The 57671-nt window shown below is 70.3% G+C and carries 49 protein-coding genes and 2 pseudogenes (1 of these 51 running past the window's edge); 13 read left to right on the forward strand and 38 right to left on the reverse strand.

The window, feature by feature from the left end; genetic code table 11:
* The 4 genes from OIE13_RS17990 to OIE13_RS18005 form a co-directional block, all read right to left on the reverse strand.
* Nucleotides 1–309, reverse strand: the beginning of a protein-coding gene (locus OIE13_RS17990) for a hypothetical protein (RefSeq protein WP_326638264.1). The gene continues 1359 nt to the left of window position 1, outside the view; 309 of the gene's 1668 nt are visible here — the first part of the coding sequence; it begins with the start codon at nt 307–309; the stop codon falls past the left edge of the window.
* A gap of 49 nt (nt 310–358) precedes the next feature.
* The gene (locus OIE13_RS17995) at nt 359–2746 is read right to left on the reverse strand and encodes a primosome assembly protein PriA (RefSeq protein WP_442811552.1); all 2388 of its coding nucleotides are present in this window, start codon (nt 2744–2746) and stop codon (nt 359–361) included.
* Nucleotides 2747–2978: 232 nt separating this feature from the next.
* Nucleotides 2979–4436: an amidohydrolase gene (locus OIE13_RS18000; protein ID WP_326828438.1), complete on the reverse strand. Its 1458-nt coding sequence runs from the start codon at nt 4434–4436 to the stop codon at nt 2979–2981.
* 186 nt (nt 4437–4622) lie between these two features.
* A complete protein-coding gene (locus tag OIE13_RS18005; protein ID WP_326828439.1) occupies nt 4623–5819 on the reverse strand; it encodes an RNA-guided endonuclease InsQ/TnpB family protein in 1197 nt (398 codons plus the stop codon).
* A gap of 358 nt (nt 5820–6177) precedes the next feature.
* Between OIE13_RS18005 and OIE13_RS18010 the strand changes: the two are divergent.
* A pseudogene (locus OIE13_RS18010) lies at nt 6178–7134 on the forward strand (IS30 family transposase).
* Nucleotides 7135–7734: 600 nt separating this feature from the next.
* Here OIE13_RS18010 and OIE13_RS18015 read toward each other — a convergent pair.
* From OIE13_RS18015 to OIE13_RS18025, 3 genes are all read right to left on the reverse strand, one after another.
* Nucleotides 7735–9456, reverse strand: coding sequence for an IS1634 family transposase (locus tag OIE13_RS18015; protein WP_326828440.1), 1722 nt, complete (start codon nt 9454–9456; stop codon nt 7735–7737).
* 153 nt (nt 9457–9609) lie between these two features.
* Entirely contained in the window at nt 9610–11001 is a 1392-nt protein-coding gene (locus tag OIE13_RS18020) for an IS66 family transposase (RefSeq protein ID WP_326828441.1), read from the reverse strand.
* 198 nt (nt 11002–11199) lie between these two features.
* Nucleotides 11200–12771 carry a hypothetical protein gene (locus tag OIE13_RS18025; RefSeq protein WP_326638257.1) on the reverse strand — a complete coding sequence of 524 codons (1572 nt, stop codon included), beginning with the start codon at nt 12769–12771 and terminating at the stop codon, nt 11200–11202.
* 229 nt (nt 12772–13000) lie between these two features.
* Between OIE13_RS18025 and OIE13_RS18030 the strand changes: the two genes are divergently transcribed.
* Nucleotides 13001–13483: an ATP-binding protein gene (locus OIE13_RS18030; RefSeq protein ID WP_326638255.1), complete on the forward strand. Its 483-nt coding sequence runs from the start codon at nt 13001–13003 to the stop codon at nt 13481–13483.
* Between the two features lie 13 nt (nt 13484–13496).
* Here the strand turns inward: OIE13_RS18030 and OIE13_RS18035 are convergent, their stop codons facing one another.
* From OIE13_RS18035 to pyrR, 15 genes and pseudogenes are all read right to left on the reverse strand, one after another.
* A complete protein-coding gene (locus OIE13_RS18035; RefSeq protein ID WP_326638253.1) occupies nt 13497–13787 on the reverse strand; it encodes a hypothetical protein in 291 nt (96 codons plus the stop codon).
* 1172 nt (nt 13788–14959) lie between these two features.
* Complete coding sequence (gene metK / locus OIE13_RS18040; RefSeq protein WP_326638250.1) at nt 14960–16147, reverse strand: methionine adenosyltransferase; 1188 nt, start codon at nt 16145–16147, stop codon at nt 14960–14962.
* A 212-nt stretch (nt 16148–16359) separates the two neighbouring features.
* Nucleotides 16360–16728, reverse strand: a complete 369-nt coding sequence (locus tag OIE13_RS18045; protein WP_326638249.1) for a hypothetical protein — start codon at nt 16726–16728, stop codon at nt 16360–16362.
* Nucleotides 16729–16807: 79 nt separating this feature from the next.
* Nucleotides 16808–18049 (reverse strand): bifunctional phosphopantothenoylcysteine decarboxylase/phosphopantothenate--cysteine ligase CoaBC, encoded by a 1242-nt coding sequence (gene coaBC, locus OIE13_RS18050; RefSeq protein ID WP_326638247.1) that lies wholly within the window; start codon nt 18047–18049, stop codon nt 16808–16810.
* A 9-nt stretch (nt 18050–18058) separates the two neighbouring features.
* Entirely contained in the window at nt 18059–18322 is a 264-nt protein-coding gene (rpoZ, locus tag OIE13_RS18055; protein WP_030909981.1) for a DNA-directed RNA polymerase subunit omega, read from the reverse strand.
* A gap of 12 nt (nt 18323–18334) precedes the next feature.
* A complete protein-coding gene (gene gmk / locus OIE13_RS18060; RefSeq protein ID WP_326638242.1) occupies nt 18335–18964 on the reverse strand; it encodes a guanylate kinase in 630 nt (209 codons plus the stop codon).
* A gap of 136 nt (nt 18965–19100) precedes the next feature.
* A complete protein-coding gene (mihF, locus tag OIE13_RS18065) occupies nt 19101–19424 on the reverse strand; it encodes an integration host factor, actinobacterial type (protein WP_326638241.1) in 324 nt (107 codons plus the stop codon).
* Nucleotides 19425–19609: 185 nt separating this feature from the next.
* Nucleotides 19610–20323: an orotidine-5'-phosphate decarboxylase gene (gene pyrF / locus OIE13_RS18070; protein ID WP_326638239.1), complete on the reverse strand. Its 714-nt coding sequence runs from the start codon at nt 20321–20323 to the stop codon at nt 19610–19612.
* Complete coding sequence (locus OIE13_RS18075; RefSeq protein ID WP_326638237.1) at nt 20320–21294, reverse strand: dihydroorotate dehydrogenase; 975 nt, start codon at nt 21292–21294, stop codon at nt 20320–20322. The genes pyrF and OIE13_RS18075 overlap by 4 nt, the downstream gene beginning before the upstream one ends.
* The gene (locus OIE13_RS18080; protein WP_326647027.1) at nt 21284–22135 is read right to left on the reverse strand and encodes a dihydroorotate dehydrogenase electron transfer subunit; all 852 of its coding nucleotides are present in this window, start codon (nt 22133–22135) and stop codon (nt 21284–21286) included. Before OIE13_RS18080 ends, OIE13_RS18075 begins: the two co-directional genes overlap by 11 nt.
* Nucleotides 22136–22185: 50 nt before the next feature.
* Nucleotides 22186–25482 (reverse strand): carbamoyl-phosphate synthase large subunit, encoded by a 3297-nt coding sequence (gene carB / locus OIE13_RS18085; RefSeq protein WP_326828442.1) that lies wholly within the window; start codon nt 25480–25482, stop codon nt 22186–22188.
* 316 nt (nt 25483–25798) lie between these two features.
* Nucleotides 25799–26902 (reverse strand): annotated as a pseudogene (gene carA / locus OIE13_RS18090) (glutamine-hydrolyzing carbamoyl-phosphate synthase small subunit); the annotation flags it as partial.
* Nucleotides 26903–27026: 124 nt separating this feature from the next.
* Entirely contained in the window at nt 27027–28355 is a 1329-nt protein-coding gene (locus OIE13_RS18095; RefSeq protein WP_326638233.1) for a dihydroorotase, read from the reverse strand.
* The gene (locus OIE13_RS18100) at nt 28355–29284 is read right to left on the reverse strand and encodes an aspartate carbamoyltransferase catalytic subunit (protein ID WP_326638231.1); all 930 of its coding nucleotides are present in this window, start codon (nt 29282–29284) and stop codon (nt 28355–28357) included. The genes OIE13_RS18095 and OIE13_RS18100 overlap by 1 nt, the downstream gene beginning before the upstream one ends.
* Complete coding sequence (pyrR, locus tag OIE13_RS18105) at nt 29281–29850, reverse strand: bifunctional pyr operon transcriptional regulator/uracil phosphoribosyltransferase PyrR (protein WP_326638229.1); 570 nt, start codon at nt 29848–29850, stop codon at nt 29281–29283. Before pyrR ends, OIE13_RS18100 begins: the two co-directional genes overlap by 4 nt.
* A 304-nt stretch (nt 29851–30154) precedes the next feature.
* On the opposite strand from pyrR, the gene OIE13_RS18110 reads away from it, so the two are divergent.
* The 3 genes from OIE13_RS18110 to OIE13_RS18120 all read left to right on the forward strand — a co-directional run bounded on the left by OIE13_RS18110 (nt 30155) and on the right by OIE13_RS18120 (nt 33650).
* Nucleotides 30155–31399, forward strand: a complete 1245-nt coding sequence (locus OIE13_RS18110) for an arginine deiminase (protein ID WP_326638227.1) — start codon at nt 30155–30157, stop codon at nt 31397–31399.
* Between the two features lie 408 nt (nt 31400–31807).
* On the forward strand, nt 31808–32302 hold the full coding sequence (bldD, locus tag OIE13_RS18115) for a transcriptional regulator BldD (RefSeq protein ID WP_326638225.1): 495 nt from the start codon (nt 31808–31810) through the stop codon (nt 32300–32302).
* A gap of 217 nt (nt 32303–32519) precedes the next feature.
* Nucleotides 32520–33650, forward strand: a complete 1131-nt coding sequence (locus OIE13_RS18120) for a PP2C family protein-serine/threonine phosphatase (RefSeq protein ID WP_326638223.1) — start codon at nt 32520–32522, stop codon at nt 33648–33650.
* 159 nt (nt 33651–33809) lie between these two features.
* On the opposite strand, the gene OIE13_RS18125 is transcribed toward OIE13_RS18120, so the two are convergent.
* Entirely contained in the window at nt 33810–34256 is a 447-nt protein-coding gene (locus OIE13_RS18125; protein ID WP_326638221.1) for an SAV_6107 family HEPN domain-containing protein, read from the reverse strand.
* 384 nt (nt 34257–34640) lie between these two features.
* Complete coding sequence (locus OIE13_RS18130; protein ID WP_326638220.1) at nt 34641–35444, reverse strand: L,D-transpeptidase family protein; 804 nt, start codon at nt 35442–35444, stop codon at nt 34641–34643.
* Between the two features lie 119 nt (nt 35445–35563).
* Between OIE13_RS18130 and OIE13_RS18135 the strand changes: the two genes are divergently transcribed.
* Together OIE13_RS18135 and OIE13_RS18140 are read left to right on the forward strand one after the other, a co-directional pair.
* Nucleotides 35564–36040, forward strand: a complete 477-nt coding sequence (locus tag OIE13_RS18135) for a YbaK/EbsC family protein (protein ID WP_442811550.1) — start codon at nt 35564–35566, stop codon at nt 36038–36040.
* A gap of 83 nt (nt 36041–36123) precedes the next feature.
* The gene (locus tag OIE13_RS18140; RefSeq protein ID WP_326638217.1) at nt 36124–36672 is read left to right on the forward strand and encodes a GNAT family N-acetyltransferase; all 549 of its coding nucleotides are present in this window, start codon (nt 36124–36126) and stop codon (nt 36670–36672) included.
* 26 nt (nt 36673–36698) lie between these two features.
* Here OIE13_RS18140 and metF read toward each other — a convergent pair whose 3' ends face one another.
* The gene (gene metF / locus OIE13_RS18145; RefSeq protein ID WP_326638215.1) at nt 36699–37631 is read right to left on the reverse strand and encodes a methylenetetrahydrofolate reductase [NAD(P)H]; all 933 of its coding nucleotides are present in this window, start codon (nt 37629–37631) and stop codon (nt 36699–36701) included.
* A gap of 401 nt (nt 37632–38032) precedes the next feature.
* Here metF and OIE13_RS18150 point away from each other — a divergent pair, with 401 nt between their 5' ends.
* Nucleotides 38033–39100 carry a polyprenyl synthetase family protein gene (locus OIE13_RS18150; protein WP_326638213.1) on the forward strand — a complete coding sequence of 356 codons (1068 nt, stop codon included), beginning with the start codon at nt 38033–38035 and terminating at the stop codon, nt 39098–39100.
* Nucleotides 39101–39327: 227 nt separating this feature from the next.
* Here the strand turns inward: OIE13_RS18150 and thiE are convergent, their stop codons facing one another.
* Genes thiE through OIE13_RS18165 form a run of 3 tightly spaced genes read right to left on the reverse strand, consistent with a single transcriptional unit; the run spans nt 39328 to nt 41550 of the window.
* Nucleotides 39328–39969 carry a thiamine phosphate synthase gene (gene thiE, locus OIE13_RS18155; RefSeq protein WP_326828443.1) on the reverse strand — a complete coding sequence of 214 codons (642 nt, stop codon included), beginning with the start codon at nt 39967–39969 and terminating at the stop codon, nt 39328–39330.
* Nucleotides 39947–40321, reverse strand: a complete 375-nt coding sequence (locus tag OIE13_RS18160; protein ID WP_326638209.1) for an Rv2175c family DNA-binding protein — start codon at nt 40319–40321, stop codon at nt 39947–39949. Before OIE13_RS18160 ends, thiE begins: the two co-directional genes overlap by 23 nt.
* A 50-nt stretch (nt 40322–40371) precedes the next feature.
* Nucleotides 40372–41550 (reverse strand): NAD(P)/FAD-dependent oxidoreductase, encoded by a 1179-nt coding sequence (locus OIE13_RS18165; protein WP_326638207.1) that lies wholly within the window; start codon nt 41548–41550, stop codon nt 40372–40374.
* Nucleotides 41551–41864: 314 nt separating this feature from the next.
* Between OIE13_RS18165 and thiO the strand changes: the two genes are divergently transcribed.
* The 4 genes from thiO to pknB all read left to right on the forward strand — a co-directional run bounded on the left by thiO (nt 41865) and on the right by pknB (nt 45975).
* A complete protein-coding gene (gene thiO, locus OIE13_RS18170) occupies nt 41865–43001 on the forward strand; it encodes a glycine oxidase ThiO (protein ID WP_326638205.1) in 1137 nt (378 codons plus the stop codon).
* The gene (gene thiS / locus OIE13_RS18175) at nt 42998–43198 is read left to right on the forward strand and encodes a sulfur carrier protein ThiS (RefSeq protein ID WP_326638204.1); all 201 of its coding nucleotides are present in this window, start codon (nt 42998–43000) and stop codon (nt 43196–43198) included. Before thiO ends, thiS begins: the two co-directional genes overlap by 4 nt.
* Before the next feature lie 5 nt (nt 43199–43203).
* Nucleotides 43204–43962: a thiazole synthase gene (locus tag OIE13_RS18180; RefSeq protein ID WP_326638202.1), complete on the forward strand. Its 759-nt coding sequence runs from the start codon at nt 43204–43206 to the stop codon at nt 43960–43962.
* 75 nt (nt 43963–44037) lie between these two features.
* Nucleotides 44038–45975 carry a Stk1 family PASTA domain-containing Ser/Thr kinase gene (gene pknB, locus OIE13_RS18185; protein WP_326828444.1) on the forward strand — a complete coding sequence of 646 codons (1938 nt, stop codon included), beginning with the start codon at nt 44038–44040 and terminating at the stop codon, nt 45973–45975.
* A gap of 61 nt (nt 45976–46036) precedes the next feature.
* On the opposite strand, the gene alc is transcribed toward pknB, so the two are convergent.
* The 9 genes from alc to uraD form a co-directional block, all read right to left on the reverse strand.
* A complete protein-coding gene (gene alc, locus OIE13_RS18190) occupies nt 46037–46990 on the reverse strand; it encodes an allantoicase (protein ID WP_326638200.1) in 954 nt (317 codons plus the stop codon).
* Between the two features lie 93 nt (nt 46991–47083).
* Nucleotides 47084–48412 (reverse strand): allantoinase AllB, encoded by a 1329-nt coding sequence (gene allB / locus OIE13_RS18195; protein ID WP_326638199.1) that lies wholly within the window; start codon nt 48410–48412, stop codon nt 47084–47086.
* 191 nt (nt 48413–48603) lie between these two features.
* Nucleotides 48604–49830 (reverse strand): glycerate kinase, encoded by a 1227-nt coding sequence (locus OIE13_RS18200; RefSeq protein ID WP_326638198.1) that lies wholly within the window; start codon nt 49828–49830, stop codon nt 48604–48606.
* Nucleotides 49831–50120: 290 nt separating this feature from the next.
* Nucleotides 50121–51506, reverse strand: a complete 1386-nt coding sequence (locus OIE13_RS18205; protein WP_326638197.1) for an 8-oxoguanine deaminase — start codon at nt 51504–51506, stop codon at nt 50121–50123.
* 121 nt (nt 51507–51627) lie between these two features.
* Nucleotides 51628–52128: a (2Fe-2S)-binding protein gene (locus OIE13_RS18210; RefSeq protein ID WP_326638196.1), complete on the reverse strand. Its 501-nt coding sequence runs from the start codon at nt 52126–52128 to the stop codon at nt 51628–51630.
* Nucleotides 52128–53003, reverse strand: a complete 876-nt coding sequence (locus OIE13_RS18215) for an FAD binding domain-containing protein (protein ID WP_326647025.1) — start codon at nt 53001–53003, stop codon at nt 52128–52130. The genes OIE13_RS18210 and OIE13_RS18215 overlap by 1 nt, the downstream gene beginning before the upstream one ends.
* A 5-nt stretch (nt 53004–53008) precedes the next feature.
* Nucleotides 53009–54049, reverse strand: coding sequence for a factor-independent urate hydroxylase (gene pucL, locus OIE13_RS18220; protein WP_326638195.1), 1041 nt, complete (start codon nt 54047–54049; stop codon nt 53009–53011).
* 1 nt (nt 54050) lies between these two features.
* The gene (gene uraH / locus OIE13_RS18225) at nt 54051–54362 is read right to left on the reverse strand and encodes a hydroxyisourate hydrolase (RefSeq protein ID WP_326638194.1); all 312 of its coding nucleotides are present in this window, start codon (nt 54360–54362) and stop codon (nt 54051–54053) included.
* Nucleotides 54363–54423: 61 nt separating this feature from the next.
* Entirely contained in the window at nt 54424–55008 is a 585-nt protein-coding gene (uraD, locus tag OIE13_RS18230; protein WP_326638193.1) for a 2-oxo-4-hydroxy-4-carboxy-5-ureidoimidazoline decarboxylase, read from the reverse strand.
* 308 nt (nt 55009–55316) lie between these two features.
* Here uraD and OIE13_RS18235 point away from each other — a divergent pair, with 308 nt between their 5' ends.
* Nucleotides 55317–56156: a deoxyribonuclease IV gene (locus OIE13_RS18235; RefSeq protein WP_326638191.1), complete on the forward strand. Its 840-nt coding sequence runs from the start codon at nt 55317–55319 to the stop codon at nt 56154–56156.
* Nucleotides 56157–56818: 662 nt separating this feature from the next.
* Here OIE13_RS18235 and OIE13_RS18240 read toward each other — a convergent pair.
* Nucleotides 56819–57610, reverse strand: a complete 792-nt coding sequence (locus tag OIE13_RS18240; RefSeq protein ID WP_326638190.1) for a LytR/AlgR family response regulator transcription factor — start codon at nt 57608–57610, stop codon at nt 56819–56821.
* Between the last annotated feature and the right edge of the window lie 61 nt (nt 57611–57671).

A 57671-nucleotide genomic window follows, 5' to 3' on the forward strand; every position in this document is an offset into this window, starting at 1 on the left:
GACGTTCCTCATCCGGACGGCCATCTTGCCGCCGATCTCCTCGGTCGAGAGCAGGAAGTCGACCAGGGTGCGTGCGGCGGCGACGGTCTCGGGGGCGCTCTCCGGTGGGGCGATGACCTTGCGTGGATAGATGTTGAGCAGCAACTCCTCGAAGGCGACCGGGGTGAAGTCACCCAGCTCGTTCACGTCCAGATAGTCACTCGCGTAGTCGCAGAGCAGCCGCACCTCGTCCACGTCAACGTCCAGGCCGCGCGCACGCCCCCACGCGCGCAGGTCGTCTACGGCCCGATTCACCCATTCGATCGACACAGGGGAAAATTAACGGCTTACTGCCAGCACCGCGAATCGGGGAAACAACTCAAATCACATCTAGCGGGTCAATGCACACCTTGACCACCTCCGCGGCCTTGCGTGCGGAGCGCACCCCCACGGCCCCTTTCAGAGCCGCTGCCAGCGCGGATCCGGAACCTCGGCTGATCCGCACCATGGCACGTTCCCGCACTTGGTCGCCCCTGGGCGAGGCCACGGGGACCGGGCCGAGCACCTGCGCCTCCGGCGGCAGCGCCATCTCACCGAGCATTTCCCTGACCCCCGAGGGAGATCCGGTGAGCGTCGCCATTTTCACCGCCGGGGGGAAACCGAGTTCTGTCCTGTCGGCCAGTTCTCTCTCGGCATGTGTCACCGGATCCCAGCGCAGCAGCGCCTGCACGACGGGCAACGAGGAATCGGCCAGCACGACCAGTTCGGCCGAGGGCCGCAGCAGCGCCGCCGCGTTCATCCACCGGCGCAGCGTCTCCTCGGCGGCGCGCAGGTCCGGCCTGCCGAGCAGCGCCCAGCCGTCCAGCAGCACCGCCGCCGCGTATCCGCCCTCGGGCACCGGCTCGGCCCCCGGGGTGGCCACCACCAGTGCCCGGGCCGCGCCGACCGTGGCCAGCACCCCGTCCTTGCCCGACGTCTTGACCCGTACGGAGGGGAAGGCCCGCCCCAGTTCCTCGGCGGTGCGGCGGGCACCGACCACCTGGGCCCGCACCCGCACCCCACCGCAGGAGGGGCAGCGCCACTCGCCCGCGATCCGGCCGCACCAGCGGCAGTACGGGGCCACGTGGCCACCGCGTAGCGCGAAGGGCCCGCCACAGTGCCCGCAGCGGGCGGGTGCCCGGCAGCCCTGGCAGGCCAGCGCGGGCAGGTAGCCCCGCCGGGGAACCTGCACCAGCACCGGACCGCTCTCCAACCCCGTGCGCAGGATCCGCCAGGCGAGACTGGGCAGCCGGGCGGCCCTGGCCGCCTCGTCCCTGGCCAGCTCCGGGTCCTCCCCCGCCGGACGGACTCTCGGCGCCCTGGCCCTGACCGTCTGGCGGGCCGCGACGATGGGGCCCGCCCAGCCCGTGGCGATGAGCTGGGTGGCCTCCGCCGTGCGGGCGTACCCACCGACGAGCAGGCCCGCGCGCGCCCGGTGGGCACGCAGGGCGAGGACCTCCCTGGCGTGCGGGTAGGGGGCGAGCCGCTCGGAGTGCAGATCGTCGCCGTCGTCCCAGATCACCGCCAGCCCGAGATCGGCGACCGGGGCGAACGCCGCCCCCCTGGTACCGACGGCGACCCGGACCTGGCCCCTGGACAGGCGCAGCCACCGCCGGTAGCGCTCCGCGGGCCCGAGGTCCGCCGTCAGCGCCACATGCGCACCGGGTCCCAGGACGGCGCTCAGCGCCGCGTCGGCCAGGGCCACGTCCTTGCCGTCGGGAAGCACCACGAGGGCTCCCCTGCCACCGTGCAGGGTCTCCCGTACGGCAACCGCGACCGCCCGCGGCCACCCGGGCCCGTCCTGGTCGGTGCCCGGCAGGGCGGTCCACACGGCGCGGGGAGAGCCGCCCTTCGCCAGAGCCGCCAGGAACGCCTCCCCCTCCCGGTAGTCCGCCCACGGCCCCGGTTCCCGCTCCGGCTCGCCCCCCGGATGCTCGCCCGGTCCGCTCTCGCCTCGCTGTTCCCGCCCCGGCACGGCCCCTGTGCCCTCACCCGGTCCGCTCTCGCCTCTTCGTCCCGGCTCCGGCACACTCCCCTGCTCCTCACCCGGCCCGTGTTCCCCTCCCGGTTCCGTCTGCCTCAGCCCCGCTTCTCCTGTCTCCGGCTCTCCTGCCGTCTGTTCGGTTCCGGGCTCTCCGGGGGCCTCAGCCTCGTCGCTCCCTTCCCGCGAGTCCCTACCGGTCTCGGAAGCGGGATCGGCGGAGGCGGCCTCCGCCTCGACCCTGGCGTGGCGGGGCGGGACGGCCAGGCGCAGCACGTCGGCCATGGTCCCGGCGTAGTGGTCGGCCACGACACGGGCCAGCGCGGCGATCTCCGGGGTGAGCACGGGCTCGGCGGAGACGACCCTCTCCAGGCGGGTCAGCTTGCCCTGGTGCTCGGTGCTCTCCACCCGTTCCAGCAGGAAGCCGTCGACGAGCTTGCCCGCGAACCTGATCCGGACCCGGCACCCCGGCACCGCGGCGGCGTCCAGGGGGGCGGGGACGAGGTAGTCGAACAGCCGGTCGAGGTGCGGCAACGGGGTGTCGACGACGACCCGCGCGACCGGCAGCTCCGCGGCCGGCTCCGGCACCCCCCTGACCTGCTCGGCCACTCCGGAGGCCCTGGTCACCCCCGCCGCTCCGACGGCCCCGGCCCGCGCCCTCGCGGCCCGGCCGGGCGCGGGCCGCTCGCGTACGGCGTCGAGCGGCAGGAGGGCGTCGTCATCCGGTGAGGGGTTGGCGTGGGTCACCCGCCTGTCCTACCAGACGTCGGCGCCCGCCCAGACGGTCGGCCCGTCGGCGGTACGGCACCGGTCGCTGGAGGCACCGGACATGGAACGGCATACCGGACGGACCACCACCGAGCCCGGCCGGCTGGATCGGCCGGCGAGTCCAGACGGACGAGTCGGGTAGACCGGGCGGCACGGCGGTAGATCCGGCCGGGCGGGTCGGGCGGACCACCACCGCACCCGTTCTGCTGGGTCAAATGGCGCGGCGGTGGGTCCAGCGGCCCCCGAGCAGGGTGCCGAGGATCGGCATCCGACGGAGACCGTCCCCGTCCAGCCCCACCGGGTCGTACTCGGTGATCACCAGGTCGGCGGGGTCGCCGGGGCGCACTCCGGCGCGGCCCCGGCCGGCCGCCGCCAGCGCCGCCGACAGCGAGATCGCCTGCTCCGGGTGCCACGGCGGCCGCTCGTCGTCGGTCCTGGCCACGGCGGAGGCGATCCCGTCCCACGGGTCGAGCGGCGCCACCGGAGCGTCGGAGCCCAGCTCCAGCCTCGCCCCTGCCGCCAGCAGGTCGGCGTAGGCGAAGGCCCGCCCGGTACGCCCCCGCCAGTGCAGGTCGGCCACCTCCCGGTCGTCGGGCGCATGGGCGGGCTGCACGCCCGCGACCAGACCGGGCCTGGCGAACCTCCCGAAGTCCTCCGGGCGGACCAGTTGCGCGTGCTCGATCCTCCCCGGGCAGCCGACCCGCTCGAAGGCGTCCAGCGCGATGCCCACCGCCAGATCGCCGATGGCGTGCACCGCCGGGTCGATCCCGTGCCCGGCGGCCAGGGCCATCACGCCGTACAGCTCATCGGGCGGTGTCTCCAGCAGCCCGCGCGCGTCGCCGCCGGGGTACGGGTCCGCGCAGTAGGCGGTCCTGGTGTTCAGCGAGCCGTCCACGAACGTCTTCACCGGCCCGACCTCCAGCAGGCCCCCCGAGCCCGCGACCGGCTCCCCGGTGCGCAACCCTCGCTCGATCGCCTCTTCGAGCCGGTTCACCGGGATCGAGCAGCTGACCCGGACGTCGAGGCGCCCCCGCGAGATTCGCCGGGTCCAGTCGGTGACGTTGTCGGCGAACTCGAAGTCCAGCAGGCCGACGACGCCCCTGGCCGCGGCGGCGGTGGCGGCCTCGGCCACCCAGCGGTCCAGCTCCTCCTCCGGTGGCGGCGGCATCTGGGCCATCGCGTCGTAGCAGTCGCGCTCGCGCAGCACCCCCGTCGGGTGGTCCCCCCTGCCGATCGCCGCCAGCGCGGCCGGGCTGAACCAGGCGGTATGCAGGTCGTTGCTCACCAAGACGATCGGGCTGCCGGGCGCCGCCGCCTCCAGCAGCGACTTGTCCGGCGTGTCCGGCCACAGCCCGTCGCGAAACCCGTAACCGGCCGTGAACCCGGACGTACCCGCCCGCGGAGCGACGAGATCGACCGCCTCCCGCGCCGACCGCGCCGAGGTCAGGTCGATCCTGCGCCGGGCCTGCGCCCACTGCACGGAGTGCACGTGCGCGTCCCACAGCCCCGGCAGCAGGGTGGCGCCCCCGACGTCCACCAACTCGTCGCAGGCAGGAGGCTCGGCGGCCACCTCCGCGACCCGGCCGTCGACGATCAGGACATGGCGCAGCGGACCACCGGAACCGATCCGCGCGTTGCGCAGCAGCAGGCGAGAAGAGGGAGAGGACATAAGACCGACTTTAGGCGGATAGCCGCTGGTCACTCACCTCCGGTCCCCCACACCACTTCCGCGACCCCCCTGCCGATCAAACTCCTATCTGACGGCAATCCCGATGTCTAAGGTAAAATTGGGGATTGCCTTCGGTAGGAGACTTTCGATGTGACTCCTCCGCTCCCTGAAGAGAGCGGCTTCTCGCTAAGCCGCTCGCGCAGCCTCACGAAGGGCAAGCCCTGCCCTCAGGATGTTGATCGCCGCGTTCACATCGGCGTGCGCGCCGTGCCCGCATGCCCTACACGCGAACTCGGCCTGGGTACGGCGATTCTCCTTCGTGCAATGCCCGCACCGCGAGCAGGTGCGGGAGGTATTGGCGGGATTCACCGCGATCAGCTCTCGACCGGCGCTTTCAGCCTTGTACGACAGAATCGTCAGGAACACCCCCCACCCCGCGTCCAGGATGCTGCGGTTCAGACCCGACTTCGCCGCACCGCCGTTGGGCAGATACCCACCCTCGCCATCGGGCCTCGGGGCGGCGCGCCTGGTCATGTTCGTGACACGCAGGTCCTCGCACACGATCACGTCATAGCCGCCGACCAAGGTCAGTGCGGCTTTGTGCGCCCCGTCCAGACGCCTGCGGCGCACCTGGGCGTGCAATGCGGCGACGCGGGCCACCTGCTTGCGGCGTCGCGTCGAGCCGCGCTTCTTACGTGCCAGGTCCCGCTGTGCCCTGGCGAGCCGACCGGCGGAGACGGCCAGGTGCCGCGGGTTGTCCAAAAGGTCGCCGTCGCTGGTGGTGACCAGCGACGCCACCCCCAGGTCGATGCCCACCGCCTTCCCGGTCGCGGGCAACGGCTCGGCAGGCACGTCGTCACACGACAGGATCACATACCAGCGCGACCCCTCCCGCTTGACACTGATCGTCTTCACTGTGCCGCGTACTGGCCGGTGCCGGTGCACCCGGACGTGGCCGACACCTTGCAGGCGGACGTAGGTGGCGCTGGGGTGTTCGGGCTGGGAGTCCCAGCCGCAGCCGTCACCGTCCCTGGGCCACTCGACGGTGTCGAACCATCCCTTGCCCTTGAAGCGGGGGAAGCCCGCCTTCCCGCCCGTCTTGAGACGCCGGAAGAAAGCTTGAAACGCCTTGTCCAGGCGGCGCAGGGTGGCCTGCTGAGAGGAGAACGACCACCGGCCCTGCCCACCGGTGTCCTCTGCGCGGATGTCCTTCAACTCCGCCGACTGGTCGCCGTACCTCACACTCACCCCCGCCTTGGCGTAGGCGGTGCGGCGGTGCTCCAGCGCGGCGTTGTACAGGGCGCGGTGATCGTCCAAACAGGCGGTCAACGCGATCGCATGCCCTGCGGTGGGACGCAACAGGAACTTGTAGGACCTGCGCATCACACCACCACCCTCACTGGAACTCCTGTTCCCACCGTATCGAATGTCGAAAAGAGGCGACGCGGAATGCGCAGACCTGACAGGTCACCGCACGCTCGGGCCTGGGCGGCCCTCCCGCTCCCGATTCCCCTGTCGCCTGAAGGCGACGGTCCCCTCGGGAAAAGCTGATGGCGCCTTGATCCCAAGGGGTGAAGGCAATCGGACCTTTCGGAGAATCGATGAGTTCGGGACCTACAGGGAGAAGTAGGCACCCGGCCCTCGTTGAGCTTTTTCTTTTGGGAGCCTCGACGGACCGATCGTTGAGGAGTGGTCCGTGGGGGAACAGCGACGTCCATTGACGTTGGAAGATCGCTAGGAAATCTCGCGATGCCTGGCCGTCAGTCTCTCGAACAAGGAGATAGCGCGGCATATCGACCGGAGTGAGTCGGTGGTATGTCGGGAAATCCTCCGTAACGGTGGTCGTGAAACGTATCGTGCTCACGCGGCGCAAAGACGCGCCGAGGCGGGGAGGCGCCGCCCAAAAGACCGGAAGCTGGACGGTGACCCCTGCCTGAAGCGGGCGGTGGTGTCGCGGTTGCGGCATGGGTGATCGCCTGATCAGATCGCGGGCCGGCTGAAGTATGACCGGTGTTTCGGGGAGACGGTGGACACGGTGTCTCATGAGGCGATTTACACCTGGATGTACGCGTTGCCCAAGGGAGAGCTGAGCCGGCTCGGTATCGAGTTGCGGTCGGGCCGCGAGCGCCGCAGACCTCGTGGGCGGCAGGGCTCGCCCGGTGCCCGGATTGTGGGGATGCGCTCCATCGACGAGCGTCCGGCCGAGGTGGAAGGTCGTGAGATTCCCGGACATTGGGAGGGGGATCTCATTGTTGGCGCGAGGGGGGCAAGTGCGGCTGGAACGCTGGTCGAGCGGAAGAGCCGGTTCACTCTTATTGTCCCGCTGCCGTTCGGCAGGACGGCCGAGGCGGTCTGCGATGCGTTGATCGACACGGTCCGGGATGTTCCGTCCCAGCTGATGAAGTCGATTACGTGGGATCAGGGCTCGGAGATGGCCAGGCATGCCGCGCTATCGGTCAAGACTGATATCGATGTCTATTTCGCTCACCCGCATGCGCCGTGGGAGCGTGGAACCAACGAGAACACGAACGGGCTCATTCGGGAGTACATTCCTAAAGGGACAAAGATTTCAAACGATCCCACCTTTCTGAATTCCGTGTCTCAATCTCTCAACACTCGCCCGAGGCGTATACTTGACTACAGAACGCCAGCCGAAGTGTTCGCCGAGATGCTCTCCGAACTTGCTTCCACCGATTGATACCGCCATCTGACCAAACCTGAATTACATGAAACTCAACCGATTCAAATGTGCGATTAGCCTCATCTCGCCCTCGAGCACATACTCTGATTCTGTAGTCGCTCTGCCCTTTGGAATTCAGTAGAGGAAAGTCTTCTGCCCCGCCACCGAAAAGCTGTTCCAAAAAGAGTGGTTCCTCTGCGTGGAAACTGACGTCGACGATCTCATCCCAAGCCTCAAGATCAAGTGGCGGCTCCGACTCGTGAAGCTCCAGACGCAGATAGATGTCCCCGTCATCTAGCCCAGTCGGAACGGCGAGAGACCCTGTATAGACATCCACTAATCCGTTTCCGCCGCTCACCATTGAGTGCTTGATGTTTACTGAGTGTTGGATGAGGTATTGATTTTTGCAAGCCCTAATGGGTGTCCATTCACGGGGGTGAGCCCGCGTCAAGCGGCAATGGGCGTGGGTAGCCAGGTGTGTCCAGCGAGGACGGCGTGAATGCCTGCATTCCGCGTAATTCGGAGCGGCTAGAGCTCGAAAATGGCATCTGACCTGGGAAAACATACGGAGACACGCCGAGTGGGCGTGTCTCTAGGAGTTCGAGCACGGGTCCGAGGTCAGAAGGGGGTGGCTAGCTCGATGATCTGCTGAGGCGGGGTGATGCCGAGCTTGGCCAGCAGGTCACGTTGGACCTTGGTGGGCTCGGTGCGCTGACGGAAGCGGCCCGCGGGACCGTGGAAGGTACCGATCTGCAGACGGTTGAGGTGACGGCGGATGCCCATCCAGGTCTCACCGACGGTGTTTTCGATGATGCGGACCAGCAACAGGGCCAGCCAGCACAAGATGACGTGGGCGCGGATACGTTCCTCACGACGGTGGTAGACGGGCCGCAGATCGATGATCGACTTCATGTCACGCCAGCCGCGCTCGACCTCCAGAAGCTGCTTGTAGCCGACCGCGATGTCTTCGGCCGGCAGATGCGGGTCCGAGCAGCGCAGCAGGTACTTGCCGTCCAGGTTGGCCTCGGCGTTGATCGCGCGGGCGTTGATCCGCAGGCGTCCGCCGGGGGTGGTGCGCAGGTAACGGTTCAGCGCGGGCCTGGTGCTGATCTTCCCGCGTAGCTCGGCCCGTTTGATCGCGCTCAGCGTGTCGGAGCCGTCGATCAGCTCATGCAGTTGGGTGATGAGTTGCTCACGGACGTGGGCGTCGCGGGCGGCGGCCTCGGGGTTGTGGCAGATCACGAACCGTTCGTGTTCGCTGACCTTGACCTCTTTGATGCGCATGTTCGCGGCGATGTCGGCGTAGCGGCCCTGCCGCGACAACGCGGTGGTGATCTCAGGGGAGTCTGAGCGGAGTTTTTCGCCGATGATGTAGTGATGATCGCCTTGGCGTAGGTAGCGGCGATTGGCCGCGGAGGCGAATCCCCTGTCGGCCACCCACACAATTTTGGACAGGGTCCAGTCCCGCATGTCGTCCTTGACCTGCCGGATCAACGCTGAATCGGAGGTGTTGCCGGGCCATGACCATACCCGGACCGGGATGCCGGAGCGGGTGACGGCCATGCCGATGACGATCTGCGGCAGGTCATCGCGGGAGTCCTTGGACTTGCCGTAGGTGCGAAACCCGGTCCTGTCCTGCTCGTCGTTGAACTCGGATTCGGATTCGGCTCCGGGAAGGGGCAGGCCGCGCTCGTCACGAGCAATCGGCTCGTCGGCCTCGTCGAGTTCGAAGTAGGTGCTGGTGGTGTCGAAGAACAGCAGGTCCACCTCCAGATTGAGCAGGTTGGCGACCTGGTTGTAGACCTCGGCCTCCATTCGTTCGCGGACGTCGTGCAGCCAGTCCATGGCCCGGTAGCAGGCGTCGTCGCTGGTGGCTGCCAGGCCGTCGATGTGCACGTCGTTGCTGATCCAGTCGGCGGCGGCCAGTTTGGACGACGGCGCCAGGGCGCGGTTGGCGACCAGGGCGAACAACACCCGCTCGGCCGAGATGTCACGGGGCCGGCCGCGGCGGCCCTGCAGGAGCCGGATGAGGATCTGGTCGATGCCCAGTCGGTGCCATATCCGGTCCAGTGCGTAGGTGCCGCCGTAAGGGCGTGATTCTAGGAACGCCAGGTCCGAAGGTGTGGTGGTGGTCAGTGCTTCGGCCGGGTTCAGCAGGTTGGATAGAGACGCGACCAGCCGGGTGATCGCGGCCCGGTCGAGTCGGTCTTCCCGGCCGAAGCTGTGCAGGATTTTGGGCACGGAGCGGCCTGCGACCGGGTCCCACTCGTTGTGGGCCAGGTGCAGGTAGCGGACAGCCGTGCCGTTCTTGGTCTTCCGGCTGGTGGTCTTCACATACATCGTCTCTAGACGATACCCGCCCAAACCGGGATCTAACGGGGCAATTCACGTGGGCGTTTCTCTAGGCGATTTCGGGCTCCGACTCTAGCCTCACCCTTCTGAGCTGGAAGTTCATCCGTTCGGAGTCTCCAGTAGCCGCGAATTACGCGGAACTCAGGGAATGGCGTCGATCGCGCGGATGCCGTGGCCCTTGGTGGTGACCAGGTAGGAGCGCACGCGGCAGTACCGGCTCAGGGTGGCCATGGTGTGCCAGTGGCCGGAGACCGCTTGATGGCGTTTCGGCTCCTTGAGTGCCTGCTCGGAGGCATTGTTGGTGAACGGGACAGTGAAGTTCGTGGTGAACGGCCAGACCTGCTCGGCTTTGACCTTCAAACGGCGGGCCAGCCGGTAGCCGGGATGGTTGCCGTCATGCCAGTCTCGGTGCCGGTTGGTGATCTCTCCCCAGTTGACCTCGTGGTCGTAGCGGGCTCGCAGGCCGACCAGCAGATCATCGTCGAGGCGGTCCCGGTCGTCGGCGGCGGCCTGACCGACCGCGGCCAGCGCTTGGAGCAGGATCGTGCGGACGCGTTCGGCCCAGCCCTGCTCGACGGGGTGCAGGTCACGGACCCCGGCCAGGTGGCGGATCATGTGCGCTCCGCATTGCTGCACTCCGGCCAGTTGCTCGTCGAACTGAGCCCAGCCTTTGTAGTCGTCGCGGACCAGGTAGCCCGCGTACCCGTCCAGGACACCCAGGGCCTTGATCGCTTCCTTGGAGCGGGCGCCGATCGGCTTCAGCCAGACCAGCCGCTCGTCGGGGGTGCGCACGCTGACGATGTGCGGTTGGCCGGGCAGCGGCTGCCCGCTCTCGTCGGTGTTCTTGCGCAGCACGTTGACCGGCGTCTCGTCGACGCAAAGGACGTCCTCGCCTTGCAGGGCGGCCTTCATCGCCTCATCGCCCAAGGCCAGCAGCATGATCGCCGCTGCGTTCACGTTCGGCCCGTACACCACGCTGCCCGCCTGGCCGAACGGCGCAGCCGCGCGGGTCGTCGTCCCACAGCCGCAGCACGCCGGCGTCGGCAGCAGCCAATGCGTCTTTTCCACCGTGATCGGCGGGATATCCCACACCTGCGCCCAATCGGCTCCGACCTGACGTGCCCCGGCCAGGTCATGGCCGCATCCGGAACACTCGGCCGGCGGCTCGGCCGTCTTCTCCGTCCGCTCGCCTTTCGGCGCCGGGGTCAGCCCGACCCCCTTGCGGCCCTTCTGCCCGCCGGGCTTGCGGTCCTTCGACCGCTCACGCTGCGAGGTCAGCCGCTCGGCCTTACGACGCGCCTTGGCCGCGATCGACTCCTTCGACTCCGGTGTGGAGGAGTTCGAGCTGTCCATCCCCAACCGGCGTTCCAGCTCGGCCAGCCGCAGCTCAAGAAGCCTGCGCGCCGCGCGCTCCTCCTCCAACAGCACCTTCAGTACCGCGATCTCGGCGTCCTTGAGCTCCACCACCCGGCGCAGCTGCTCGTTGGCAGCACGCCACGCCTCTTCGGCCGTAGGGGGCGGGATGTCGGACACAAGACAGCATGATCGAGGATCACGTCCCGGCGATCAAACCGAGGTCGCGCCGCAGGTCACGAGACCCCGTGAATGGACACGACCTAATAGCAGCGGAAGCAAAGTGCGCCACAGAACTCTCCGTTCATACCGGCCAATATCCCCAGCTCCAATGATGTCTGATGGTCAAGCATTTCCCAGGAAAAGTGCCGGAACACGTCAGACCAGGATGGCCAGTGAACGCAACCGTTCGTCCAGGTCCTGGACGTACTTGTTGCCCTCCCACGGCGCGAGCCGAGCACGAGTCTGTCGCACGGAGTGAACCAGACGAGTGGAACTGTGCCCCACGACGGCCTGCGCAGCCTTGTCAATCATGGTGACGGCCGCCGGAATCTCCTGCTTCTTGATCAGTACACTCGCATATTCGAGCTGAAGGATGCTTTTGACCCGGACAGAACCAGGCCCCATCTTCGCAAGCCTCTGCTCCACTTCGACTATCGCCCAGTCGAACTGCCCGGCCTTGATGAGGCAGAACACGGCATGGCGAGCGATGCGGTCCGGTTCAAGCCAGAAAAGGTGCCGGAGTTCCGCTCCGTTCCGACTGCTATCCGCCAATCTGACAGCACGGTCGAGCATCCGAAGCCCTTCCCCGTCACGTCGCGTATTCGAGAGCACCCTGGCGACTATGGAGAAGGTCGCGGCCTGCTGCAGACCATTGCCACTGTTCTTGGCCCACCCTTCGGCTGCGAAAGCATGATCTATGGCCATGGTTGGCTTGCCGTGAAAAATCGCCATGTCAGCCATCAGCCCGTGCAGATGAGCCAGGAGAGCAGGAGTACCCAGCTCGTAAGCCGCAGCCAGCCCTTCCTGATAGCGACGTGTGGCACTCGTGTAGTCCATCAGGTCGTAGTGGCACCAGCCCGTCATGTGGCTGAGGCTCCAGTAGACGCGCAGTAGGCGCTCGCGCAGGGCCCGGGTGAGGGAGCCCCGTTTGAGGAGGTCGTCGACCATCGCGCGCTTGGCCTCAGCGACCGGTAGAACCTGTCTGGGGCCGGACGCCTCGTCCATGGCCCACAGCCGGGCGGTGAGCCGTTCCAGCACGTCGATGGTGGTCGCGTCGATCGGGTTCTGGTGGCGTGCGGCGGCGGCCAGGCGTTCCCGTTCCGGCGGGGTGAGGTGGCGGAGCAGCCCCAGGGCGGGCGTCCCACCCAGGACCAGGGCCAGTTCGAAGAGCAGTTCGCGGCGTTTCACGTCGGCCTCCTCTGCGCCGACCGCGCGCAGCAGGTCGGCACAGCGGGCGGGCGCGGGCGCGGGAACGAGTGGGGAAAGTGCCTTCGTTCCCTTGGTGCCCGGGATGGCCGGTGCGGACACCTGGCGGCAGTAGTGCGCATCGAGGTGACGGTGATCTACCTGGTCGATCAGGTCCCGGTCCCGTACCCCGTATGAGGCGTAGACCTCGTCGGTGACCAGGCGTCGGGCGGTGGTCTGGTAGACGCGGGCGAAGATGGTGACCGCCCCGGCGCCGGGACGCCGCCCGGCCTGCGGCCAGGCCTCGTAGTCGTAGAAGCGCGCCGCCCGCAGGGTGGCGGTGCCCGCCGGATCGAGGTCGTTGTAGGCCGCCACCACGTCGCCCGCCGTACGACCGTGGGCGTAGCGGTACAGCCGCAGCGGGCTGACCTGGTGATCGAGGGCGAACACCCCGGCGATCTGGTCGAACGTGAGGCAGCAGGCCCGCAGCGCCTCACTACGCCGCCTGCACCCCAGCAGGATCCGGTATCCCTCTCCGGGCATCCGCACTCCCTTCCCCGAACACACACGGATCGTATGCCTCTGGTCACGGAGAATGACAGCCGGGCGGGGAAGTGGGGATCCTCGACCGTCGAGCGCGATGTTCTCGCAGTTCAACGGCACTGTGCGCGGAGTATCTCGCCGGCGGTATCCCGGAGGGCTACCGCGCGGGAGGGCCGGGCCACTGTTCTGCTGACGATTTCCCGCCGACCAGGAGACCAGGAGAGCACGCATGACCGCTACCCACGACGGCGTGGCCCCGGAGTTGATCGACGCCATGGTACGGCTCCGCCCCGGCGGCATGACCTGGCGACGGACCTTCCCCGGCCGGCCCGCCCAGGTTCCCGAGGCCCGGCGCTTCGTCAGGTTCCTGCTGGCGGACTCGTCCTTTCAGCGGGACGCGGAGCAGATCGTCGCCGAGCTCGCCGCCAACGCCGTCCGCCACACCGCCAGCGGATGGCCGTGCGGCACGTTCGTCGTCGAGGTCGTCCGCAGGCCCGAGGCCACCCGGGTGACGGTCTACGACTCCGGCCGGGGCTCCGTCCCCGCCATCGTCCATCCCGCCCTCCTCGGCGAGGGCGGCCGGGGACTCCCCCTGGTCACCGCCCTGGCCTCCCAGGTCGGCTGCCGAGGCACCCAGTCCCACGGCCACGCCGTCTGGGCCCAGTTCAGCACCGGAAAAGCCTCGGCCCCCCTCCGAACGCCCACGGCGTAGACGGCCATGATGGTCAGCGGCCCTCGGCCCAGAGGTCGCCGAGTACAGGGCCGATTCCCCTGGTGGCAGCAAGTGCACGCTCACGGTGGGCTTCGGTCACCGGGGAAGCGGGAGAAGGGTCGGCGAGCACGCCGAGCCGGTGCGCACGTGCGCGAAGCTCCGCCCGGGCATCTCGCGCCTCATCGGACAGACCGCGAGCGAGGATCTCCACGGCGGTGGCGTTGACGGAACGGCCGGTGCGACCGGCCCTTCGGATTATGCGCCGATGCAGATCGTCATCGATTCGGAGGAGGAGTTTCCTCATGCCTTGAGGATAGTGATCAGAGCCACAGGTCGCGTCCACGGATGTGGTGTACGAGCATCCGAATCCGGTAAGCCGGTCACAGTGGAAAAGCGCGGCGTCGTCCGTGGGGAAAAGCGCGGCGAGGGTGGTGGAGTGGTTCAGGGCCGCTCGTCGGTGTCGCGTCGTGCGGGGTCGAAGGTCAAAAGCGCGCCGAGGGTGGTGGAGTGGCCCCAGACCGCCCATCGGTACGGGTCCGCCGCGGTGTGGAAGGGTTCGGGGCCGCTCCTCGCCGCCGCCTCGCGCGGGGCTCTCGCCGTGCGGGGTACGAAGGTCCGCGGGATGTCCGGTCACGGGTCGCCCCCGGCCGGGTGCGGGGACGAATCGGGCCTTCCACCACGAAAAGCGGCCCACCCGAGGGGGTGGGAGTGGCGCCTTTCTTGATCTGGGTGAATCCGCACGCCCCCAGCGTGCCAACTCACCCAGATCATGGAAAATCCCCGATCGTCACCACCACGGCCCCGCCTCCACGCCCGCCATGACCCGCTTTGCCCCCTCCCGGAGCTCCACCGGCCCGCCCCCGGTCACCCACACCCGGCCAACGCCCGCCACCACCCCGCACGATGCGCTACCGGTGAGCGGCCCCCAACCACTCCACCACCCCCGCCGCGCTTTTGACCTTCCACCCCGCACAACGCGACACCGGTGAGCGGCCCCCAACCACTCCACCACCCCCGCCGCGCTTTTCCCCACGTACTACGCCGCGCTTTTCAACGGCGATCAGCCAGGCGCGACGCGGGTACCGATCTCAAACACTCGTACACCACCTGCGCGGACGCGGCCGAGTCACAAAGCGATCTCACTTGCCACTGTTCCCGAGCGCGCGACAGAAGGATCCGGGCCGGGGGCAGGACGCACGGAATTCTGACGGGATCGGCGCACACCCTGAGATCATCCCCCAGTGCACAGGGCAACACGGGATCGGCGCACACCCTGAGATCATCCCCCAGTGCACAGGGCAACACGGGATCGGCGCACACCCTGAGATCATCCCCCAGTGCACAGGGCAACACGGGATCGGCGCACACCCTGAGATCATCCCCCAGTGCACAGGGCAACCGGGTACCGGCGGGTCCGGACATGCGACGGCCCCCGTGAAGAGTTCTCACAGGGGCCGTCTTGAAACGTGCTGGCCGTCAGAGACCGGCGGCGACGCGCAGGGAGTCGGCGCGGTCGGTGGACTCCCAGGAGAAGCCCTCGCGGCCGAAGTGACCGTAGGCGGAGGTGCCCGAGTAGATCGGGCGGAGCAGGTCGAGGTCGCGGATGATCGCGGCCGGGCGCAGGTCGAAGACCTTGACCACGGCTTCCTGGATCTTGCTGACCTCGATCTTCTCGGTGCCGAAGGTCTCGACGAAGACGCCGACCGGGTGCGCCTTGCCGATGGCGTAGGCGACCTGGACCTCGGCGCGGTCCGCCAGACCGGCGGCCACGATGTTCTTCGCGACCCAGCGCATGGCGTAGGCGGCCGAGCGGTCGACCTTGGACGGGTCCTTGCCGGAGAAGGCGCCGCCGCCGTGGCGGGCCATGCCGCCGTAGGTGTCGACGATGATCTTGCGGCCGGTCAGGCCGGCGTCGCCCATGGGGCCGCCGATCTCGAAGCGACCGGTCGGGTTGACCAGGAGGCGGTAGCCCTCGGTCTCGATCTCCAGGCCGGCCAGGACCGGGTCGACCACGTGCTCCTTGATGTCGGGAGCGAGCATCTCCTTGAGGTCGATCTCGGCCGCGTGCTGGGTGGAGACGACCACCGTGTCGAGCCGGACCGGCCTGTCGCCGTCGTACTCGACGGTGACCTGGGTCTTGCCGTCGGGACGCAGGTAGGGCACCGTGCCGTCCTTGCGGACCTGCGACAGGCGCTCGGCCAGGCGGTGCGCCAGCTGGATCGGCAGCGGCATCAGCTCGGGGGTCTCGCGGCAGGCGTAGCCGAACATCAGGCCCTGGTCACCGGCGCCCTGGCGGTCGAACTCGTCGCCCGCCTCGCCCTCGCGGTTCTCGTAGGCGTCGTCGACGCCCTGGGCGATGTCGGGCGACTGCGCGCCGATGGACACCGACACGCCACAGGAGGCACCGTCGAAGCCCTTGTGCGAGGCGTCGTAACCGATCTCGAGGATCTTCTCCCGGATGAGACCGGGAATGTCGACGTAGGTCTCCGTCGTCACCTCTCCGGCGACGTGGACCTGACCGGTGGTGATCAGCGTCTCGACCGCGACGCGGCTCTTGGGGTCACCCTTGAGCATGGCGTCGAGAATCGCGTCACTGATCTGGTCGGCGATCTTGTCCGGGTGGCCCTCTGTGACCGACTCGGAGGTGAACAGGCGACGGGACAAGTCAGTGGCTCCTCATGCAGCGGCTGCTGGCGTCTGTGGCTCTGGCATCGGCAGGACACCAGTAGCGCTCCGGCGAATTCTAGCCCCACCTGATGCGGGGCCGCGAAACCGTCTCAGATCGTGTCACCCTAAATGTTCAGATCATGTAGTGGAAGAGCTGCGGGTTCACCGAAATCGGCCGCGGGGAAACACGGCCGGCCGTGGAGCGAGGCTCACAGGTCGGGCAGCGGATCGGGCGGCAACGTCTCGGGGGCGAAGACCTCGGCGTCGGCGGCGGAGATCACCGCGGCGTACTCCTCCTCGATCTCGAACACCATGCCGCCGAGCTCGATGGCCGCGCCCGCGGAGAACTCCAGCGGGCCGAGCCGGGTGCGCCGGGTGTGGGTGGCGTACACCGAGGTCGGCGCGTTGCGGTCGAAGAACTTGGTGGAGAGCAGGTAGATGGTGCGGTCGGTGATCACGATGAGGAAGGCCGCCATGCCCGGGGTGCCCACCGACAGCGCCGGCAGGACGTAGTGGATCTCCTCCCCCGGCGGAAGCAGCGCGCGGCATCGGGCCCTGACAGCGGCGGCGACCGGCATGATCCGCACCCCTCCCGGCTGCGATGAGGCAGGGCATCTGGGAGGCAGTATCCGCCGGGAGGTGGCCTACGGCAAGTGGTCAGGCCAGGCGCGCGGCGACGAGGTCCCAGACCACCTCGGCGAGCGCCTCCTTGGGGCCGCGCGGGATGTCGACCCGCTCCCCGTCGGAGAGGAGGACCACCGCCGCGTTGTCGGGCGTGCCGAAGGCGAGGTCGTCGCCGACCTGGTTGACGACGAGCAGATCACAGCCCTTGCGGGTGAGCTTGGCCCGCCCGTTGGCGAGGACGTCGTCGGTCTCGGCCGCGAATCCCGCGATCACCTGAGGGTACGGCTTGAGCCCTTCGCGGCGCCGCTCACCCAACTCCGCCAAAATGTCGGGATTTTTCACTAGATGGATGGCATCAGGCTCATCGGCGGTCTTTTTGATCTTCGACCCGCTCCGCGCCGAGGGCCGGAAGTCGGCGACGGCGGCGGCCATGACCACGGCGTCGGCGCCCTCCACTGCCTCCAGCACGGCGTCGCGCAACTCCAGAGCCGAGGTGACCCGGACCACCCTGACCCCCGCGGGGTCGGGCAGGGCGACGTTGGCGGCCACCAGGGTGACCTCGGCCCCCCGGGCGACGGCCGTGCGGGCCAGGGCGTAACCCTGCAGGCCCGAGGAACGGTTGCCGATGAAGCGGACCGGGTCGATGGCCTCGCGGGTGCCCCCCGCGGAGATCACCAGGCGACGGCCCACCAGGTCGGCGGGGCGCCCGGAGAGGACGCGGCGGCAGACCTCGAAGATCTCCTTCGGGTCCGGCAGGCGGCCGGGGCCCGTATCGGCCCCGGTCAGGCGGCCCACCGCGGGATCGACGACGATCGAGCCGCGTTCGCGGAGCGTGGCCACGTTCGCGCGGGTCGCGGGGTGCTCCCACATCTCGGTGTGCATCGCGGGGGCGAACACCACCGGGCAGCGCGCGGTGAGCAGCGTGTTGGTCAGCAGGTCGCCGGCCAGCCCGTGGGCGGCCTTGGCGAGCACGTCGGCGGTGGCCGGCGCGACGACCACCAGGTCGGCGCCCTGTCCGATGCGGACGTGCGGCACCTCGTGCACCGACTCCCAGACGTCGGTCGTGACCGGGTTGCCGGACAGCGCGGCCCAGGTCGGCTCGCCGACGAAGCGGAGCGCCTCCCTGGTCGGGACCACGCGCACGTCGTGGCCGGACTCGGTGAACAGGCGCAACAGCTCGCACACCTTGTAGGCGGCGATGCCCGCGCTCACACCGAGGACGACTCTCGGCCTGCTGGGAACCACGGAGGTCTCGGCCTCGCCTGCGGTCGGCATCGAGGTGGGTCAGCCCTCGATCGGCTCGGAGGTGAGCAGGCCCTCGCTGACCTCGCGCAGCGCGATGGAGAGCGGCTTCTCCTGCGCGTGGGTCTCGACGAGCGGGCCGACGTACTCGAGCAGGCCCTCGCCGAGCTGAGAGTAGTAGGCGTTGATCTGACGCGCCCGCTTGGAGCCGAAGATCACGAGACTGTACTTGCTGTCGACGATGTCGAGCAGGGCGTCGATCGACGGGTTGGTGATGCCTTCGGAGTAGGCGGCGCTGGTTGCCACGTGTGATTTCCCCTAGCTAGGTGAACGTCCGAGGCGTGAACCCTCGGGAGCATCAGCCAACAAGGCTATCAGCCGATGGCATACATCCTGGACTGACGTGTTGACGAGCGTCAGGTCGAACTCCCGCTCGGCCGCCATCTCGATCCGGCCGGCCGCCAGGCGGCGGGCGATGACGTCCTCGGGCTCGGTCCCCCTGCCGCGCAGGCGCTTCTCCAGCTCCTCCCAGGTCGGGGGGGCCAGGAAGACCAGCAGGGCCTCGGGCATGGTCGCACGGACCTGCCTGGCGCCCTGGAGGTCGATCTCCAGCAGCGTGGGCACCCCGGCGGCGAGTTTCTCGAGCACCGGGCCGCGCGGCGTCCCGTACCGGTTTCCGGCGAACTCGGCCCACTCAAGCAGCTCGCCGGAGCCGGCGAGGCGGTCGAACTCCTCGTCGTCGGCGAAGAAGTACTCAACCCCGTGGGTCTCCCCCGGACGGGGCTTCCTGGTGGTCACCGAGACCGACAGCCACACCTCGGGGTGTGCCCGCCGAAGCTCGGCGACGACCGTGGACTTGCCGACGCCCGACGGCCCGGACAGGACCGTCAGGCGCCTACCGGCCGGGAGTCCGGCGAGGGCTCGCGCCCCCTTCGGACCTCCGGCCAAGGATGTGGAGCGACCGGCTCCGCCCTCGGCGGTTGCCTCCGGAGTCCGACTCTCGTCGGACCGCGACGTTCCGGTCACTCCAAACCCCCCGTGATGCTGTCCCCATATGGGGTGAACGTGGTCGTATGAACCGAGATTAGCTCTCGGCCCCGCCGAACTCACGCTCGAGCGAAGCTCGCTGGTTCGTGCCCAGGCCCCGCACGCGGCGGGACTCTGCGATGCCAAGCCGCTCCATGAGCTGCTTGGCGCGAACCTTGCCCACGCCGGGGAGCGACTCCAGAAGGGCCGAAACCTTCATCTTGCCGATGACGTCGTCGGCCTGCCCGTCTTTGAGCACCTCAGTCAGAGAGACCGCACCGTGCTTCAGGCGGTTCTTAACCTCGGCACGCTCTCGGCGGGCCTTGGCAGCCTTCTCTAGGGCTGCGGCGCGCTGCTCAGGGGTTAGGGGAGGAAGAGCCACGCCGGGTCACCTCGAATTTCCTGTCGATGTACTCGGACGGGAAGGGAAACTAGCTGGTCATGGCGCTTCAAGCAACGTCAAGACCACTTTATCCCCCCAGAAAATCAACTTCGTGACTTTCTGTGATCACAATGTTGCTCTGTGTGGACGAAACTGCACTCAACGCCGAGTTTTCCGGGGTTGTGTCATGCGCCGTGTCCAGCGGCGGCGGAGGTGCGCCGGAGGGCCGCGGCGATGCCCGCGGCCGTCGCGCCGGGGTCGGCGGAACCGGTGATCGGGCGGCCGATCACGAGAAGATCCGCCCCGTCGGCGAAAGCCTGCTCCGGAGTCGCTACCCTTGCCTGGTCCTGACTCTCGGCGCCGGCGGGACGGACGCCGGGGGTGATGAGCGTGATGTCGGGCCCGACCTCGGCGCGCACCGCGGCCACCTCGCGCGGCGAGCAGACGAGGGCCTGGGCGCCCGCGGCGACGGCCATGGCCGACAGGCGGCGCACGGCGTCCTGGGAGGGGCCCCTGACGCCCATCTGCTCCAGGTCGGCCTCCGAGAGCGACGTGAGCAACGTCACCGCCGCGATCTGGGTGTTGGGCACGGCCTCCACCGCCGCCCGGATCATCGTGGGGCCGCCGGTGGCGTGGACCGTCAGGATGGCGGGCTTGAGCCGGGCCACGGCCCTGGCGGCGCCCGCGACGGTGTTGGGAATGTCGTGGAGCTTCAGGTCGAGGAAGACCCGCACCCCGCTCGCGCCCCGGACGGAGGCGATCACGTCGGGGCCGTAGCGGAGGTAGAGTTCCAACCCGACCTTGACCGTGGTGACGTGCGGGGTGACCAGGCTCGCCCAGTGAGCCGCGGTCTCGAGGTCTGGCGCGTCCAGGGCGACGGCGATGGGTGCGGGCGTCACAGGGAACTCTCCTCAAGATCTATCCGGTGCCGGGTGGACGCCCCCGGCGGGCGGTGTGCCAGCCCGACCACGTCGGCCAGCCGGTGGAACCCCCGGGCCGCCAGGATCTCCTCCAGTTCACGGAGGATGCGCAGGCAGGCGTAGGGATCGTGGAACAGCGCGGTCCCCACGGCGACGACGCAGGCTCCGGCGAGGATGAGCTCGAAGGCGTCCCTGCCGGTCAGCACGCCGCCCATCCCGATGATGGGCACGCTGGGCAGGGCCGCGTGGACCTGCCACACGCAGCGTACGGCCAGTGGCCTGACCGCGGGTCCCGACAGGCCGCCGGTGACCGCCGCGAGCACGGGCCGCATGGCCTCGGTGTCGATGCTCATGCCGAGCGGATTGTTGATCATCGACAGGGCGTCGGCACCGCCGTCCACGCACGCGCGGGCCACGCTCACGATGTCCATGACATCCGGGGAGAGCTTGGCCACCACGGGCACGTCGTAGCGCATGACCGAGCGCACCGAGGCGATCACCTCGGCGGAGGCCGCGCCGTCGCGGGCGAAGACCCGGCCCCGGTCCTCGATGTTGGGGCACGACAGGTTGACCTCCACGGCGGTGACGCCGGGCGCGTCGGTGAGCCTGCGGGCCAGCGCGGTGTACTCGGCCACGGTACCGCCGCCGATGGACACCACGGTCCGCACGCCCCGCTGGGCCAGCCAGGGCAGCTCGCGCTCCAGGAAGACGTCCACCCCCGGCCCCTGAAGCCCGACGGCGTTGAGCATGCCCGAGGGCGTCTCGGCCATCCTGGGGGTCGGTCGGCCCGCCCGAGGGGCCATCGTGATCGACCGGGTGGTCAACGCGCCGATCCGGGCGAGGTCGAAGAACTGGGCGAGTTCGGAGCCGGACGCCGCGCACCCGGCGGCCGTGGTGACGGGGTTGACCAGTTCCACGTGCCCCAGGTACGTCCGCATGTCAACCGGCATTGCGCGTTCCTCCACCGGGCGCTCCCAGCGCGTCGAACGGGATCGTCCCGACGTCGTCGAAGCGGACGCGTTCGCCCCTGAAGACCGGTCCTTCGACGCACGAGCGCACCATCCGGGTCACCCCGTCGTCCCCGATGACCGGCAGCACGCACGTCATGCACACGCCGATCCCGCACGCCATCCGCTCCTCGACCGCCACCTGGACGGGGATGTCGAACTCGACGGCCACCGTGGTGACGCCGTGCAGCATCGGCATCGGACCGCAGGCGTAGACCGCGTCGGCCCGCACGTCGGCGATCACGCCGGGCAGCACGTCGGTCACCCGGCCGCGCATGCCCAGGGAGCCGTCCTCGGTGGTCAGCGTGGTCGTCTCCCCCATCCTCCTGGCGCGCAGGGCGCCGAACACCCGGTCGGCCGAGGCCGCGCCGAGGACGAAGTCGACACGGCAGCCGCGCCGCTGCAGGGCGTCGGCCACGGTGAACAGCGTCGCCGAGCCGTGCTCGGCACCGACCAGGACGCAGGTCACCGGGTCTCTGGGCAGCGGGAACGGGCGGCCGAGCGGGCCCACCAGGTCGAGGGTGTCGCGGGCGCGCCGGTCGGCCAGCCAGGCCGTGCCCGGCCCGCTCACCGAGAAGACGAACTCGACGGTACCGCCGTAGTCGGGCTTGACGTCGTGGACGAAGAAGGCACGGCGCGTCAGCATCGACGTCTGCGCCCCGCCCGCGGCCACCCCGACGAAGTGGCCGGGCCGGAAGCGCTCGGCGATGCCGGGCGCCACCACGGTGAGCGCATGGTAGGCGTCGACGCGGCGCGTCGTCAGCACCGTGCCCGTCACCTGCACCGGAGTAACAGGCGTCTTCCTCACCTCCGCTGGGGCGCCGGCCTCACTCCTCAACCGCTCCGCAACCGCTTCGCGTGCTCCTGCAGGGACCGTACGCCGATGTCACCGCGGACGATCGCCTGGATGCCCTGCACCGCCGCGGCGAGGCCCTGGACCGTGGTGATGCACGGGATGGCGCGCAGCACGGCGGCGGTGCGGATCTCGTAGCCGTCCAGGCGGGGTCCAGACTGGCCGGGGCTCCCGAAGGGGGTGTTGACGATGAGGTCCACCTCCCCGTCCAGGATGCGCCGGACGATGGTCTGCTCGCCCGCGGGGCCGACTCCCTCGCTGTGCTTGCGCACGATCTTGGCACGGACACCGTTGCGGCGCAGGACTTCGGCGGTGCCCTCGGTGGCGAGGATCTCGAAGCCGAGGTCGGCGAGGGCCTTGACCGGGAAGATCATGGCGCGTTTGTCGCGGTTGGCGACCGAGACGAACGCCCGTCCCTTGGTGGGCAGCGAGCCGTAGGCCGCGGCCTGCGACTTGGCGTAGGCGGTGCCGAAGAACTCGTCGATGCCCATGACCTCACCGGTGGAGCGCATCTCGGGGCTGAGCACGATGTCCACGCCGCGGAACCGGTTGAAGGGCAGCACGGCCTCCTTGACCGCGATGGGCGCGTCCAGCGGCATGGTGCCGCCGTCGCCGCTCCTGGGCAGCAGGCCCTCGGCGCGTAGCTCGGCCACCGTGGCGCCCATCATCACCCGGGCCGCCGCCTTGGCCAGCGGCACCGCCGTGGCCTTGGAGACGAACGGGACGGTACGGCTGGCGCGGGGGTTGGCCTCCAGCACGTACAGGATGTTGGCCGACATGGCGTACTGCACGTTGAGCAGGCCGCGCACGCCCACCCCCCTGGCGATGGCCTCGGTGGCGGCGCGGATGCGCTTGATGTCGTAGCCGCCCAGCGTCATCGGCGGCAGCGAGCACGCCGAGTCGCCGGAGTGGATGCCGGCCTCCTCGATGTGCTCCATCACGCCGCCGAGGTAGAGCTCCTCGCCGTCGAAGAGCGCGTCGACGTCGATCTCCACGGCCTCGTCGAGGAACTTGTCCACCAGCACCGGGTGGTCGCTGGCCGCGCCCGCCTTGGCCATGTAGGCGGTCAGGGTCTCGTCGTCGTAGACGATGGCCATGCCCGCGCCGCCCAGCACGTAGGAGGGGCGCACCAGCACCGGGTAACCGATCTCCGCGGCGATGGCCAGCGCCTCGTCCTCGGTCACCGCGACGCCGTGCTTGGGAGCGGGCAGGCCCGCCTCGGCGAGGACCCGGCCGAACGCGCCGCGCTCCTCGGCGAGGTGGATCGACTCGGGTGAGGTGCCGACGATCGGGACGCCGGCGTCCTTGAGCGCCTGGGCCAGGCCGAGCGGGGTCTGGCCGCCGAGCTGGACGATGACGCCCGCGACGGGGCCGGTCTGCTGCTCGGCGTGGACGACCTCCAGGACGTCCTCCAGGGTGAGCGGCTCGAAGTAGAGGCGGTCGGAGGTGTCGTAGTCGGTGGAGACCGTCTCGGGGTTGCAGTTGACCATGACGGTCTCGTAGCCGGCCGCGGAGAGCTCGAAGGAGGCGTGCACGCACGCGTAGTCGAACTCGATGCCCTGGCCGATCCTGTTGGGCCCCGAACCGAGGATGAGGACCTTGGGGCGATCCCCGTAGGGGACCTCGGTCTCCTCGTCGTAGGTGGAGTACAGGTAGGGGGTCTGGGCGGCGAACTCCGCGGCGCAGGTGTCGACGGTGTTGTAGACCGGGCGGACGCCGAGCGCGTGGCGCAGGTCGCGCACCCGCGACTCGGTCATGCCGCGCAGCTCGGCGATCTGCGCGTCGCTGAAGCCGTACCGCTTGACCCTGGTCAGCACCTCGGCGGTCAGCTGCGGCACCTCGCGCAGCTCGGCGGCCATCTCGTCGATCGCGATCAGCTGGTCGACGAACCACGGATCGACACTGGTGGCCTCGAACAGCTCCTCGGCGCCCGCCCCGGCGCGGATGGCCTGCTGCATGGTGAACAGGCGCCCGTCGTGCGGGGTACGGCAGGCGGCCAGGAGCTCGTCCCTGTCGCCGGGATCGCCGGCCCAGGTGAAGGAGGCCCCCTTCTTCTCCAGCGAGCGCAGCGCCTTCTGCAGGGCCTCGGGGAAGGACCGGCCGATCGCCATGGCCTCGCCGACCGACTTCATGTGGGTGGTCAGGGTCGTGTCGGCCCCGGAGAACTTCTCGAACGCGAACCGGGGCACCTTGACCACGATGTAGTCCAGCGAGGGCTCGAACGACGCCGGGGTCTCCCTCGTGATGTCGTTGGGGATCTCGTCCAGCGTGTAGCCGATGGCGAGCTTCGCGGCGATCTTCGCGATCGGGAAGCCGGTGGCCTTGGAGGCGAGCGCCGAGGAGCGTGAGACGCGGGGGTTCATCTCGATCACGACCATGCGGCCGGTGCGCGGCTCGACGGCGAACTGGATGTTGCAGCCGCCGGTGTCGACACCGACCTCGCGGATGACCGCGATGGCCACGTCGCGCATGTTCTGGTACTCGCGGTCGGTCAAGGTCAGGGCGGGGGCCACGGTGACGCTGTCGCCGGTGTGCACGCCCATCGGGTCGATGTTCTCGATCGAGCAGACGATCACCACGTTGTCCGCCCGGTCGCGCATGACCTCCAGCTCGTACTCCTTCCAGCCGAGGATGGACTCCTCAAGGAGCACCTCGGTGGTCGGCGAGGCGTCGAGGCCCGCTCCGGCGATGCGGCGCAGCCCCTCCTCGTCGTGCGCGAAGCCGGAGCCGACCCCGCCCATGGTGAAGGAGGGCCGCACCACCAGCGGGTAGCCCAGCTCTCCCGCGGCGGCCAGGCACTCGTCCATGGTGTGGCAGACGAACGAGCGGGCCGACTCGGCGTTGAGGCCGTGCTCCTCGGCGACCTTGGCCACGATGCCCTTGAACAGCTCGCGATTCTCGCCCGACTGGATGGCGTCGACGTCGGCGCCGATCAGCTCGACCTCGTAGCGCTCCAGGACGCCGGCCTCGTACAGGGAGATCGCGGTGTTCAGCGCGGTCTGCCCGCCCAGGGTGGGCAGCAGCGCGTCGGGCCGCTCCTTGGCGATGATCTTCTCGACGATGTCGGGGGTGATGGGCTCGACGTAGGTGGCGTCGGCGAACTCGGGGTCGGTCATGATGGTCGCCGGGTTGCTGTTGACGAGGATCACCCGGAAGCCCTCGGCGCGCAGCACGCGGCAGGCCTGGGTACCGGAGTAGTCGAACTCGCAGGCCTGGCCGATCACGATCGGTCCTGAGCCGATCACCATGATCGACTGGATGTCCGTGCGCTTAGGCACCCTTGCTTCCCTCCGTGCTTATGGTCGCGCCCGGCTCCTCGCCGGCTCCGCGGAGGACTCGTCCCTCGTCCGCCACTCCGCCCGCTCGTCCCCCGGACCGCTCCGTGCCTATGGTCGCGCCCGGCTCCTCGCCGGCTCCGCGGAGGACTCGTCCCTCGTCCGCCACTCCGCCCGCTCGTCCCCCGGACCGCTCCGTGCCTATGGTCGCGCCCGGCTCCTCGCCGGCTCCGCGGAGGACTCGTCCCTCGTCCGCCACTCCGCCCGCTCGTCCCCCGGACCGCTCCGTGCCTATGGTCGCCCCGTCGGCCGTTCCCCGCTTCCCCGCCATCAACGCGCAGAAGTCGTCGAACAGGCCGGCGGAGTCGTGCGGGCCGGCCGCGGCCTCCGGGTGGTACTGGACGCTGAAGGCCGGGCGGTCCAGCAGCCGCAACCCCTCGACGCAGTCGTCGTTGAGGTTGACGTGGCTGACCTCCGCCGGGCCGTACGGCGTGTCGAACACGCCCTCCAGCGGCGCGCGCACCGCGAAACCGTGGTTGTGCGCGGAGATCTCCACCTTGCCGGTGCCCCGGTGCTGTACCGGCTGGTTGACACCTCGATGGCCGTAGCGCAACTTGTAGGTGCCCAGCCCCAGGGCCCGTCCGAAGAGCTGGTTTCCGAAGCAGATGCCGAAGAACGGGACGCCTGCGTCAAGGACCTCGCGCAGCGCCTCGACCGGCCCGTCGGCGGTGGCGGGGTCGCCGGGACCGTTGGAGAAGAACACCCCGTCCGGGCCGAGCGCGAGGATCTCCGCCGCGGTGGCCGAGGCGGGCAGCACGTGCACCTCGCAGCCGCGCTCGGCCATCCGGTGCGGCGTCATCGCCTTGATCCCGAGATCGACCGCGGCCACGGTGAACCGCCGCGTGCCGATCGCGGGCACCACGTACGGCTTGGTGGTGGAGACCTCCCCCGCCAGGTCGGCGCCCTCCATCGCGGGGCTGCCCAGCACCCGCTCCAGCAGCTCCTCGACCGGCGCCAGGGCCTTGCCGGAGAAGACCCCGGCCCGCATCGCCCCCCGCTCCCGCAGGTGACGGGTCAGCGCGCGGGTGCCGGGAATGGCGATGCCGACGACACCCTGCTCCCTGAGGTAGTCGTCCAGGGAACGGTTGGAGCGCCAGTTGGAGGCCAACCGGGCCGGCTCGCGGACCACGTAACCGGCCACCCACACCCGCGAGGACTCCGGATCCTCGTCGTTGATCCCGGTGTTCCCGATGTGCGGTGCGGTCATCGCGACGATCTGGCGGTGGTACGACGGATCGGTCAGTGTCTCCTGGTAGCCGGTCATCCCCGTGTTGAAGACCATCTCGCCGAAGGTCTCGCCCTCGGCTCCGTAGGGGGTCCCGTGGAAGACGCGTCCGTCTTCCAGCACTAGCACTGCGGTCACTCACACACCCCGATCATCTCGGCTACAGCTCCGCAAAGTATGAAATATCTGGCACATTGGTTCGCCGTTTCCCCGCCGAGCGGGACGCTCCCGCGCCCGCCCGACACGCCGCGGCGGGAGGTCCTCACGCGAGCTTCCCGTCCAGGACCGTCGGCCTGCCCCGCAGGAAGGTCGCCACGACACGGCCGGGCAGGGTAAGGCCCTGGTAGGGGGTGTTGCGACTCTTGGAAGCGTAGCCCGCCGGGTCGACCGCGGCGCGCACCGCCGGGTCGTAGAGGGTGAGGTTGGCGGGCGCGCCGACCTCGATCGGCTGCCCGTGTCCCCGAAGCCTGCCGATCCTGGCCGGTGCGCAGGACATGCGTTCGGCGACGCCGGCCCAGTCGAGCAGCCCCGTCTCCACCATCGCCTCCTGCACCACCGCGAGCGCCGTCTCCAGCCCGATCATGCCCATGGCCGCGGCGGCCCACTCGGTCTCCTTGTCCTCGACCGGGTGGGGGGCGTGGTCGGTGGCCACGCAGTCGATCGTGCCGTCGGCCAGGGCCTCGCGCAGCGCCTCGACGTCGGCGCGGGTGCGCAGCGGCGGGTTCACCTTGTAGATCGGGTTGTAGGAGCCGACCGGGGAGTCCTCGACGAGGTCGTCGGTCAGCAGCAGGTGGTGCGGGGTCACCTCGGCGGTGACGTCCCAGCCCTTGGACTTGGCCCAGCGGATGATCTCCACCGAGCCCGCCGTGGAGACGTGGCAGATGTGCAGGCGCGAGCCGACGTGGGCGGCGAGCAGGCAGTCGCGGGAGATGATCGCCTCCTCGGCGACCGCGGGCCACCCGGTCAGGCCCAGCCTGCCGGAGACCGCGCCCTCGTTCATCTGCGCGCCCGCGGTCAGGCGAGGCTCCTGGGCGTGCTGGGCGACGACGCCGTCAAAGGCCTTGACGTACTCCAGCGCACGGCGCATGAGCACCGCGTCGGAGACGCACTTGCCGTCGTCGGAGAAGACCCGGACCCGCGCCGCGGAGTCGGCCATGGCGCCGAGTTCGGCCAGGCGCTCGCCGCCCAGGCCGACCGTGACGGCTCCGACGGGCTGCACGTCGCAGTGGCCCGCCTCCTGGCCCAGTCGCCAGACCTGCTCGACGACGCCGGCGGTGTCGGCGACCGGGTCGGTGTTGGCCATGGCGTGCACGGCGGTGTAGCCGCCGAGGGCGGCGGCGCGGGTGCCCGTGGTGACGGTCTCCGCGTCCTCGCGCCCCGGCTCGCGCAGGTGGGTGTGCAGGTCCACCAGGCCGGGCAGGGCGATCAGGCCCTCGGCCTCGACGGTCTCGACGGTCTCGCCGCCGCTCAGCCCCCGGCCGATCTCCACCAGGAGGCCGTCGCGGATCAGGATGTCGGCGGGCTCCCCGCCGAGGATCCTGGCGCCCCTGATGACGATGCCGTCACGCGTGGCCCCGATGCGGTCGTTCATCAGATCTCTCCCCCGAGGTCGGCGCCGCCAAGCAGCAGGTACAGAACGGCCATGCGTGCGGTCACACCGTTGGCGACCTGCTCGACGATCGTCGAGCGCGGCGAGTCGGCCACCTCGGCCGCGATCTCCATACCCCGGTTCATCGGGCCGGGGTGCATCACGATGGCGTGGTCGGGCATCCTGACGACGCGCTCGCGATCGAGCCCGTAGCGGCGGCTGTACTCCCGCTCGGTGGGGAAGAACGCCGCGTTCATCCGCTCACGCTGCACGCGCAGCATCATCACCACATCGGACTTGGGCAGCATCGCGTCGAGGTCGTAGGAGACCTCGCACGGCCAGGAGCCGACGTTGACCGGGAACAGGGTCGGCGGGGCGACCAGGGTCACCTCGGCGCCGAGGGTGGCCAGCAGCAGCACGTTGGAGCGGGCCACCCTGCTGTGCAGCACGTCGCCGACGATGGTGATCTTCCTGCCGTCCAGCGAGCCCAGGCGGCGGCGCATGGTGAAGGCGTCGAGCAGGGCCTGGGTGGGGTGCTCGTGGGTGCCGTCGCCGGCGTTGACGACGCTGCCGCGCACCCAGCCGGCCAGCCGGTAGGGCGCGCCGGAGGCGCCGTGCCGGATGACGACGGCGTCGGCGCCCATCGCCTCCAGAGTGAGCGCGGTGTCCTTGAGCGACTCGCCCTTGGAGACGCTGGAGCCCTTGGCGGAGAAGTTGATGACGTCCGCCGACAGGCGCTTGGCCGCCGCCTCGAAGGAGATCCTGGTCCGGGTGGAGTCCTCGAAGAAGAGGTTCACCACGGTGCGGCCCCGCAGGGTGGGGAGCTTCTTGATGGAACGTTCCGAGATCTTCGCCAGCTCGTCCGCGGTGTCCAGGATGAGCAGGGCGTCGTCGCGGGTCAGGTCCGCCGCCGAGATCAGGTGCCGCTTCACCGGCCGTCCTCCTTCAGCAGCAGGACCGCGTCGCGGCCGTCGTTCTCCTCCAGGTAGACCTTGACGCTCTCGGACTTGGAGGTCGGCAGGTTCTTGCCCACGTAGTCGGGGCGGATGGGCAACTCGCGGTGGCCGCGGTCGACCAGGGTGGCGAGCTGCACGGCCTGTGGGCGGCCCAGGTCGTTGAGCGCGTCGAGCGCGGCGCGGACCGTGCGGCCGGAGTAGAGGACGTCGTCGACGAGGACGACGGTCCTGCCGTCGATGCCGTCGGCGGGCAGCTCGGTGCGGCCCAGCGCGCGGGCGGGACGCAGGCGCAGGTCGTCTCGGTACATCGTGACGTCGAGGGAGCCGACGGGCACGGAACGACCCTCGAACTGCTTGATGTGGGCGGCCAACCGGCGGGCCAGGTGGACACCGCGCGTGGGGATGCCCAGCAGGACGACGTTCTCGCCCCCCTTGGTCCGTTCAAGGATCTCGTGAGAGATGCGGACCAGAGCCCGGTTGATATCGGGCTCCTCAAGGACGGCGCGCGCGCCGCTCAGCGCATGCGAAATGGCATCGGCCAAGGAGTAACACCACCTTTCCCGCCTCACTGGACGGGTCTTAAAGGGAGTCAGCGCTCTTACGTTACCAGCCGCGTGACGGTCCACCTCTGCCCAGGCTCACCCGGCCTCACCTCGACGGATGCCGGACGCCCGCCTCAGCGATCTTCCCAAAGGTAAATAAATATCGTGATCTTCGCTGACTTCCCATGGTTCTGGACGGGTATGCGCTTTAGATCCGCACAAAGGTGAAGTATGGCGAGCGCGCCCAGGGGATCCGGGGCGCAGCCCTCCCGACGGTCTCGTCACCAGCCGCGAAGGAAGAGAAATGACCTTTCACGTCGACTCCGAGGTCGGCCGGCTCCACCAGGTCCTGCTGCACAGGCCCGAACTGGCCCTGAAACGGCTCACGCCGTCGAACAAGGACGATTTCCTCTTCGACGACGTGCTGTGGGTCCAGCGCGCCGTGGAGGAGCACGAGGAGTGGCAGAGACTCCTGGTCGACCAGGGCGTCACCGTTCACATGCTCTCCGACCTGCTCCACGAGACCGTCGAGATCCCCCAGGCGCGCAAGCACATCCTGGACGGCATCGCCGACGAGCGCTACTTCGGCCCGATGGCCGTCGACGCCATCCGCAACGCGCTGGACTCGATGGAGTCCAGCGTGCTCCAGCGCTACCTCACCGGCGGCATCACCAAGCGCGAACTGGTGGAGATGGGCACCGATCCCAAAAGCCTCGCCTTTCACACGCTCAGGCCGGACGACTTCGTCCTGCCCCCGCTGCCCAACCACCTTTTCACCCGCGACACCTCCTGCTGGATCTACGACGGCGTCTCGATCAACGCGATGAGGAAGAAGGCCCGCCGCCGCGAGACGGTCAACATGGAGGCGATCTACCGCTACCACCCCGCCTTCGCACCCGGCTACGACCGGCCCGACGAGGGCGGCTACCACGTCTGGATGCCCGGCATCCCCGCGGCGCCGGCCACCATCGAGGGCGGCGACGTGCTCGTCATCGGCCGGGACGCGGTGCTGGTGGGGATCAGCGAGCGCACCCAGCCGCAGGCCGTCGAGATGCTCGCCCGAAGCCTGTTCGGGAAGGGCTCCGCGACGAGGATCGTCGCGTTGGACATGCCGAAGGCGCGGGCCTTCATGCACCTGGACACGGTCATGACCAATGTGGACGTCGGGGTCTTCACCAAGTTCGCGGGGCTGGGCATGCTGCCCTCCTACACCGTCGAGCCCGGCGACAACGAGAAGGAACTCAAGATCACCGACCATCCCCCCGAGGACATGCACAGAGCCATCGCGCGGGCGATCGGCCTGGACGACATCAAGGTTCTCAGCGCGACGCAGGACGTGTACGCCTCCGAGCGGGAGCAGTGGGACGACGGCTGCAACGTGCTGGCCCTGCGGCCCGGCGTGGTCGTGGCCTACGAGCGCAACACCACCACCAACAACCACCTGCGCCGCAACGGGATCGAGGTCATCACGATCCGGGGCAGCGAGCTCGGCAGGGGCCGGGGCGGCCCGCGCTGCATGAGCTGCCCGCTCGAACGCGACGGCATCTGACCACCGCATCGTCGCACCGGGTATTCCTCGCGGCCGCGTCATTGAAGATCATACGCTTGCCGCCGTACCCGACGATGATGTTGCCCCGAATCCCCCAGAAGAAGCCTGAAGCTAGCGAAAATCCCGCAAAAACCAGAGGTTTCGCGATGCACGGTAGGACAAGTACGGCGTTTGAGGCGGACCACATCGGATCGGATTCGGCATCTTTTTTCCAATCAGCTTGACCTTAGGCGCCCACAGCTTTACCGTCACTGTCCGTAACCACACCTCGTGGCGTTATCGGGTGAACCCTGACGCACCGGTCACCGAAGACACCTACCCCGGGCGCCAACCCGGTGACCGGGGCATAAGTTGCGAGGTAGCACAATCAAGTTGAGAGCAGTACATACAGAGCCGGGGGGCCACACCATGCCGTCTGAGTATGCCAAGTCGCTGGGTGCACGACTCCGCGCCATCCGCACCCAGCAGGGCCTGTCCCTGCACGGAGTCGAAGAGAAGTCCCGCGGGCGCTGGAAGGCGGTCGTCGTGGGTTCCTACGAGCGTGGCGACCGTGCCGTCACCGTGCAGAAGCTTGCCGAGCTGGCTGATTTCTACGGGGTGCCGGTATCGGAGTTGCTGCCCGGAGGGGCTGCTCCCAGCCCTCTCGGCCCGACACCGAAGCTTGTGATCGATCTTGAGCGCCTTGCCCAGCTCCCCAAGGAGAAGGCCGGCGCGCTCGCCCGTTACGCGGCCACCATCCAGAGCCAGCGTGGCGACTACAACGGCAAGGTGCTGTCCATCCGCCAGGAGGACCTCCGCTCCCTTGCCGTGATCTACGACAAGTCCCCCGGCGAGCTCACCGAGGAGCTCATCGGCTGGGGAGTCCTGGACCCCGAGGCGCGCCGCGCCGTCGAGTCCTTCTGACCACCTGACCGGTCGTGGGTGCGCCGGAACCGGCGTGCCCACTCCGCTCCCGAAAATCTTGCTCTCAGCGGAACGTTGACTTCATCCCGCCCCGGCCCACGGCCGCTGTGGTAGGAAAAGGCAAACATTCGATTGGCGAGATACGGTGGACATGACTTCGGGAGATGATCGGCTCGATCACTCTCGACCGCACCCGAAAAACCGTCTCCACTCCGTCATGGTGTCGCTGGGTTCAACCAGGACGCGCACTTTCCTGCGCCTGCTGGCATCGATCGGCACCACCAGGACCCAGGACACCCTGAAGCTGCTGCCGTTCGTCGTCATGGCCGTGGTGGCCGTGATCGACTTCGGCTCGGGCCCCACCTCCGGCCTCCTCCCGCTACTCGCCCTCGGCCCTGCCTTCGCCAGCGTGGCCTGCGGCCTGGGCCGCACCACCGTGATCGGCGCCGTCGCCCTGGTGCTGTGCGTCGCGCTCGGCATCTACAACGACATCCTCTGGACGCCCCGTACCAACATCACCATGTTCGCCATCCTCGGTGTCACCGTGGCCAGCGTGCTGGCCAGCGCCGGACGGCTGCGCCACGAGCGCCAGCTCGCCGACGTGCGCTCGGTGGCCGAGGCGGCCCAGCGGGTGCTGCTGCGCCCTGTGCCCCGCCGCGCCGGTCCCGGCATAGGCGTGGCCGTCTCGTACACCTCCGCCACGGCCGAGGCCAGGATCGGCGGTGACCTGTACGAGGTCGTCACCACCCCGCACGGGGTCCGGATCATCGTGGGAGACGTCCAGGGCAAGGGGCTGGAGGCCGTGGAGACCGCGGCCGTGGTGCTCGGCGCCTTCCGCGAGGCGGCCCACGACGAGAGGAAGCTCCAGGGCGTCGTGAAGCGGCTGGAGAAGGCGCTGACCCGCGAGTTGTCCGGCGAGCAGTTCGTGACCGCCGTACTGGCCGAGATCGGCGGCGGTTCCACCATCACCGTCATCAACTGCGGCCACCCCCCGCCCATGGTGCTGGACGCCGACGGCGTGATCTGGTTCGCCGACCCACCGGACGAGGCGCTACCGCTGGGGATGAGCACGCTCCAGGTCAGCAAGCCGTCGCCGCACCGCATCCCTTTCGAGCTGGGGGACCAGGTCCTCTTCTACACCGACGGGGTCATCGAGGCGCGCAGCGGAACCGGCGAGTTCTACCCGCTGTCGGAGCGGGCGTACCTGCTGGACGGCGAGGACCCTCAAGGGGCGCTGGACGCCCTGCGCGCGGACCTGCTCCACCACGTGGGCAGGCCGCTGGGCGATGACGCCGCCATGCTCCTGCTGCGCCAGCGCGCCGCCCACGAGAACTCCTCGGCGGCGTAAAAGCCAGACCAGGCCAGACCAGGCCAGGCCAGACCGGCCCCCTTGGATCCGCTGCCACCGCGGCCGGTCAGCGGCGCCCCGCCGCGCTGTCGCCGGTCACCGCCGTGGCGAGGACCGGCTGACCGCCCCTCGCCACGGCAGGATCCCGCCGGAGGCGACCTAACCCGCCAGGGGGACTCGGCCGGGGAGCACGGGTTGCGCCGGCAGCCCGAGCAGGCTCTCGACCTCGGTGACGAAGCGCTCCGCCTCGGAGATGAGCTCCTCGGCGTCTCGCGACGACACCGTGCGGGTCAGACCCGCCTCCGCGGCGGCCCGCTTGGCCGCGCTCGTCTCGAAGTAGGGCGCCCACCCGGCCAGCCGGGGCTCGGCCTGCGGCAGCAGCTCCCAGGCACTGCGCAGCCTGCGCCTGCGGCCCTCCATTGGACGGGGTCGCGCGGCCAGGACGGCGGCGGCCGCCCTGAGCGCCGCGAGGTGGGCCGCGACGTAGCGAGCGGCGGAGGTCCGGGCGGCGGCGGCCTCTTCGAGGCAGTCGCGCGCGTCTGTGAGGTGCGCCCGCACCGTGGGGGACAGCCGGGGCCCACCGGAATCGCCGAGCCGAGGGGTCATGTGTGTCAGCCTCCTTGGTCGCAAGCGGCTCCCGGCGTTTTCACCGGCGGTGTCAACATTCGCAGACCCCACCGACAAATCCGCCGGGCGGCCGGACGAGGAGCTTCCCCTCTCCCCGCCCGCCCCGACCTGGGCCCGATCGTCTCCTCCGACGACGTGGATCCGGTCGACCACCCTGGACACGGGCCGCGAGCCCCGCGTCATTACATCGAACATAAATTCGACCACTAATGCTGTCAAGTAGAGCGACGAACAAAAGTTCGATCTTCTGATATGACGGACATGACGGAGGCCCCGGGAGATCTCCGTCTCCCGGGGCCCCTGCCCTCCGGCCACCGAACCGTCCGCCGGGTCAGTGCCCGCCGGATCGCCCGCTCCGCCGCACTACCGGGCGAACCTGCCTCGGACATGCACCGGCACCCCGGTGCCGATCAGACCGGGAAGGACCTCCGCCACGTGCATCGGCAACCGGACACAGCCGTGGGAGGCGGGTGCCAGCGGCACCGACAGCGCGCCGTGGAAGGCGATGCCACCGTTGAAGAAGATCGGGTTGTAGAGCTGGCCCAGGTAGGACTTGTGCCAGCCGTCCCTGCGCCAGGTGGTCTTGTAGTCGCCCGTCGGCGTGCGGGCGTCGCCGCAGAACCGCTGGGTCCTGCCCTCCCAGGTGGCCGTCTCGCAGTAGGCGATTCCACTGCCCGAGGAGGTGTGGCTGATCAGCTTCACCGCGCCGTTGACGTAGAGGACCATCACCTGGGTGGTGAGGTTCACCTCCACCCTGGTCGGCTTGCCCTTGGGGACGAGCACCTTCGGCGCCAGCGGGCTCTCCAGGGCCTTCCAGGTCCTGCGCGCCACGGTGCTGGTCGGCGAGATGCCGTTGACCTTCTGGAAGGCCCAGATCGCGGTCAGAGTCGCACCGCCGTAGCGGCCGTCGACCCTGCCCGGGGCGTAGCCGAGCTCGGCCAGCCTCTCCTGGAGCACCTTCACCGCGGCGCCCTTCGCGCCGAGCCTGAGCGTCTTGCCGGGGGCGGCGAACCGGGACACCTCGGTCCTCGTCGCGACGACCGGCGCGGCCGAGACCGTGGCCCGGGCCTCGGCCGCGCCCGCGGAAAAGGTGACGCCCACGGAAGAGAGGAGCACGGCCCCCGCCGTCATCAGCGTGGCCGCTCCCAGCCGCTGTCCAACCCCCACTTTCCACCAACTCCTCATATCACTATGGATCAGGTCAAGGGACCATAGCGCACGGGTTCCCCATGCAAGCCGCCGGTTATGAAGCGGCAATAAACGGTCAACCCGTTTAGAGTGGCCAGGTGCCAGAAAAGTTGCATCCGAACGTTGAGAAAGTCACCGCCGTGCTGCGTGAGCACGCCGTCCCCGGTGAGGTCGTCACCTTCTCGGAGGCCACCCCGACCGCCGCCAGCGCCGCCGCGCAGCTTGGCTGCGAGGTCGGCGCCATCGCCAACAGCCTGATATTCGACGCCGACGGCGAGCCGCTCCTGGTCCTGACCAGCGGCGCACACCGGGTCGACACCGCCCTGATCGCCAGGACGGTCGGCGTGGCGAAGGTGAAGCGCGCCGATCCCGCCTTCGTTCGGGCGGCCACCGGCCAGGTCATCGGCGGCGTCGCCCCGATCGGCCACCCCGCCCCGGTCAGGACGCTGGTCGACACCTGGCTGGGCAAGTACGACGTCGTCTGGGCCGCCGCCGGCCACCCGCACACCGTCTTCCCGACCTCCTTCGACGAGCTCGTCCGCATCACCGGCGGGGTCCCCGTCGAGGTCGAATGACCGCGATCCGGCGGTGAGCGCCGGGCGGCGTTCCCGCCCCTGGAGATGACCCGCGTCACGCCCTCCCTGCTAGGGTGCGACGCGTGATCGGACTGCGACGGATCGGCCCCGACGAGTTCACGCTCCGTCTGGACGCGGTCCTCGACGTCTACACCAAGGCGATGAATCCGCCCGCCGACCAGATCGCCGGCCGCAAAGCGATCATGGGAAACCACGCCACCCATCCCGCCTTCACCTGCCTGTTCGCCGAGCTCTCCGACGGCACCCCGGTGGGCATCGCCTACGGCTTCCACGGGGTTCCCGGCCAGTGGTGGCACGACGTGGTCCGGCGGGCCCTCGCCGAGAAACACGGCGAGGGCAGCGCCCGCGGCTGGCTGGGCGACGCGCTGGAGCTGGCCGAGATCCACGTCCGCCCTGACTACCAGGGCAAGGGCATCGGGCGGTCGATGATCACGGGCATGTGCGCGGGCCGCCTGGAGCGCACCGCCGTGCTGTCCACCCGCGACCGGCCCACCGCGGCCCGGCACCTCTACCGGAGCATGGGCTTCGTGGACCTGCTCACGCAGTTCGTCTTCCCCGGCGGGCACGAGCGGTACGCGATCGTCGGGACGGTCCTCCCGCTGGGCGGCTGAGCCTCCCGGCGGGGGACCTCTCCGGCTCAGACCGCCGGCGGGGTTACCTTCGGCCCGTGGTCGAGCGCCTGGAAGACCTCGCGGGTCGCGCTGGAGCGGTTGAAGGTGATGAAGTGGATGCCGGGCGCGCCCTCGTCGAGCAGGGTCTGGCAGAGCTCGGCGGCGAGCTCGATGCCCAGACTGCGCACGGCGGCCGGGTCGTCGGCCACGGCCGCGAACCTCTCTGCCACCTCGGGCGGGAACGGCGCGCCGGAGAGCTGCTCCGACCTGGCGATGGTGCTCACCTGCGTGACGGGCATGATGCCGGGGATGATCGGCGTGTCACAGCCGCTGGCCACCACCCGGTCACGGAGCCGCAGGTAGTCGTCCGCGCGGAAGAACATCTGGGTGATCGCGTAGTCGGCGCCCGCCCGGCACTTGCGCACGAAGTACTCGGTGTCGGACTCGATCGAGTCGGACCTGGGGTGCTTGTAGGGGAAGGCGGCCACGCCCACGCAGAAGTCGCCGGACTGGCGGATGAGCCTGACCAGCTCCTCGGCGTACAGGACGCCCTCGGGGTGGCGCACCCACTCGCCCGTCACGTCGCCCGGCGGGTCGCCCCGCACGGCGAGGATGTTGCGGACGCCCGCCCCCGCGAACCGGCCGACCAGGTGGCGCAGCTCGCGGATGGAGTGGTTGACGGCCGTGAAGTGGGCGACCGGGGTCAACGTGGTCTCACGGGCGATCCGCTCGACGATGTCGACGGTGCGATCGCGGGTGCTGCCGCCGGCGCCGTAGGTGACGGACACGAAGGTGGGGTGCAGCGCCTCCAGCTCGCGGACGGCACGCCAGAGCTGGCGCTCCCCCTCGTCGGTCTTCGGAGGGGAGAACTCGAAGGAGAACGAGTGGGCACCGGCGGCGAGGAGTTCGCGGACGGTGGCGACACGATCTGGAAGGACGGACGGGCGACCCAGAGCCATGAGGCAAGGATACCGACCCGGCCGCTCGGGTGACCGATCAGATCACGATCATCCATGGGGTGGGCTCCGCGCAAAACAACCACCCTGCTAGATCGAAATATCCCCTTGGACCGTTAATCTCATTACTTGACCTCCTTCCGGCGCCGAAGCCGGAGGATCCCATCTTTCATAGATTGGGTTTCCTGCCTCGCAGTCAGTCGCGGGAAACCCGGAGGTGTCGTGTCTCACCCCGGCTCCACAAGCGTTTCACCTCTCCGCCGACCCGGCGGGAAGGCCCATGTCGATCATGCGTACGGTGGCCGGGGTGTCATCGCCGCCGGACACGGTGCCGGAACGTGCGGCACCGCACCGTCTCTTCCCCCCAGAGCTGAAGCCCAGGGTCTCCACACCGGAGGTATTCGATGACCACTTCTGCGATCGCACTGGACATGATCCGGTCCGAGGTGGACCATGCTCTCCGGCGGTTCGTCGAACAGCAGCGTCCGCAGGTCAGTGCTCCCGAGCTGGCCCCCCTTGTCTCCGCGGCCGAGGACTTCCTCGCGGGCGGTAAGCGGTTGCGGCCCGCCTTTTGCTACTGGGGCTGGCGTGGTGCGGGCGGAGGTGACGACCCCGCGCTTTTCTCCGCTGCCGCCTCCCTTGAGCTGCTCCAGGCAAGCGCCCTGGTACACGATGACGTGATGGACGCCAGCAACCTGCGCCGGGGCATGCCCTCGGCGCACCGCAGGTTCGAGGCACTGCACAGAAAGGCGGGCTGGCACGGCTCCGCCGAGCAGTTCGGCGAGGGAGCGGCCATTTTGCTGGGTAACCTGATGCTCATCTGGTCCGGCGAGATGTGGCGCAACAGCGGTCTGCCGGCCGCCTCGCTGGCGGCGGCGCAGAAGGTGCACGACGACATGCGCACCGAGCTGATGTGCGGCCAGTATTTCGACCTGCTGGAGCAGGCGCACGGCGAGGGCACCTTTGACAGCGCGCTGCGGGTCGCCCTCTTCAAGAGCGGCAAGTACTCCGTGGAACAGCCGCTCCGGCTCGGGCTGGTGCTGGCCGCCCAGGGCAGGGAACCCTGGATCGACCGGCTCTGCGAGGAGTACGGGCGGTCCGTGGGCATCGCCTTCCAGCTTCGCGACGACATCCTGGGCGTGTTCGGCGACCCTGGCGAGACCGGTAAACCGGCCGGCGACGACCTTCGAGAGGGCAAGCGGACGATGCTCATCGCCCGCACGCTCGCCGTCGCCTCGGCCTCCCAGGAACAGGTGGTACGCACCACGCTCGGCGACCCGGATCTGGACGAGGCCGGGGTCGACCGGCTGCGCCGGATCATCAAGGAGACGGGGGCGCTCGCGGCCTGCGAGGACCTGATCAAGGGGTACCTGGAGAACGCCCTCGGTTCGCTGAAGGGCTCCCCGATCCGCCCCGAGGCCCGCGCGGCCCTGGCCGACCTCGCGGTGGCCGCCACCTCCCGGCGCACCTGACCGGCGCACCTGGTCGGATCACACGGTCTGCGCACCGGTCCGGTTCACGGACCGGTGCCCCGGCCGGCATCCCACCCGCCAGGCCGGGGACGTCGAAGAGGGGATGCCAAAGAGGGGATGCCAAAGACACGCTCCTCGCCACCGGGCGAAGGAATTCACCCGGCCGGTACGCCCGCCCTCACCGGGACGCGCCGGCAGACACGCTCCTCGCCGCCGAGCGAAGGGGCTCAGGCGGCGGCCGCCAGCCTCCGCTTGAACTCCTCGGCCGCCGCCTTGGGATCGTCGGCCTCGGTGATGGCCCGCACGACCACGACCCGGCGCACACCGTAGGAGATGACCTCGTCCAGGTTGACGAGGTCGATGCCGCCGATGCCGAACCAGGGCCGTTCGGTCTCCAGGGCCGCGGCATGCCCGAGCAGGCCGGGGCCCGGAGCGTGCCTGCCGGGCTTGGTGGGTGTCGGCCAGATCGGGCCGCAGCAGAAGTAGTCGACGCCGGGCTCGACCGCCGCGGCGGACGCCTCCTCGGGGGCGTGAGTGGAACGCCCGATGAGGATGTCGTCGCCGAGCATGTCGCGCACGATGGGCACCGGCAGATCGCCCTGGCCGAGATGGAGCACGTCGGGACGGATCGCATAGGCGATGTCGGCCCTGTCGTTCACGGCCAGGAGCTTGCCGTGCCGGTCACAGGCCTCACGGAAGACGGCGAGGAGGTCGATCTCCTCACCCGCCTCAAGGCCCTTCTCGCGCAGCTGCACGATGTCGACCCCGCCCGCGAGGGCGGCGTCGAGGAAGTCCGCGAGGTCTCCCCGGTCACGTCGCCCGTCGGTGCACAGATACAGGCGGGCGTCAGAAACCGAGGGCTTGGGCACGTCTCTTCACTTCCGTGTGGCGGCCCGCCACGATCGCGTCGACCGGCGAGCCCGGCAACGTGTCGTCGGGGGTGAAAAGCCAGCGGAGCGACTCGACGTCGTCGTATCCGGCGTCGAGGAGCACCGTGAGAGTGCCCGGCAGCCCCTTGACGACGTCCGCGCCGGCGAGGAAGGCCGCAGGGACCTGTGGCTCACCACCGCCCCTGCGCACTCCGATGAGCTTGCGGTCCTTGAGAAGTTGCTTGGCGCGACCGGCGCTCAGGTTGAGCCTCCTGGCAACCTCGGTCAGGGTGAGCCACTCGCCCACCAACTGGTCGGTCTCCCGGTCGATCTGCGCAACAGAAAGCGTCACGAATCCACCACTACCACATCGAGCCCTTCGCCAAACACCTGGCGGCGAGGTTACGCCACCGTACAGTCGCGCAACGCTATCGCAGGGTCGGCGAGGCGATTGACATCGAGGCGCCGTCCGCCCTCGATGAGGCGGCGCCCCTGGACGAGGTCGCGGGGACGGTTGACCGACAGGAGCGCGGCGAGCCGGTCGTCTTCGGTCACCCAGCACACCGCCCACCCGGGCTTTCCCTCGGCCGCCGGGTCTCCGCGCCGGATCAGGCGGGCGCCGTCGTGGTGCCCGGCGTACTGGACCATGTGGCCGAACTGCTCGGACCAGAAGTAGGGGACCGGGTCGTAGACGGCGACGTCGCCGACGAGCGTGGCCGCGGCCACGTCCGGGGCGCCCAGGGCGGTGTCCCAGTGCTCGACGCGGAGGCGCACGCCGTAGCGGCGCGACCACCAGGCCGCGCAGTCGCCCACGGCGACCACGCCGGGCAGCGAGGTGCGCAGGTGCTCGTCGGTGACCACGCCGTTGTCGAGCCTGATGCCGGAGCCGGCCAGCCACTCGGTCGCGGGCCGCACGCCGACACCCGTGACGACCACGTCGGCCTCGACCGCGGAGCCGTCGGCCAGGATGAGCCCCCCGTGCTCGACCGAGGCGACCATGGTGCCCAGGCGCAGGTCGACGCCCGCCTCCGCGTACCAGGGGGCGGTGTAGGCACCGACCTGGCCGAGCGCGGTGGACAGCGGGGTGGCCGCGGCCTCGACGACGGTCACGACGCACCCCGCCTTGCGAGCGGCGGTGGCCACCTCGGCGCCGATCCAGCCCGCGCCGATCACGGCGACCCTCGTCCCCCTGCCGAGCAGGGAACGCAGCCGGAGCGCGTCGTCGATGGTGCGCACCACGTGCTGGGGGCCGTCCCCGCGCAGCCGGATCGGGCGCGCGCCGGTGGCGATGACCAGGCCCTCGTAGGCCAGCTCGCCCTCGGTGGTCTCGACCACTCCGGGGTGGAGCCCCTTGGCGGAGACACCCGCGTGGAAGTCGACCTCAAGCGCGTCGAGGTCGGAGTCGACGACTGTGGAGTCGGTCTCGCCGAGCAGCACCCCCTTGGACAGGGGTGGACGATCGTATGGTCTGTGCCGCTCCTCCCCGATCAGCGTGATCCTGCCGCCGAACCCGCGGGCCCGTAACGCCTCGACGCTGCGTACACCGGCCAAGCCGGCGCCTACCACTACGACATGATTCACACTTCCTGACCATAAGCGTCAGCACCGTACTCCTACCAACGGTCGTTGATAACGAAAATGGTATTTACCTCACATCTGACGCTCTAGGCGTGTTGCCGGACCCACTAGGGTGAAGGGAAGACGCGCGGGAGCCCGGAACGCACCGGGCTGAGAGGAGGGCCGCGGGACGACGAAGGACCCTGCGCGAGCCAGGTGGTGCGCGAGGAGGAAATCCGCACGGCACGAGGCGAGCGAGGTCCGGAGGCGACCGCGAGCGGGCCCTCGACCGCCACGAACCTGATCCGGGTCATGCCGGCGAAGGGAGCGGAGCACTTATGGCGGACCATTTCGACCTCCTCGTCGTCGGCGGGGGGGTGATCGGGCTGTCGGTGGCCTGGCGTGCCGCCGGCCGGGGCCTGAGGGTGGCGGTGGCCGACCCCGCGCCCGCCTCCGGCGCCTCGCACGCGGCGGCCGGCATGCTGGCCCCGGTCAGCGAGGTCACCTACACCGAGGAGCCGCTCCTGCGGCTGGGCCTGGCCTCCCTGGCCCGCTGGCCCGCCTTCGCCGCCGAACTGGCGGACGCCGGCGGGCACGACCTCGACTACCGCACCGACGGCACCCTCGACGTCGCCTTCGGCTCGGACGACCTGGCCGCGCTGGACGACCTCGCCGCCTTCGCCGCCAAGCTGGGGTTGCCCGCCGAGCGGCTCACCGGCCGCGAGTGCCGCCGCCTGGAACCCATGCTGGCCCCCGCTGTCCGCGGCGGTCTGCTGGCGGGCGGCGACGCCTGGGTGGACCCCAGGAGGGTCACCACCGCACTCCTCGCCGCCCTGGAGCGGGCGGGCGGTGCCCTGGTGCGCGCCCGCGTGACCGAGCTGCTCACGGCCGCCGGAGCGGTCACCGGGGTAGGGCTGGCGACCGGCGAGAGCGTCGGGGCCGAGAAGGTGATCCTCGCCGCCGGGGCCTGGTCGGGCTCCCTGCCGGGAATGCCGCCCGAGGCACTTCCCCCGGTGCGGCCGGTCAAGGGCCAGATCATGCGGCTGCGCTCCCCCACGCCGATCCTGCGGCGATGCGTGCGCGGGGTCGTGCACGGTTCGAACGTCTACCTGGTGCCACGCGGCGACGGCGAGATCGTCCTCGGCGCCACGCAGGAGGAGATGGGCTTCGACACCCGCGTCACCGCCGGTGGGCTGTGGGAGCTGCTGCGCGACGCGCGGGAGCTCGTCCCCGGCGTGACCGAGCTGGAGGTGGCCGAGGTCGCCGCGGGACTGCGCCCCGGCACCCCGGACAACCTGCCGCTGGTCGGTCCCACGATCGTGCCCGGCCTCCATATGGCCACCGGACACCACCGGGGCGGGGTACTCCTCGCCCCGCTCACCGCCGACCTCTGCTCGGGCGAGACCGACCCCGAGCTCTCCCCGATCTGCTCACCCCTCCGCTTCCAGGAGCACCCACAGCAGGAGCTGTCATGAACGTGACCATCAACGGCGCCGCGCACGAGTTGCCCTCGGGGGCGACCGTCGCGCAGGCCGTGCAGCGGCTGACCGGCATGCGGAGCGGGGTGGCCGTCGCGGTGAACGACGAAGTCGTCTCGCGCGGCGCCTGGGAGGCCACCGCGCTGGCGGAGGCCGACCGGGTCGAGGTGCTCACCGCGGTTCAGGGAGGGTGACCGGCATGGCGGACGATCTGCTCATCGGCGGCGAGAAGTTCTCCTCACGTCTCATCATGGGCACCGGGGGCGCCCCGTCCCTGGAGATCCTCGACGCGGCGCTCGCCGCGTCGGGGACCGAGCTGACCACCGTCGCGATGCGGCGGCTCGACCCGGCCGCACGGGGCTCGGTGCTCGACGTGCTGCGCCGGCGCGACATCAAGGTACTGCCGAACACCGCGGGCTGCTTCACCGCCGGGGAGGCCGTGCTGACCGCCAGGCTGGCCAGGGAGGCGCTGGAGACCGACTGGGTGAAGCTTGAGGTCATCGCCGACGAGCGCACCCTGCTGCCCGATCCCATCGAGACCTTCGACGCCGCCGAACGACTGGTCGCCGACGGGTTCGTGGTGCTGCCCTACATCGGCGACGACCCCGTGCTGGCACGCAGGCTGGAGCAGGCCGGCTGCGCGGCGGTGATGCCGCTGGGAGCCCCCATCGGTTCCGGGCTGGGCATCCGCAACCCGCACAACATCGAGCTGATCGTGGAGTTCGCGAACGTGCCGGTGATCCTGGACGCTGGGATCGGCACGGCCAGCGACGCGGCACTGGCCATGGAGCTGGGCTGCGACGCGGTTCTGCTGGCCACCGCGGTCACCCGGGCGCGGCGCCCGGAGCTGATGGCTCAGGCGATGCGCGCGGCCGTTTCGGCGGGCCGGGCGGCCCACCTGGCCGGACGGATACCCCGGCGTCGCTACGCGGAGGCCTCCTCCCCTCTTCATCGATAGAAAACGACCACGTCTCGGCATCGGTTTGGGATTCATGGATCCTGCCGGCGTCAAATCGCCCGTAAACTCGGCCACGTGGACACGACGCTTACGGACCCCCTGGTCGGGAAACTCCTCGACGGGCGTTACCGCGTCGAGTCCCGGATCGCCCGGGGCGGGATGGCGACCGTCTATCTGGCCCTGGACATCCGGCTCGACCGCACAGTCGCCGTGAAGGTGATGCACCGCTCTCTCGCCGAGGACCCCGCCTTCGTACGGCGCTTCATCGGCGAGGCCAAATCAGTGGCGAGCCTGTCGCATCCCAACGTGGTGCACGTCTTCGACCAGGGCACGGACGGTGACAACGTCTACCTCTCGATGGAGTACGTGCCGGGCCGGACCCTGCGCGACGTACTCCGCGAGCGGGGTAGGCTGCCCGCCCGCGAGGCACTGGAAGTCATGATCCCGGTGCTCGCCGCGCTGGGCGCCGCCCACCAGTCGGGCCTGGTCCACCGGGACGTCAAACCGGAGAACGTGCTGCTCGCCGACGACGGCCGGGTCAAGGTGGTGGACTTCGGCCTGGCCCGCGCGATCGAGGCGACCAACCAGACGCGCACCGGTGTCATGATCGGCACCATCGGCTACATGTCCCCCGAGCAGGTGACCGCAGGGGCCGCCGACGCCCGCAGCGACGTCTACGCGGCCGGCATCATGCTGTTCGAGCTCCTGACCGGCCGCCAGCCGTACGAGGGCGACACCCCGATGTCGGTGGCCTACCGGCACGTGCACGACACGGTGCCCGTACCCTCCGCGCTGCTCCCCGGCTCTTCCCCGCTGCTCGACACCCTGGTGGCCAGGGCGACGGCCCGCGATCCCGCGAGCCGTCCCGCGGACGCCACCGCGCTGCTGGTCGCCGCCGTCGACGCGCACCGGATGCTGCCCAGGGAGAGCGGCCCGGTGCAGTCCGTCCCCGTCGGGCCGCCGCACGCCCACGAGACGGTCGTGTCCGCGCCGCCCGCCCCGGCCAACCACACGCTGATCCAGCCCCGCGTCGAACTGCTCACCAGCCCGGTGGGCGATCAGCCCCCGCCCGCTCCCAAGGCGCGCAAGATGTCCGGCGCCCGCTGGTTCCTGCTCGCGCTGGCCGTGGTCATGGTGATCGCGGTGGGGGTGACCGGCTGGCTGTTCTCGCAGAACACCACCATCGTGGTGCCCTCCACCCTGGTGGGCAAGAACATCACGGTCGCCACCAGCGAGGCCAGGCAGCGCGGCTTCACCGTCGAGGAGGGCGAGCCCAAGCACGACGAGAAGGTGCCCAAGGGCAACGTGCTCAGTACCGACCCCGTGGCGGGCACCGAGGCCGAACCGGGGAGCAAGCTGACCCTGATCGCCTCGGCCGGCCCCAAGCGGGTCGCGGTGCCCAACGTGGTGGGCATGACCGACCCTCAGGCCAGGAGCAGGCTGGCGGAGACCTCGCTCCTCGTCGGCAAGGTCAGGAAGCAGCCCAGCGAGACCGTGCCGCGCGGCCAGGTGATGCGGACCGTCCCCGCCGTGGGGAACCCGGTCAAGGAGGGCAGCAAGGTCGACCTGGTCGTGAGCGCGGGCCTGCTCATGCCGGACGTCAGGGGCATGCCCCGCGACCAGGCCGACGGGGTGCTGCGCGGGGCCGGATTCGCCCCCGAGTTCGTCGAGCAGACCGACGCCGCCCAGCCGTGCACGGTCATCGCCCAGGATCCTCAGCCCAAGGCCGAGGTCGACAAGGGCGCCGTGGTCCGGCTGACCCTTTCGCAGTGCGCCGCCGAGTGGCACTGGCCCTGGGAGAACAACGGTGAGGCACCTCCCGGCGACGGCGGAAACGTCGTGGTGATCCCGAACATCGTCTTCAAGGACTTCAGGGCTGCGCGCGACGAGCTGCGCGCCGCGGGGGTCACGGTGAAGCTGAGGCGGACCCTGGGCAAGGGCACGGTGCTGGCCCAGGTCCCGCCGGCCGGCCAGGCGGTCCCGCCCGGCACCGAGGTCACCATCTGGTACTGACGGCCGGGACGGGTTCGGCGCCCGGCGCCCACGCCGGGGGGAACCTCCGCGTTCCGCGTGCTCAGCCTCCGCTGAGGAGACCGTGCAGGCGGATCCTGGCGAGGCCGCCGTCGGGGTGGATGTCCACCCTGGCGTACCCGGCCTCGGGCGCGTCGGTGATGCGGAAGCGGTGCCGGGTGTCGGGCAGCAGGCGGGTCCTGGGCAGCAGCGGGAACCAGGTGGCGCCGTCCGTGCTGCCCGTGACGGAGACCTCGGCGGGAGCGTTGAACACCAGGTTGGTGGTGTCGATCTCGGCGAGCCTGACGATCCCGGGACCCGCCAGGCGGATCACCAGCCAGTCGTTGCCACCGTCGCGGCGGCGGGCGGTCTCCCAGCCCTCGGCCTGGTGGCGGGCGAGGCCAGGAAAGATGGCGTTGTTGGGCGAGGAGTAGAACTCGTTGGAGCAGGCGGTGACGAGCGCGCCGTTCTCCAGCGCGGCCAGGTCCAGGCCGAGTCCCTCGTACACCGACAGGTCGGGCCTGACCTCGCCGTGCACCCGCAGCCGGGCGATGCCCCCGTCGGGGAACATGTTCAGCCGCACGTGGGTGTAGCGGTGCTCGCCGGACACCTCGAAGAAGTGCTCGGCGTCCCCATTGAGGTCGCTCCTGGGTACGATCTCCACCCAGTGGGCCGCCTCCAGCTCGGCGACCGTCGGGTAGCCCTCGACCTCGGCCCCCTCTACGGATGCGTGTGGCGGGTAGTTGCCCTTGAACCAGGCGGTGTCGATCACGACCCCCCGGACCACCCCGGGCATGCCGAGCCGGACCAGTGCCCAGTCGTGGCCGGGCTCGCGCCGCCTGCGGGTCTCCCAGCCGTCGTAGACCTGCCCCTTGGCGCCGAAGGTGTGCGGCCGGAAGCCGGGGCGGCCCGGCCGGATGAGGCTCTCCCTCTCGGCGAAGGACTCGTCGTTGGCCGAGATCACCGAGCCGCCGAGGGTGCGCAGGGCGAGGTCGGGCAGTGCGGTGAACTCGGTCAAGGAGAGAACCTTTCTCGCGAGGAGCGGACTCGGCCGCCCGGATCGTGCTGAGGAGCGGACTCGGCCGCCCGGATCGTGCTGTGGGAGGGCCGGCTACCGGAGGACGCCCCTGGACTCCTTCCCCACGGTCCGGCCGCGCAGCCAGGTCGTACGGACCACACCCGTGAGCGTCCTGCCGTGATAGGGCGTGACCGGATTCCTGTGGTGCAGCCTGGAGACGTCCACGGTGTGGACGGCGTCGGTGTCGAAGGCGACCAGGTCCGCGTCGGCGCCCTCGACGATGGCGCCCTTGCCGTGCAGCCCGGCCAGCTCGGCCGGGCGGGTGGCCATCCAGCGCACCACGTCGCCCAGGCCGTGCCCGCGCCGCGCCGCCTCGGTCCAGATCGCGGTCAGGCCGAGCTGGAGGGAGGAGATCCCGCCCCAGGCGGCGGCGAAGTCGGGCACCTTCAGGTCGGGGGTGGAGGGCGAGTGGTCGGAGACAACGCAGCCGAGCACCCCGTCGGCGAGCCCGCGCCACAGCTCGTCGCGGTTGGCCGCGGCACGGATCGGCGGGCAGCACTTGAACTGGGTGGCGCCCTCGGGCACCTCCTCGGCCACCAGTGTGAGGTAGTGCGGGCAGGTCTCCGCGGTGAGCCTGATCCCCTCCCGCCTGGCCCTGGCCAGCGGTTCCAGGCAGAGCGCGGACGACACGTGCAGGATGTGCGCCCGCACCCCGGTCTCCTCCGCCAGCGCGGCGACCCGCTCGACGGCACGGCGCTCGGCCTCTCCGGGGCGGGAGTCGAGGAACTCCGGGTATCGCGGCCCCACCGGGTCGGCGAGCAGCGCGGGATCCTCGGCGTGGACGACCAGCAGGCCGTCAAAGGAGGCGATCTCCACCATGGCCGCCCGCAGCCCGTCCGTGTCCAGCGGCGGGAACTCCTCCACACCCGACGGGGACAGGAAGCACTTGAACCCGCGCACACCCGCCTCGTGCAGCGCCCTCAGGTCCCCGACGTTGCCGGGGATCGCCCCGCCCCAGAAGGCGACGTCCACCGCGCACTGCCCCTCCGCGGCGTTCCTCTTCACGGCCAGGGCGTCCACGTTCACGGTCGGCGGCAGCGAGTTGAGCGGCATGTCCACGATCGTGGTCACCCCGCCCGCCGCGGCGGCCCGGGTGGCGGAGGCGAAACCCTCCCAGTGGGTCCGGCCGGGCTCGTTGACGTGCACATGGGTGTCGACGAGGCCCGGCAGCAGCGCGACGTCGCCGAGGTCGACCTGCTCAGCGGCATTCAGCTCGGCGTCGTTCAGCTCCGCGTCGTGGGCGCGCACCCCGACGATCTTCCCGTCCCGTACGGCGACGACCGCCGGGCCCTCTCCTCCGGGCAGCACGGCCCGGCGGGACCGGATGACCAGATCCGGCACGTCCTCAGCCCTCGCACTCATCGGCTCTCCGTCCTGCCTGCTTCTCACCGCGGAACGCGCCGGCCTGAGCGCCCGGACCCCACACGCTCATCGGCCCCGTGCCCCCTTCCCGTCCTCGCCGCGCCCGGGCGGCGCCGGAGTGGCGCTCAAAGTGCGCCCGAGCGGTGCCCGAGTGGTGCCCGAGTGGTGCCGGAGTGGTGCCGGAGTGGTGCTCAAAGGTGCCTCTCGGCGACCGTGCGCGCGAGCCGTTCCAGCAGTGGGCCCGCCTGCGACATGCACACGGCCGGGTCGGGCTCGATGTCGGTGAGCGCGTAGGCGGCCGTGATGCCGGCCGCGCTCAGCTCCTCGTCACCGAGAGCGCGGCGCCCGCAGACCACGACGACGGGGACCCCCGCCTTGGCCGCGGCGCTCGCGACCCCCGCGGGTGCCTTGCCGCGCAGCGTCTGCTCGTCGAGCGAGCCCTCACCGGTGACGACGAGGCACGCCCCCTCAAGGCTGTCCTGGAATCCGAGCAGGTCGAGGAGGTAGTCGATGCCGGGCCGAAATTCGGCCGCCAGGAAGGCCAGCGCGGCGAAGCCCACTCCCCCGGCGGCACCGGCGCCCGGCTGCCCGGCCACGCCCATCGAACGGACGACGCCGTCGTGCTCGGCGGCCCCGACCAGACCGTGGGTGTGCGCGGCGACGGCGGCCAGCCTGGCGAGGGCGGCGTCGAGCAGCCTCACCTCGTCGGGGCTCGCACCCTTCTGCGGCCCGTACACGGCGGCGGCTCCGTGCGTGCCGAGCAGCGGGTTGTCCACGTCGCCCGCGACGACGAACTCGACATCATCGATCTCGATAAAGTCGGATTTATCGATTTTTGCCAGGTTGCCGAGGGCGGCTCCGCCGAACGGGAGCTCCTGCCCGTCGGCGTCCAGGAAGCGGACGCCGAGCGCCCGCATCATGCCCGTGCCTCCGTCGGTGCAGGCGCTGCCGCCGAGGCCGAGCACGATCCGCCGGGCCCCGCGCCGTACGGCGTGGGCGATCAGCTCGCCGGTGCCGTGGCTGGTCGCGGTGAGGGGTGCCGTCTCGACGCCCTCGTGCGCGAGCGACCCCGCCGCTGAGACGACCGGCCCCGAGGCGGCCGGTAGCCGCCGCAGCCCTGACGCCTCGGCCAGCTCGACGACCGCGGTCGCCACGTCCCCACCCGGGAGGGCGTCGCGCCAGGCGTAGGAGGCGAGGACCGGCTCGCCGACGGGACCGGTGACCTCGACCTCGACCCGGGTGAACCCGCAGGCCACGACCGCGTCCACGGTGCCGTCACCGCCGTCGGCCACCGGCAGCGCGACCGTGGCGACGCCGGGCCCGAGACCCGCGGCGATCCGCTCGGCGACCTCCGCAGCCGTCAGCGAGCCCTTGAACTTGTCCGGGGCGATAACCACATGTCCCGACAACTCAGACAACCCTGCCCCCTAATGGCGGATGGGCGGCACGTGTCCCCCGCCCGTGTGAGCCGGCGGGGACCGGATACCTGACCCCGATGAAACGGAGAACAATCATCACATCCACCCCCTGAGCGTCCTCGACGCCCGGTCCGGTCGCGACACCACCGGCCGCGGCGGGGACCACCCGCACGCTTCGCTGCCTCACCCGCGGCGGCCGCCGGTGATCCCGCCGGACACGGAGACTCCGGGCTCTCCTCATCGGGTCTTCCCGGGCGTGGAGACCCCGGGCTCCGGCTCCGGGGAGGACATCAGGCGCCGACCTCCTGGCTCGCGGTGAAGCCCTGCTCGGCGGCCAGGCGCATGAGGCGGCGGTGCGCCTCGCCACCGGCGCGGCCGAGTTCGTCCTGGGCGACGGTGCGCAACTCGTCGTCCTCGACGACGGTCTCCCCTCCCACCAGCAACCGGGCCAGCGGAGGCTGCCGGGTGCCGAAGACCAGGGCACAGACCGGGTCGGCGACCGCGGAGGCGAAGGCCCCGGTGCGCCAGAGGGCGATGTCGGCGAGTTTTCCCACCTCCAGCGAGCCGAGCTCCTCCTGCCGGCCCAGGTTCCTCGCCCCGCCCAGGGTGGCGATCTCCAGGGCCTGGCGGGCGGTGAGCGCGGTGGGCCCGTACCTGGCCCGCTGGAACAGCAGGGCCTGGCGCATCTCACCCGACATCGAGGTCAGCTCGGCCGAGGCGCTGCCGTCCACCCCCAGGCCGACGGTCGCGCCCCTGCGGAGCATCTCGGAGACGCGGGCGATCCCGGCCCCGAGGCGGCCGTTGGAGCTCGGGCAGTGCGCGGAGCCGGTACCGGTCTGGGCGAAGATGTCGATGTCGCCGTCGCTCAGGTGAACGGCGTGGGCGAACCACACGTCCGGGCCGAGCCAGCCGAGCTTCTCCATGTAGTCGACCGGGCGCTGCCCGACCTGCCGCAGGCAGTGCTCCTCCTCGTCGAGGGTCTCGGCAAGGTGCGTGTGCAGGCGTACCCCCTTGGACCTGGCCAGCGCGGCGGCCTCGGTCATCAGGTCGGCACTGACGGAGAACGGCGAGCAGGGGGCGACCGCGACGCGGAGCCTGGAGGAGAAGGACGGGTCGTGGTAGGTGTCGACGGCCTCGGCCGTGGCGTCGAGGATCTCGTCGAGCCGTTCGACCACCACGTCCGGCGGCAGGCCACCCTGCGACCTACCCCGGTCCATCGAGCCTCGGGCGGGGTGGAAGCGGAGCCCGACCTCCCTGGCCGCCTCGATCTCCGCGGCGAACAGATCCCCGCGCCCGGACGGGAAGATGTAGTGATGGTCGCTGGAGGTGGTGCAGCCGGACAGGGCCAGATAGCCCAGCCCCGCGCCCGCCGCGCCCTTCACCACCTCGGCGTCCATCGCGGCCCACACCTGGTAGAGCGCCGTCAGCCACTCGAACAGCGTGGCGTCCTGGGCGAGCCCCTGGGAGGCCCACTGGTAGAGGTGGTGGTGGGTGTTGACCAGGCCGGGGGTGGCCAGGCAGCCGGTGCCGTCGATTCTGGCCGCACCCGGTACGACCGGGGCGGGACCCGCTCCGAGGGCCACGATCCGGTCACCCTCGACGTGGATGTGTCCCGAGGGGATCTCCGGACCCACGACCGGGGCGATGTGCACGTTCTCGATCAGGATGGCGCTCAACGAGACTCCTTGGGCGTGAGGGTTCCGGCCCGTGGCGGCGGGGAGGCGGTCGCGTGCGCTTCCAGGACCCGCTCCGGAACCGATCGCGGTTCCGATCGCGGTTCCGGCCTCGCCGGGGCGGTCAAGCGCTCTCCTCGCCGCGCGGTCCCGAGCCCGCGTCGGCCTTGCGCGCCGCGGCGAGGCGTACGGCGTCGAGGATCTTCTCGTAGCCGGTGCATCGGCACAGGTTGCCCGCCAGGGCCTCGCGGATCTCGGCGTCGGACGGCCGCGGAATCCGCTCGATCAGGTCGTGAGCCTGGACGATGAGGCCGGGGGTGCAGAAACCGCACTGGACGGCTCCGCATTCGACGAACGCCTCCTGGACCGGATCGAGCCGGTCGCCGTCGGCGAGTCCCTCGATGGTGCGGACCACGCGGCCCTCGACCTGCCCGGCCGCGACCAGGCACGCGCAGACGGGCAGCCCGTCGAGGTAGACGGTGCAGGAGCCGCACTCGCCCTGCTCGCACGCGTTCTTGGAACCCGGCAGGCCCACCCGTTCGCGCAGGACGTACAGGAGGCTCTCGCCCTCCCAGACATCGTCGACGCTCTCGCCGCGTCCGTTGACCGTGAAGGTGAGGCGCATCAGCCGGTCCTCCTCTCGAAGTGCCCGGAGCGTAACTCGTTCCACGCCCAGGTGAGGGTGCGCCGCGCCATCACCGCGATGGCGTGGCGCCGGTAGTCGGCGGTACCGCGCACGTCGTCGATCGGCGAGGCGGCCTCGGCGGCCAGCTCACCGAAGCGCCCGAGCACCGCGGGGTCGAGCCGCGCCTCCCAGTCGAGTTCCGCGGCCAGGAACTCCTCGGCCGCGACGGCGCGCCGGGGGGTCGGGGCGGCCGAGCCGATGCCGGTGCCGACCCTGCGCTGTCCGGGATGGAGCGCGATCGCGAACGAGCAGACCGCGATCACCATGGCGTTGCGGGTACCGACCTTGGAGAAGTACTGCGGGCCGCTCGCGGGGCTCATCCAGAACGCCCTGATCAGCTCGTCGGGCTCCAGCGCGCTGCGCTTGACCCCGAGGTAGAAGGCCGCGGCCGGGATCATACGCACGCCCCGGGCCGCGGACTCGACCTCGATGACCGCGTCACCGGCGAGCAGCGGCGGGTGGCTGTCCCCGGCGGGCGAGGCCGCGCCGAGGTTGCCTCCCACCGTCCCCCGGTTGCGGATCTGTGGCGAGCCGACGGTGCGGGAGGCCTGTGCCAGCCCTGGCAACCGGTCGCCCAGCTCGGCGATCAGCCGGGTGTACGACACGCCCGCGCCGACCCTGAGCATGCCGTCCGCCTCCCGGCTCCATGTCGCGAGCTCGGCGACCCGGTTCAGGTCGAGCAGCCCGGCAGGCCGTCGCACGTCGAAGTTGAGCTCGACCATCATGTCGGTGCCGCCGGCGATGGGCGCCACCTCAGGCCGGTCCGCCTTGGCGGCCAGTGCCTCCGCCCAGGTGGCGGGGCGCAGGAAATCCACGGTCATCACTCCCAGGCGAAGCGGGCGTCGGGGGCGTCGTCACGGAGCACGCCGCCCTCGATCAGCCCGTAGGGACGGTCGGCGGCGTAGAACACCTCGTTAGGGTTGTCCAGCCCGAAGGGGGTGAGGTCTACCAGGAAGTGGTGCTTGTTGGGCATCGCCAGGCGCACCTCGCAGACCTCCTCCCGGGCGTTCAGCACCCGCTCGCCCATCGCGTAGAGCGTCTGCTGCAGCGACAGGCTGTAGGTCTCGGCGAACGCGCCGAGCAGGCAGCGGCGTACCTCGTCGTAGGACTCCCCGTAGTGGGACTCCCCGTAGTGGGACTCCCCGCGGGAGTCCCCGCGCGGCGGCACGCCTGGCAGGTGCCGCCAGCGGGCCGAGACCTCGGTGGCCAGGACGCGGTCCCTGGTGGGTCTCAAGGTGGTGTACTCGTCCTCGGCGAAGCCGGAGAACTCCGAGCCCGTCGAGTTGAGCACCACCAGGTCCTTCAGCCCGGAGACCACGGTGGTGGTGCCGTCCCGGTCGTGGTGGACGACGCAGGTGCGCACCTCCCTGCCGGAGCGGACGAAGGAGTGCCGCCCGCCTTCGGCTTTTCGGCCCTCCCGGGCCTCCCGGGCTGCTTCGGCGGCTTCCAAGGATCCCGGAGTTCCCGGGGCTCCCGGGGCTCCCAGGGCTCTTGGGGCTCCCGGGGCTCTTGGGGCGGAGTCGCCGTCCACCGGGATCCGGTCCCAGAAGTACTCCTCGATCTCCACGCGGGCGTGGTGGACCGTGGGCTGGGAGTCCACGTAGTGACGGGCCAGCAGGATCGCGAAGTCCTCGATCTGCTCGACACCGTGCTTCCTGGCGAAGGCGTACACGGTGTTCTTCTGCGTGTCGGTCGGCAGGACCGCGGCGTTGTCGCCGATGAGATGGACCGCCTCCATGTCGCCGGAGAGCGCCGAGCCGACGGTGACGTCCTTGAGGTGGTGGACGCCTCCGTCCCTGACGACACGGACCAGGCGGATCTCCGCCTTGCCGTAGCGGTTGGGGCCGAGAACGACGGGCATGCTAGCTCCCTCGATACGTCGAGTAGGCGAACGGGCTGAGCAGCAGCGGCACGTGGTGGTGCTCCCCCGGGTTCGCCACCGTGAAGTCGATCGAGACCCGTGGGTAGAAGGCGGCCACCCCGCGGGCGGCGAAGTAGTCCCCGGTGTCGAAGACCAGCCGGTGGGCGCCCGCCCCGCACGTCCACCCCGCGATCCGCCCGTCGGCGTCGGTGACGCCCTCGGCGAGCACCTCGCCGTCCCTCTCCAAGCGTACGGCGACACCCGCCGCCGGCCTGCCCAGGGCGGCGTCCAGCACGTGCGTGGACAGGCTCATACGGGACCTTCCGCAAGCATGGGTTCGAGGAGTACGGGCCCGGATCCCGGGAGCTCGGAGCTCACGTGGCCGTCCGCGGAAGCACGGGAGCCAGGTGGCCGCTCTCGAGGAGTTTCACCAGCCGCAGACGGGTGATCTTCCCGAGTTCGGCCCTGACGACGTCTCGCTCGGTGTCCTCGTCGTTACCGAGCCGCTCGGTGAGACGGGCCAGCATCTCCTCGGCCGGCAGACCGGTGGCGCAGATCAGGTAGACGTGGCCGAACCGCCGCTCGTAGGCGCGGTTGCCCTCCGCCAGCCGGTCCAGGACCTCCCGCCCCGCCGTCTCGACGCCCGACTGCTCCCGGCGAGACCAGTCCGCCTCCCTTCCGGAGTGACCGGCCGCCGGGTCGCTCTCGCGGGGCGGTTCGCCGATCCGGGGGTGGGCGGCCAGCGCCTCGCGTACACCGGACCAGTCCAGGCTCCGCACGGTGGCCTCCGCGACCTCGGTCAGCCGGCCGGGGTCGCGATAGGGGCGCAGCGCGGCCACCTTCGCGGCGAAGCCCCGGCAGGCACAGCAGGCCAGCAGTTCGGCCTCGGCCTCCTCGGCGCCCAGCGCGTTGAAGGCGGCCAGCCCCGCGACCTGCGGCGCGGAGTGCACGTTCGACATGTGAGCAGTACACACACCATCGGCGCGTACAGTCCAGCGACAAGCGCCCCAAACTGTGCCAAGGGTTTGCCGCAGATTTCCGCAACATCCTCCAAACCTGCCGGTATCCGGCGTTCGGTTCTCCTCGGGACACACGGCTGAGCGCACCGCCGGCAAGCGTTCGGTTCTCCTCGGGACACACGGCTGAGCGCACCGCCGACATCTGTCACCGGTCGCCTCAGGGGCGGACGGAGCCGGTGTGGGACCAGGCCGCGCGACCGGCCTGCCGCCTGTGAGACACCGGGGTCGACGCCTAAACTACGGTCATCATGACTTCACTCTCTCCCATCGGCGGACACGTCTCCGTCACCGGCGGTCTCGCCAAGGGCGGCCTGCGGTACGCCTCCGACATCGGTGCCGAGATGATCCAGGTGTTCGTCACCAACCCGCGCGGCTGGGCACTCGCCGTGGGCGACCCCGCCCAGGACGCCAAGCTCCTCGAGTCCGGCGTGCTCTCCTTCGTGCACGCGCCCTACCTGATCAACATGGGCTCGCCCAGCGCCGAGACGCTGGAGAAGTCGGTGGCCACCGTGCGGCACAACCTGCTGCGCGGCCACGCGATCGGCGCGAAGGGAGTGGTCGTCCACACGGGGTCGGCGGTGAGCCAGTCCCGCGACGAGGCATTGCGCCAGCTGCGTGAACATCTCCTGCCGCTCCTGGAGGAGATCCCCGACGACGGACCCGACCTGCTGCTGGAGCCGATGGCCGGGCAGGGCGCGGTGCTCTGCGCGACGGTCCAGGATCTGGAGCCCTACCTGGCGGCCCTCGACTGGCACCCGAAGGCGGGGATCTGCTTCGACACCTGCCACGCCTTCGCCGCCGGGCACGACCTGTCGACCCCCGAGGGCGTCAAGGAGACTCTGGACGCCCTGCACTCGATCGCCCCCGGGCGGCTCAAGCTGGTCCACGCCAACGACTCCAAGGACGTGTGCGACTCCAAGAAGGACCGGCACGAGAACATCGGCTCCGGCCACATCGGCGCCGAGCCCTTCGCCGACATGCTGCGCCATCCCGTGATGGCGGGGGTGCCGTTCTGCATCGAGACACCGGGCGGCGCCGAGAAGCACCGCGAGGACATCGAGGTGCTCAAGAAGCTCCGCGACCGGTGAGTTCCCGGCTCACCTGAGGTCGGACGGGACGCCCGTCCTCGTGATCCGGCCGCCCCCGTGTGGCCGGATCACGGTCCGGCCCGCTGGCCAACGCGGGCGTCCCGTCATATCGGAGATCGGCGACCCCTCCCCCTTCCGGTCAAGGACTCGGCGGCCGTGTGGCCGGATGCCGGTGCTCCCCCGGTGTCCGCGCATCAGGTCCTGCGTGAGCCTTCCGGCTCTGTCCCCCCTGACCCGGCGGGTCTCGCTCTCCGATGAGGGAACACTAGAGGCGCGCCCAGACGAGCGAGCGGCGCTTTCCCGCCAGCGCGATTAACGGTTCGTAGTTGTCGATGTGCGGAGAGTGTCGACACGACGAACGGCTCGCGGCGGGCGACGAACGGTCGATCGGGGGCTCGTGAGGCCCCTGGGACCCGCCTGACCCGCCCGTCCCGGGGAAACGCCGATGAGCCGGACGACCGCGAAACGGCGTACGGCACGCGAGGTCGGACAGTGCACGGGGGCCGACCAAGGGCACGGCGACCGTGAGCCGACCAAGGGCACGGCGACCGTGAGCGGGCGACCGGAGCCCGCACGGGTTCGAATCCCCGTGCGGGGGCCCGGAGAGGCGTGCGGCGGTTACCGCAGGGCGGCGGCGGAGGCAGGGCCTGACCCGGACGCGGTTACCGCAGGGCGGCGGCGGAGGGCAGGGGCCTGGCCCGGACCACGCCGGGGACGGCCGGACGGTCACGGAACTGGCGGACCAGCCGCTCGCGGACCTGGCGGGCGTGACGGCGGCTGACCGGAAGCGTCTCGGTACCCACCCGGAGCATCACCCTGCCACCGTCGAAGCGCAGCTCGCTCACGTGCCGCACCGAGACCAGCGTGCTGCGGTGCACCCGGATGAACCCCGACCCCGCCCAGCGCCGTTCCAGGGCGGCCAGCGGCATGCGGACCAGGTAGCTGCCCTCGTCGGTGTGGAGCCGGACGTAGTCGCCCTGCGCCTCGGCGAACCAGACGGCCTGCTGGGGCACGAACCTCGTCCGTCCCGCGAGCTCGACCGGGATGACGTCCTCCGGCACCGGGTCGGCCGCCGCGGGAATCATGGACTCCAGGCGCCGCACCGCCTCGGCCAGCCGGTCGGCCCTGACCGGCTTGAGCAGATAGTCGACCGCCTCCAGCTCGAATGCCTGCACCGCGCACTCCTCGTGGGCGGTGACGAAGACCAGCCGGGGCGGGTTGGGAAACCCCGCGATGAGCCTGGCCAGGTCGAGGCCGTCCAGTCCCGGCATCCGGATGTCAAGGAACACCCCGTCCAGCCGCTCGCCCGTGCCGATCATCTGGACCATGTCCTGGAGCGCGGTGACCCCGCCCGCCGCCGTGGAGACGTGCTCGATACGGGGGTCCTGGCGGAGGAGATAGGCGATCTCCTCAAGGGCGGGGACCTCGTCGTCAACGGCCAGGACTCGCAACATGACCCCACGCTGCCCTCTGAACCACACCCGCCGCAAGCCTGATGACAACTTCAGGTAATAG

Origin of the sequence: Streptosporangium sp. NBC_01810, from assembly GCF_035917355.1 — a bacterium.
Classification (GTDB): Bacteria; Actinomycetota; Actinomycetes; order Streptosporangiales; family Streptosporangiaceae; genus Streptosporangium.

Bases quoted from the DNA above. Each gene is read 5' to 3' on its own strand.
- OIE13_RS18180 (WP_326638202.1), top strand. From the start codon at position 43,204: ATGGCGGACGATCTGCTCATCGGCGGCGAGAAGTTCTCCTCACGTCTC.
- OIE13_RS18120 (WP_326638223.1), top strand. From the start codon at position 32,520: ATGGTGTCGCTGGGTTCAACCAGGACGCGCACTTTCCTGCGCCTGCTG.
- OIE13_RS18000 (WP_326828438.1), bottom strand. From the start codon at position 4,436: ATGTCCTCTCCCTCTTCTCGCCTGCTGCTGCGCAACGCGCGGATCGGT.
- OIE13_RS18075 (WP_326638237.1), bottom strand. From the start codon at position 21,294: ATGCCGGTTGACATGCGGACGTACCTGGGGCACGTGGAACTGGTCAAC.
- OIE13_RS18025 (WP_326638257.1), bottom strand. From the start codon at position 12,771: ATGCCCGGAGAGGGATACCGGATCCTGCTGGGGTGCAGGCGGCGTAGT.
- thiS (WP_326638204.1), top strand. From the start codon at position 42,998: ATGAACGTGACCATCAACGGCGCCGCGCACGAGTTGCCCTCGGGGGCG.
- OIE13_RS18125 (WP_326638221.1), bottom strand. From the start codon at position 34,256: ATGACCCCTCGGCTCGGCGATTCCGGTGGGCCCCGGCTGTCCCCCACG.
- uraD (WP_326638193.1), bottom strand. From the start codon at position 55,008: ATGTCGAACGTGCACTCCGCGCCGCAGGTCGCGGGGCTGGCCGCCTTC.
- OIE13_RS18110 (WP_326638227.1), top strand. From the start codon at position 30,155: ATGACCTTTCACGTCGACTCCGAGGTCGGCCGGCTCCACCAGGTCCTG.
- uraH (WP_326638194.1), bottom strand. From the start codon at position 54,362: ATGAGCCTGTCCACGCACGTGCTGGACGCCGCCCTGGGCAGGCCGGCG.
- OIE13_RS18045 (WP_326638249.1), bottom strand. From the start codon at position 16,728: ATGCCGGTCGCCGCCGCTGTCAGGGCCCGATGCCGCGCGCTGCTTCCG.
- OIE13_RS18150 (WP_326638213.1), top strand. From the start codon at position 38,033: ATGACCACTTCTGCGATCGCACTGGACATGATCCGGTCCGAGGTGGAC.
- OIE13_RS18015 (WP_326828440.1), bottom strand. From the start codon at position 9,456: ATGTATGTGAAGACCACCAGCCGGAAGACCAAGAACGGCACGGCTGTC.
- pucL (WP_326638195.1), bottom strand. From the start codon at position 54,049: ATGCCCGTCGTTCTCGGCCCCAACCGCTACGGCAAGGCGGAGATCCGC.
- OIE13_RS18095 (WP_326638233.1), bottom strand. From the start codon at position 28,355: ATGAACGACCGCATCGGGGCCACGCGTGACGGCATCGTCATCAGGGGC.
- bldD (WP_326638225.1), top strand. From the start codon at position 31,808: ATGCCGTCTGAGTATGCCAAGTCGCTGGGTGCACGACTCCGCGCCATC.
- coaBC (WP_326638247.1), bottom strand. From the start codon at position 18,049: ATGCCGACCGCAGGCGAGGCCGAGACCTCCGTGGTTCCCAGCAGGCCG.
- OIE13_RS18210 (WP_326638196.1), bottom strand. From the start codon at position 52,128: ATGCGCCTCACCTTCACGGTCAACGGACGCGGCGAGAGCGTCGACGAT.
- OIE13_RS18005 (WP_326828439.1), bottom strand. From the start codon at position 5,819: ATGCGCAGGTCCTACAAGTTCCTGTTGCGTCCCACCGCAGGGCATGCG.
- OIE13_RS18235 (WP_326638191.1), top strand. From the start codon at position 55,317: ATGACTTCACTCTCTCCCATCGGCGGACACGTCTCCGTCACCGGCGGT.
- OIE13_RS18030 (WP_326638255.1), top strand. From the start codon at position 13,001: ATGACCGCTACCCACGACGGCGTGGCCCCGGAGTTGATCGACGCCATG.
- thiO (WP_326638205.1), top strand. From the start codon at position 41,865: ATGGCGGACCATTTCGACCTCCTCGTCGTCGGCGGGGGGGTGATCGGG.
- allB (WP_326638199.1), bottom strand. From the start codon at position 48,412: ATGAGTGCGAGGGCTGAGGACGTGCCGGATCTGGTCATCCGGTCCCGC.
- metF (WP_326638215.1), bottom strand. From the start codon at position 37,631: ATGGCTCTGGGTCGCCCGTCCGTCCTTCCAGATCGTGTCGCCACCGTC.
- OIE13_RS18035 (WP_326638253.1), bottom strand. From the start codon at position 13,787: ATGAGGAAACTCCTCCTCCGAATCGATGACGATCTGCATCGGCGCATA.
- OIE13_RS18240 (WP_326638190.1), bottom strand. From the start codon at position 57,610: ATGTTGCGAGTCCTGGCCGTTGACGACGAGGTCCCCGCCCTTGAGGAG.